Origin of the sequence: Citrobacter sp. RHBSTW-01013 (genome assembly GCF_013781985.1) — a bacterium.
Taxonomy (GTDB): Bacteria; Pseudomonadota; Gammaproteobacteria; order Enterobacterales; family Enterobacteriaceae; genus Citrobacter; species Citrobacter braakii.
Genome location: NZ_CP056185.1, coordinates 4,374,075 through 4,430,980, shown reverse-complemented (window position 1 = coordinate 4,430,980; position 56,906 = coordinate 4,374,075). Strand labels below are relative to the sequence as shown.

Below are 56,906 nucleotides of genomic sequence, written 5' to 3'. Positions count from 1 at the left end.
CTGACACTCTTTCAGAGTTCGGCGGCGACTCCTTTGAAGATGCTGACCGCTTCCTTACTTCACGTACTTCTGGCGTTGCAACACTCCGCACCAAAAATCTCTTTGGAGCCGTTGATGGTCTGAACATTGGTGCGCAATACCAGGGTAAAGGTGATGCCAACTCGGAAGACCCGACAAAACCTAATTTGACTAAGCAGCACGGTAACGGCTACGGCTTCTCCCTGGGCTATGACAACATTGCGGATTCCGGCGTGTCTGCTATTGCGACCTACACAAATAGTTCAATCACAGCAGCCCAAAAGAAAGGCAATAAAGACGGTAAATGGGATGGCGAAAACGCAGAGTTCTGGGGCGCGGGTCTGAAATATGATGCTAATGCCATCTACGTCGCGACCATGTACGGCGAGTCCCACAACCTGATTCAGAAGGCGGATAAAGCTGAGCACTTTGAAGCAATGGCTGCGTATGTGTTTGATTTTGGTCTGCGTCCGAACGTGGGTTACGTTCACGCGCGTGACAACAACAATAATGACCTGACCGAATACGTTGCGTTGGGCACGGATTACTACTTCAACAAAAACATCGTGGCTGATGTGGGTTACAAAATTAACCTGCTCGACGGCAAAGACGACGACAACAAGGTTGTTGCGGGTCTGACCTATCAGTTCTAAGTTTTTGTTCTGATATGCAAAAGGCGTCTTAGTTAAGACGCCTTTTTTAGCTCTGCCGTGTTTAAACTGGCTGACTCTCTTTCACCTGAACACCGCTAAACAACCATTGCCAGATGCCCACTTTTACCCATGCGACCACGCAGAGAATCAGGTAAAAAAGTGGATTATGCGTAATGGTAACGTACATGACCTCCATTAAATCCACATGCAAATTTCCGGCAATTGCCATATTGATAACAAAAATTGAGGCTACCGCGCTGGCCAGTAAAATAAATACGGCCTGAAGCTGGGTTATCTCTGGTAACCTGCCAGAGGCCCATTGCCATAAAAATGTTGTTGTTAACAGGAATATAAAAAACAATCCTAACGCGCCAAACAGGCCAAAGTCTTTGTAATCCTTTAGCGTGCCAATTAAACCTAGCAAAATAATTAACCCCAGTAGTATTTTTTTAAACCATGACATGTACTTTTCCCGAAGATAGTGTTGATGCTGAGTTAATATGTCCATTTTTACGCATTTTAAATTGAGTTTATAAATGAACAGCCGGGAATTATAAATTGTCTGGCGGGTAATTGCTGATTATTTGTGGTTTATTAAATGTTGACATTTGATTGCGGACTAATCCTAAGATACCTGTTTATAAGGTTGTCGATTATACCCTTTTGGGGGAGGCGAAACGCTGTTTGTATAATTGTGTGAGGCTAATCAGTGCCGCAATAAACAAGGCGACGGCACCGCATAGCGTGGCATTAACGATCGCTTGAGCGCCGCTTCCTAGCAGGCTGGTTAAGAGCGGCCCGAGTATTTGCCCAATACCGTAAGTCAGGGTGACCAGGCCCAGCAGATTAATATTGCGCGGTACGCTAAGTTGACGGGCGAGCGGCATGACCAGCGAAGTGGTCCCCATAAACGTTGCGCCAAAACCCACGCTGCTTATCACCAGCAGCGGCAAGGAGTCGCTGGCGAGCGTCATGACCACGCAGGCGCTTTGGATCAGTAAATTCGCCGTCAGGCATTGCAACACCCCCCAGCGTCGGGCTGCCCACAGCCAGGCGAAACAACCCGGAATAATCGATATGCCGACCAACGACCAGAGATGGGCCGTCAGCAGCGGCGACCCGGCACTTTTCGCCATCAGTGGCAGGTATGTAGCGACAATGATGTAGCCAAATCCGGCCAACCCATACAGTAGCGCCAGCAGCCACCAGGACATAGGCTGATGCTCTGTTTTTACCGGTGTGGCGGCGGGAAGCGCATGGTCGCGAGATGGCAGGAGCATAACGAGTAGCACAAAGAACAGCGCGGAGGCTGCCGCTGCCCCCAGCCAGAGCGTGTGTGATGACAGCGCAAAATGCAGACCGCTGATGACATATTCATTGCCCAGCAAAATGCCTGCGCCAACGCCGGAGAACAATGCGGCGATCACGAAGGGATGCCGGGTATGATGCAGGACGATCATCGAACCAAAAATCATCATACCGGCACTGGCGACGCCTGCCAGAAAACGGATCAGCATCACCAGCGTGGGCTGCTTAACGCTTGCCATTGCCAGAATCAACCCTGCGGTAGCGAGCGCAGAAGTTAACAACATCGGGCGTAAACGTGAGGGAAGATGGAAGAGCCCGAAGGAGAAGAGCAGGCTTCCCGCCAGATATCCGGCGTAGTTGGCGCTGGCAATCCAGGAGAGCTGGTCAAACGTAAACTGACCTTCCGACAGCAGTACCGGGAGCATCGGCGTATACAGAAAGCGTCCAATTCCCATGCCCAGCGTTAAGACCAGCATGCCAAAGAGCGCGACGCTGATGGCATGACGATTTGAATCGGGGCTTCCCTGGGACATACGGACTCTCATTTCACGCTGTTAGTTTGATAATTGTTATATTACATGTGCAAATGATAATGAAAAGTAAAGTAAAAACAGGGATTTTACTTTCTCCTTAAAAATTCGCCAGCGTCAGCAGGGAAGGAATTTGCGACAACAGATATAACACCAGCCCAATAGAACCGCCGACCAGCGTGCCGTTGATGCGGATAAACTGTAAATCTTTGCCGATGTTTAGCTCAATTTGCTGCGACATATCGCGCGCATCCCAGCTTTTCACCGTGTCGCTGATGTGGCGCGTCAGGAAGGTGGCGAACTCCGGCGCAACTTTATACGCGGCCTGCTCCAGATGCCCATTCAGTGAGGCGCGCAGGGCGCTGTCGGCAACCAGTGTTTCGCCGAACCACTGTCCGGCGCTGGCGATGCGCTGCTTCACGCGCGAATCGTCAGCGTTAATGTCGGTTTTCACCCACTGGCGCAGGTCTGCCCACAGTTCGCCAAGATAACGGTTGAAGGCTTCGTCTTCCTTCAGATAGTTTTTCATGCTTTCGGCCCGCACGGCCATCTCCGGATCGTGTTTGAGCTTATCGATTAGCTTAAACGTGGCGCGATCGAAGGCGTGGCGGATCTGATGCGCCCGATCGTGGCTGATGTCATCCAGTAAGGAATTAACGGCATCAGACACCAGTTCGGCGCTGTGCTCGCCCAGCCATTCAGTCGGCAGGATCTTCGCTTTCAGCGGATGCTCGGTCTCCAGCCAGTGCACGATCTGTCGGGCGATAAACGCCCGCGAGCTGTCGCGCTGGAGCAGGGCGATAAGTTGGGCGATCAATGTGTCGAGCAACACCTGATGGCGATTGTTTTTGGTCATGCTTTCCAGCATCAGCGCGCTGGTACCGGAGAGATCGACCTTGTCGATGGCTTTGTGCACCGCCCGCTTGATCAGCCGCTGAATGCGGGCGTCGTCGGTGAGTTCGAGAAAACCGCTCATGATCTGCAGCAGATGCTGGCCAATTCGCTGGGCGTTTTCCGGCTGGCTGAACCAGTTACCGATCAACAACGCCGGTTCATGGCGGCGGATCAGGGCGATCAGGGACTGGGTGTCGAGAAATTTTTCCTGCACAAACTGACCAAGGTTCTCCCCGATCCGATCCTTATTGCGCGGGATAATCGCCGTATGTTGCGAGATGAACGGGATTGGTACCCGACGAAAAAGCGCCACCACGGCGAACCAGTCCGCCAGCGCGCCGACCATCGCCGCTTCGGCGATCGCTTTGATCCCGAGCACCCAGAAGTTAGGCGGCAGAAACAGCGTGATGACGAAGGTAGCGGCGGCAATCAGCAGCAATGAGAGCGCCAGTCGCTTGGCGCGTTTGAGTTCAGCAATTTTATTCATAGGCTTAAGGATAGAGCCAGACGGGGGGATCGCGCAAAAAATGTGGAGCGCCTCCCATTTTCAGACGAGCAAAGCTTACTCCGGGATCCAGTTGTCCCAGGCGGGTAAGGGGCCGAGTTCCGCCACCAGAAAATCGATAAACGATCGCACCTTCGGATTGCTGTACTTACTGGGAAAATAGAGCGCATACAGGGCGTGGGTTTCGCAGGTGATGGTGCCGTCGAGCATCAGCGGCGTTATCTCTTCTTTTTGAATATGATCGCCAATCAGATAGGTGGGCAAATACGCCACTCCCTGATCTTCTAACACCGATTTCAGCAATACCAGACTGCTGTTGGCCTGGATAGGCATATGCAGTTTTAACTGATGCAGACGATCCTGTTCATCCGCCACCTTCAGCACCGGCGTGAGACCTGGATAAACCAGGCAATCATGATTGACCAGATCGCTACGACGCTGGGGCATGCCTTTTTTGGCAAGGTAGCCGGGTGAGGCGCAGTACGCCCAGCGGACAGGCACCAGCTTGCGCATTGCGTAGTTCTGCGGTGGTGCGGTGGAGATTCGCAGGGCGATGTCGAAATCCGTTTCGTTCAGATTCACGAAGTTATCGTTGAGATCGATATACAGATTCACATCTGGGAACTGGGAACGATATTTATCCACCAGGTTCACCAGCCGGGAATAACCAAACGCAATTGAGCAGGTTATGCGTAATTCACCCTGCGGGCTGTGGTAATAACCGGAGGTGGTATTCAGCGTTTCATCGAATTCTTTCAAAAGCTTATTGGCGCGGTTAAAGAGATATTGCCCGGCATCGGTCAGGGTAATACTGCGGGTGGTACGTTTAATTAATGTCGTGCCTAACGTATCTTCCATTGCCGCCAGGCTTTTGCTGACCGCAGATGGCGAGACGTTGAGCTGCGCCGCGGCTTCTGACAATCCTCCGCAGTCGACGATTTTAATGAAAAACTCCAGATGCTTGAGTGAAATCGGCGTACTCATAGTTTCCTTTTATTCACAAGTGATTTGCAAAAACGGTACGAATAGGCCGTTACATTCGCGTTTTAAACATGCAACTATTGAATCACAGGAAACAACTTGCTGGCAAAATGAAAAAATAACAACTTAGGTGAGTTACGTCACAAAATAAAAGGAGGCGAAACGGAAACTCATCACATTGTGAATTTAATCTCATTAAATATTATTCTAAAGGTTACCGATTATGTGGTCACGACTCGAACCCTACAGATCGTCGATTATTTTATTAGTTGCTCTGGTGATTGGCGGCTTATTAGGTATTTATGCCCCCTCGTTTGCAAGTAAACTCCAGCCAATCGGCCAGATATTCTTAAATCTGCTATTTATGATTATTGTGCCGCTGGTGGGGATCAGCGTCATGTCTTCGATCGCCAGCATGACCGACCTGAAAAGGCTGGGGCGCATTATGGCGATTATCTTTATTGTTTCGATCGCAATGGCCTTTATTCCGGCCGCCGGGATCGTCGCGCTGGCGCTATGGTATAACCCGGCGCAGGGCGTCACTATCGATCTTTCGCAGTCGGTGCAGGCGGGCAGCGGTAAGATGGATTTTGTCAGCATGATCACGACCAGCGACTTTATCGGACTGTTTTCTAAGTCCAATATTCTGGCGCTGATTGTGATGGCGATTATTGCTGGTGTGGCGATTGGTCAATCGGATCAGGCCGGTAAGCGCATTGCGTCGCTGCTGGAAGATGCCAATACCGTGATCATGAAGATCGTCTCGATCATTATGAAGGTCGCACCGATTGGCCTGGGCTGCTATTTCGCTGCCACTATGGCCAGTCAGGACTCTGCACTGCTGCTGACCTTTGCTCGCGCCATCGGCCTGTTCATGGTGGCCACGCTGGTCTACTTTGTTTTTGGCTCGATTCTCTATTCGTATATTGGCGGCGGTATTCCGGCGGTCAAAGCCTTCTGGCGTAATGCGATTGAACCGTCTGCGACTGCGCTGGGAACCTGCTCTTCGCTGGGGACTCTCCCGGTAACGCTGCGTGCCGGTAAGGCGATGGGGATTAACCCGGAAATCGTTGATGTCTCCATTCCGCTACTGGTTAACCTGAACAAAGGTGGCGTGGCGATGATTGCCGCGCTGAAAATTGTCTTTATCTATTCCGTGCTGGGCATGGAGTTCACCACCGAGACCTTCTTCCTGACCATGCTGATTGCGGTGCTCTCCGCCATTATCGTCGGCGGCGTACCGGGCGGGGCATTCCTCGGTGAAATCTTTATCGTCACTACGCTGGGCCTGCCAATGGAAGCGATCCCGATGTTGGTAGTGCTGGGCACGATTACCGATGCGCCTGCCACACTGATTAACGTTATCCATGATTTGAATGCGGCGCAGATTGTTGAACGGTTCGCTGGAAAAAAGCAGACCAACACTGAAATAAACTCTACTGCTGCGGTGGTATAGGTTTCACACGGATTAAGAACAGGAGATGTTATGAAAGACGCAATGAAGCTTGAGACGCAATTGGTTGTTGCGGGTCGCGACAAACGCTACACCCAGGGAGCGGTGAATCCGGTTATCCAGCGCGCCTCTTCGCTGGTGTTTGATACCGTGAAAGACAAAAAATTCGCCACCGCCAATCGCGCAAATGGCGAGCTGTTTTACGGTCGTCGCGGAACCTACACCCACTTTGCCTTCCAGAAGGCAATGAGCGAACTGGAAGGCGGCGTTGGCTGCGCGCTTTACCCGTGCGGCGCTGCGGCGGTGACCAATGCGATTCTTGCGTTTGTTCAGGGTGGCGATCATATTTTGATGACGGGCGCGGCCTACGAGCCAACCCAGGATTTTTGCAATAAGATCCTGAGTAAATTCAATGTGGAAACAACGTATTACGATCCGTTGATTGGTGCTGGTATCGTTGATCTTCTGCGTCCGGAAACGAAAGTTGTATTCCTCGAATCGCCAAGTTCGATCACCATGGAAGTCCAGGATGTACCGGGGATGGTGAAAGCTATCCGCGCGGTTAATCCGGAGATTGTCATTATGATCGACAACACCTGGGCGGCGGGTGTGCTGTTCAAAGCGCTGGAATATGGCGTGGATATTTCCATTCAGGCGGGAACGAAGTACACCATCGGTCATTCGGACGGCATGCTGGGCACGGCGGTGTCCAACGCGCGTTGTTGGGATCGTCTGCGCGAGAACTCCTATTTGATGGGACAAACTCTGGATGCTGATACGGCCTACAACGGCAGCCGTGGATTGCGCACCCTGGCGGTACGTCTTAAGCAGCATCAGGAGAGCAGTATCCATATTGCCCGCTGGCTGTCGGCAAGGCCGGAAGTGGCGCGGGTGAATCATCCGGCATTACCGGAATGCCCGGGGCACGAGTATTTTCAGCGTGACTTTGCCGGAAGCTCAGGCCTGTTCTCGTTTGTGCTGAAAAAGAGACTGACCGACGAGCAGATGGCGAATTTCCTCGATAACTTCTCGCTGTTCCATATGGCCTATTCGTGGGGCGGATTTGAGTCGCTTATTCTGGCGAATCAGCCAGAAGAGCTGAACAGCATTCGCCCAGCCGGAGAGGTAGATTTCAGCGGCACACTGGTCAGGGTGCATATTGGCCTTGAGGATATTGGCGACCTGATTGCCGATCTGGAAGCAGGGTTTGCGCGCATTGCTTAAGATAATGTGATGGTTGCCGGATGCGGCGCAAGCGCCCTATCCGGCCTATCACTACGACATAGGCCGGATAAGCGTCAGTGCCATCCGGCAGGTTAGTTTTCAGTGGCTAACGTTGTTGTTTCATGCTGGCGAACCCGCTTCAGTAAGCCTGCCAGGGTAAAGACGACAGCAATACCCGCCGCAACCGCCAGCAGATGAAACGAAATCCTGCCGCCGTTAAACCACAGCCAACGTCCGATTTCGACAGAAACCGCCATCACCGTCAGGATGACCATATTCAGCGACGCCGAGACCGTACCCTTCGGTAAGTTGTTGGAAAACAGCGTAAAGCGGAACAGCGTCGGAAAGATCATACCAATGCCAAACGCATACAGGCTGGTTCCCAGCACCGACCACAGCCAGACGTGCGGCCACAGCAAATTGCCGACAATCAGCACCGCCAGTCCGCTCAGTTGAATGGGGGCCGCCCGCCAGATAAAGCGTGGCTGGGTTGGATCCTTCACAAAACGAACAACCACCATATTGGCGACGATCACCGCGCCAAACACCGGTGCCTGCGCCCAGGCGAACTCTGATGTGCTCATACCGCCAGCGTCGATCAGGATCACCGGCGAGACCGCCACCCAGCTCATCATCGGGATATAGCTTAGCGACAGCGTGGCTGCGCCAAACAAGAACACCCGGTTACGGAAAACGTCGCGGAAATCACGCAGTACGCCGCGTGCACTGAACGGCACCGCGCCGCGCTTAACGGTTTCCGGCATTGCTAACGCTAGCCCTATCAGGGCGATAAGCCCCATGGCGGCGATAATGGCGAACAGGACCTTCCAGTGTACAAAGTGCATCAGCGCTGCGCCGGAGAGCGGGCCGATAACTGGCGCAACCAGCACAATGGAGGTGATTATCGCCATTAACTTAATGGCCTTCGTTTGCCCAAACGCCTCCTGCACCGTGACATAGCCAACGGTAGCGATAAAGCAGATGCTGGTGCCCTGTACAAATCGGGCGACCAGAAATTGCGTCATTGAGGTGGTCAATAGCGTGGCAGCGCAGGCGAGCGTAAAGATTAACGCCCCCGCAATCAGCACCGGTCGACGGCCAATCCGGTCGGAGAGCGGTCCCAGCAGCCATTGCAGCGCCATGCCGCCAGCCAGATAGAGGCTCACCGCAGCGGGGGCCAGGCTGACGTCGGCGTTGAAATCACGCACCACATTGATGATGCCTGGCTGGATCAGGTCCGTCGACAGATAAGCGGCGAAGTCATATAAAATCAACGCGACAGGAAAAAATAGCGTCGTGGTGCGTTGGGAGAAAAACGCGAGAATCCGTTGCATAAAACAGCTCCTTTTCGGGAGAAAACCCTCAACGGGAATAGCGAAATTCAATACCGTCTTTGAGACGTCAGACCGATGACAGAAAAAAGCAGACTGCAAATGTACTGAATTTCATGTAATCAAAAACGCTGCCTGCGCGAGGCGCAAACAGGAGAAACGTTTTCAGACTCGAGTCAGAAAACGTAACGATTACAGGTAACAATCAGCACATCGCACCTCGGGAAGAATTGGTTGAATGGATAATAGCCACCCAAAGTGTAATGCGGATTGGATATTAATTAAACGAGTTTATCCGCTTTATTTGCAGAAAATCGTCACGCTTATCAGAAAGTGACGCTCTGCAGAAACCGCAGCGCGATCGCACTGCCGAAGATGATCAATACGCCGCCGGCGATACGCTCGATCCACAATATCCTTCTGGTTAACCGTCGCTGGATCTGCGGTAAGCCGATGAACATCACGATCAGCAGATCCCAGAACAACACCACGCTGGTCATCCAGATCCCGCTCATGGTTTGTTGCAGCAGCGTCACCGACGGGCCGAGCAGGGCGGTCATCAGCGCCAGATAGAACAGCGCATTTTTTGGGTTGAGCAGCGATGAACCTAATCCCAGCAGCAGCTGTTTACCAAATCCTGGACAGGTAGACTGGGCGTCTGCTCCGGTCAGGGTTTGCGGGCGGCTGCGTATAAGCAGGCTGCCAATCCATAATAAATAGAGCGCGCCCAGCAGCTCAATAACCGTAAACAGCAGGGGAAGCTGGCGCAGAATCCCCCAACCAATAATCGCCAGCAGAATATACAGCCCGTTGCCAATGGCGATCCCCACGCACAGTCCGGCGCTGCCGCGCATCCGGTAACGTACGGCGTAACCGACCAGTAAAAAGAAGTCCGGCCCTGGGCTGAGTAGTGCAACAAAATGCGCCAGCGCCAGCGCGGGAAAAGCAGACGGAAAAAGTTCAGCAAGCGGCGACATAGCGACCTCAGAAAATGAATCAGAGATCAGCGTACGCCTGACGCAACGCTAATTATTGTCTGATATTGATCGTCCCAATGCGTACTGGCGCGGTGTGGCTGCTGTGTAGCGAACAAAGGTGCGATGGAAATGGCTCTGGTCGGCAAACCCGCTCTGGTAGCCGACATCGACAATCTCGTCCCCGGCCCGTAGCCGCTGACGGGCATAGTCAATCCGCATGATGTTCAGATAATTTCCCGGCGTCAGCCCGGTATCCTGCTTAAAGGTCCGAATCAGCGTCTCTTTACGCATGTGACACTCATCTGCCAGCTCATCCAGCGAGGGTGGGGAGAGCAGACTGGACTGCAACCGCTTGCGCAGATACTGGCTGGTGACGCTTAGGTTTTCAGGTGTTACCGACTGCAATGGCAGCGAGCGCAGCAATGCTTGTGCAGCATCAGTTATCTGCGTCGTTTGCCGTTGCGGCATGAGCGCCACAAGGTGCATGTAGCACTGGAATAATTGCGGATCGCGGATAACAGGAGTGCGCGTGCAAAGCCGTTGATTGCTGTTCAGCGCAGGCAGATGGGCAAGACACCACCGGGTATCAAGATAAAGCATGTGATAGCTGCGAAATTGCCCGTTGACGGGATTACAGCTGTGAGGTGTCAGTGGTGGGATCACAATGAGATCGCCCACCTTCAGATGGTATTCCTTGTCATCGCACAGGCAGCAGGTTCCTCCCTCGAGAATTGCCCCAATCGAGAGCTGAGAGTGGTGATGGCGCTTATAGGCCTGCTGGCTGCGCCAGGTGCTGCGCAGCTCCAGCCACGGCAGTTGCTCATCACGCCAGAACGATTGTGGAATATCTCGGGTATGCGTCACATCGTGTCCTCCATGAAAGTGATGACTTGTTATAGCACAGGCCCTGCGGTGAAAAAGCGGGAATGTGCATTGAGGTCGTGATTCTGCGTGATGCGTTCCAGACAAATGCAGACGTTACAAAGGGGCGTTTTTATCCCGGAAATCGTCTCGCAAAGAGAGAAAGTTACAGGTGAGGGTGTGGTTTACCAGCGCTACAGTCACGGCATCTTATTTCCAGGTGATGGATCGCCATGAACAAAGCACCGACTTCCACCCCGCATGATGCGGTCTTTAAAACGTTTTTGCGCCACCCTGAGACAGCTCGGGATTTTCTACAAATACATCTTCCCGCTTCGCTGCGCGAACTTATGGGGCTGGTCGAGAAAATTGTTTCCCTGCTACTTACCGGACTGACTAATGACAGCCAGATAAAGACGCTGTTTAATTATATTTTACGAACTGGCGATGCACCTCGATTCAGTGAGTTTATTCGTGAGGTTGCCGAACGTTCACCGCAGCATAAGGAGCACTTGATGACGATCGCCGACAGATTGCATGAGGCAGGGCTACAAAAAGGCAGGCTGGAAGGGTTACAGGAAGGACGACAAGAAGGGCTTATAGAAGGGCGACGTGATGAGGCGCTCCGTATTGCCCACACCATGCTGGCAGACGGTATTGATATCTGCACGGTACAAAAAATTACCCGGCTTTCCGCAGAAGATATTCAGGGTTTAAGTCATTAGATATGACTTAAATCGCATAATCGCCTGCCCGGAACCACCGGGCGGTCCGGTTTACTCTATCGCCATCTTTACCGCCTCGCCGAGCTTTTGCATCACTTCCTGATGCTTCTCGTTTGGCGGTAACGCGCAGTTGATGCGTACGCAGTTGCGATACTTTCCGGATGCGGAGAACAGCGATCCCGGTGCGACCTGGATTTTCAGGCGACAGAGCTGCTTAGCGACGCAGACCATATCGACCTGGAGCGGCAGCTCGACCCACAGCATAAAGCCGCCTTTCGGTCGGGTGACGCAGATCCCACAGGGAAAATATTCCCGTACCCAGCAGGTGTAGATCTCCATATTACGCTGATAAATCTGGCGCATACGCCGGATATGCCGATGGTAATGACCTTCGCGCACAAAGGAGGCTGCTGCCAGCTGCGTAGCGGGAACGTTAGTACCAATGACGGCGTACTTCATGTGTAGCAGTTTGTTGTAATAGCGACCGGGAACCACCCAACCCACGCGCAGTCCTGGGGCTACGGATTTGGTAAACGAACTGCAGAGTATTACCCGGCCGTCACTGTCCCAGGAGTGGATCGTACGCGGGCGCGGATACTCTGTGGCCAGTTCGCCATACACATCATCTTCAAAAATGACGATGTCGTGACGCTGGGCGAGGGCGAGCACCGCCCGCTTACGCGCATCCGGCATAATGAACCCGAGAGGGTTGTTGCAGTTGGGAACCAGCAGCACGCCTTTGATCGGCCACTGATCCAGCGCCAGCTCCAGCGCTTCAATGCTGATCCCGGTATCCGGATCGGTTGGGATCTCAATCACCTTGATCCCCAGGCCGCGCAGTAGCTGCATTGTGCCGTAGTAGGTGGGGGATTCAACGGCGACAATGTCCCCTGGCTGACAAACCGCCAGCAGCGCCAGCGACATTCCGCTCTGGCTCCCGTTGGTTATCACAATATCATCGGCGTTGAGGACTGAACCGCTGTCCAGCATCAGACGGGCGATCTGCTGGCGCAGATCCTGGCTGCCGGGAAGCTTGTCGTACCCCAGCACCGCCTTCAGATTATGCTGCACTACGCGGCTGAGCTCGCGCCAGAGCGGTTTCAGGCTCGGTTGACTGACATCTGGCGCGCCGCTGCTGAAGGGGATCACAGATTTATCGCTATGCCCTTTTAGCATATCCAGCACCAGATCCCACTGCGTTATCTCGACCGGACGCTGCACCGGGCGTGACATCGGCGGTACGGGCGGCAGCGCTTTTTGCGGCGCGACAAAATAACCGGAACGCGGCTGCGGGGTGATCAGCTGTCGCTGTTCCAGCATCTGATACGCCTGCTGGACGGTGCTGATACTGACCCCGTGCTCCTGACTCAGGTTACGTACCGAGGGCAGTTTTTCGCCATGGCGATACAACCCCTGCTCAATGCGTTCGGCCAGCAGATTGGCCAGATGTTGATAACGCGTCATGCTGTATCCCTCATGGGTACCATACAGATTAAAAAACCAGTACAGATTGGCGTGAAAAAAGCGATGCAGAACTCTTTTTAACCAATCTGTATGTTAAATAAAAGTACTTTGTGAGTCTGTATTGCTTAGGGCCAAATCCGTGAAGATAAAACCTCAGACAAGGCGGGGAGGCAAGGTATGGAATTTCATGAGAATAAAGCAAAGCAGCCATTTATTGGGTTTGTTCTGATCTGGCGGGCATATAAGGGGTGGCGGTTACGGGCGCAAACGCGGCGCGTATTGCAACAGATGAGTAATGAGCGGCTGCGGGACGTCGGGCTGCGACGCGATCAGGTGGAGTGATTTTCTTCCATCGACAGAAGCTGGGGGGTTATCGCCCCAGCCTCTTTTATATTCACAATATTTATCAATTCATGCTTCTGGATAGTCTGTTTCTTGATACTTACCCTGATAAGAATTATTTTCTTCTCAGCGATGAGGGGAAAGTAAGATGACGGAAGATGAACTGTTTGCCCGCCGTCCGATGGGGATGCGCATGGCTATGGTGGTACGTCAGTGGCGGGCCATTATTGATGCTGCCATCACTGATACTGGCCTGACGCAGTCAAGCTGGACGGTACTGATGCAACTGTATCAACTGGGAGACAACGTCTCGGTCAGTGAACTGGCACAAATGCAGGGCATTGAACTGCCGCCGCTGATGCGCACCCTTTCGCAGCTGGAAAAGCAGGGCTATCTGCTGCGTTCCACATCGCCTTATGACAAACGCATCCGTCTGCTAACGCTGACCGCGCAAGGCCGCTCAAGGCTTGAAGAACTTAACCGGGTGATTGAGACATATCAACATCGCGTCACCTGCACCATTCCTGAAGCGGAGCTTGCCTCATTCAGCGCGACCTTAAATCAACTCGCCTGCAATTTGCGGAGAATCCGCGAAGAAGACAATCAACACTAAAAACTATGATGACCCCAGAACAAAAATTTGCCCGTTGGGTAAGGGTGAGTATTGCCGCTTTCCTGGTAATATTCGCCTGGTTTATCGTTGCCGATATCTGGATCCCGCTGACGCCGGACTCCACGGTGATGCGCGTGGTAACGCCCGTTTCCTCACGCGTATCCGGTTACGTCTCGCAGGTGCATGTACACAATAATAGCCTGGTGAAGAAGGGCGATTTGCTGTACGAACTGGATCCGACGCCGTTTATCAATAAGGTCGAGGCTGCGCAAATCGCCCTTGAGCAGGCGAAGTTGAGCAATCAACAGTTGGATGCGCAGATAGCCTCCGCGCGCGCCAACCTGCGTACCGCGCAATTCAGCGCCCGTAACGATAAGACCACCTTTGACCGCTATCAGCGCCTGGCCACCATGCAGAACGTGTCGCAATCCGATCTTGACAAGGTGCGTACCGCCTGGCAAACCAGCGAGCAGTCGGTGGCGGCGCTGAATGCCAGCATTCAGAACCTGCTGATCCAGCGCGGCGAGCGCGATGACAAGCGTAACGTGACGCTGCAAAAATACCGTAATGCGCTGGAAGAGGCACAGCTGAACGTCAGCTGGAGCAAAGTGTATGCACAGACCGACGGTACGGTGAGTAACCTTCAGCTTAGTCCCGGACTTTACGCTACCGCGGCCACACCGCTGCTGGCGCTGGTCAGCCATCAGACCGATATCGTGGCCGACTTTCGCGAGAAAAGCCTGTGCCACACTCGGGTAGATACCGATGCCGCCGTGGTGTTCGACGCCTTGCCGGGCAAAGTTTTCTCTGCCCGCGTCACCAGCAGCGATGCCGGTATTCTGGCGGGTCAGGAACAGGTTAACGGTCTGCTGTCGCAACCGGAACAGTCCACCCGCTGGGTGCGCGATGCCCAGCGTATGCGCATTCACGTAGCACTGAATGAACCGCTCGACACGCCGTTACCGACCGGGGCGCGCGCCACGGTGCAGCTGTATAACAGCGAGGGGATGTTCGCCCGTACCTTTGCCGGGGCGCAGATCCACCTCGTCAGCTGGCTGCATTATGTCTATTAACACTCTGGCCCACGTCTTTACGCCGCACGGGAACATTGTCTACACCGCCAATGATTTTCGCCAGACCTTGCGTATCTCCGTTGCCGGGACGATAGCACTGAGTATCTCGACCTTCTACAACGTACAGTACGGCGTATTTTTTGTGGTTTATCCGCTGATGCTGCTGTCGCTGGTGCCGGTGTTCAACCGCCATGTGGCAAAACAGTTCGTGTTCAGCGCGGCGGTGAACTGTGTCGAAATGGTGCTAATCGTCGGCTATCTCTCACAGTGGCCGCTGATTATGACGCTGGTGGTGTTTGGCCTGTATGTGATGCGTTTTCGCTTGATGAGCAAAGGACCGCTGTTTCTGCTTGGTTCGATGGGCGTGGTGTGCCAGAGCACGATGCTCAACTTTATGAGCTATCCCACCACCAACTGGCACACGTTGATGTTCTCCAATATGGAAGCCTGCATCATGGCGGTGGCGCTGAGTGCGCTGCTGCATTATCTGATCCCGGACGTGGAACCCCGCCAGCTACCGCCGCGCATCGAGAAAGATGCCACCCGGGTGCGCCACGAGTCGCTGCTTTCCGGTACGGTGGCGACGATGATTTTTGTTATCTTCCAGATCTGTGATTTGAGCGATTCGCTGTCGGCACTGATGGCGGGCATTTTGATCCTGTTTCCTATGCACTATCGCGGCGCGGTGTTGAGCTCGCTCTGGCGCGTGGTCGGCGTGGTGCTGGCCTGCCTGTATATTCTGTTGGTGCAACTGCTTATCTATGATTTCAGCAACCATATGCTGCTGATGATGCCGCTGATCGGCCTCGGGCTGGCGTTCAGCGCCCGCCTGCACGTAATGGAAAAAGTCGGCGCGGGGGTGGGTTTTGCCAGTATCACCACCATCGGGATTATGTTCGGCCAGAACCTGCATCCGGACAGCGATCTGGTGTTCAGCGATTTATACCGCATCACCTCTGTTACCGTCGCGCTGGTGGCAACGCTAACGATGGTATTTCTGGTACACCGGGTTTTGAACTGCTTTACCGCGACGCGGTTTGTGATTACCGAGTGAGTGGGGAGTGAATGCCGGATGGCGGCTGCGCCTTATCCGGCCTATGAGACGCAGAATTTGTAGACCCGGTAAGCGTCGTGCCACCGGGTGTTTTCAGATTGCCTGCTGCTTCCCCGTTATCTAATTATTCAGAATACGAGTTATTTGTTCGAGAAATAAAGATGTATGAATTATAAATATTTTGAATTTTAATAATTGTGACTTTATGAACATATTTAATTTTACAATTAAATATGATAAGCATAATTATTATATTTTAAAGGATGTAAATCATATGACATGGGAATATAAAGTATCGACAGGTATACTGAGCCATAACGGTAAATTAATTGCTTATTGCTACAGTGGTGCTGGTGAATCAAAGGATAAACCGAACTGTGAACACATACGTAACAAGGGCCCCATTCCACGAGGCGTTTATTTTATTGCTGGATGGAATAATCATAAAAGTCCCTCCGCTATTATCCTCGAACCTATTGCAGGGACAAATACTTTTGGCAGAGATCATTTCGAAATTCATGGTGATAAAAAAGGGCAGCCACCGGGAACGGCATCTGCAGGATGTATCATTATGAATGGACAAGATAAGCGCCAAACCATTTACGATTCGGGTGACACAATTTTGGTGGTAAGATAATGAAATTTATTTTTATCTCCTTTCTATTTATTCTTTCGGGTGCTCCCTGTGCTGCAGTGCATACTGCAGCACAGCTTCTGCAGATGATAAATGAAAAAGGAGCAAATACCGTTGTACACGAACTTTATGATGACAGTGAGTCAGAATGGTGGAACCATATTATTCCTGAAATTAGCAAAGGTAATAATGACTGGTTAACGGTAGCAAGTGCTCTTGAATTCGGAGTGGATGCCAGTACGGCGGAAGATTTACAGGGGGCGGTCTCTGAAGCCATTCCACATAACCCAGTCGGTGTTCTGGCTATCCTCAACGATAACAGACCATTGCTGAATATTGAGCAGATATGCGCATTTACCTCTTACCCTGAGTCAGAAGAAGAAATGAATAAGCTATTTGTTAATTCCATCAGGGAAATGTATAAGGTCAAAACGACAGAAGGGAAGCGGTGTATTGCGGTTATGATCAATAGTGTTGAGAATTCTATTCCATTTAACAAGGATTTATAAATGGCTATCCCCGGGTATATGTCATTAATCGATGATGCTGGAAATATTATCAAAGGTAGTGTAATGGTAAAAGACCGTGAAAATCAGATCGAGATTTTAGGTCTGTATCATAATGTGAGCTACAACTCTGATTTGCATAATGGGAGGGTGTTGAATAAACGCCAACATCGTCCATTTTTAATTGAAAAGGAAATTGATGCTTCTAGTGTGCTTTTGTACAAATCATTAAGTACCGGAGAAACATTAAGGAAAGCTGTTATTGACCTCTATCGAATAAATTATGCTGGTCAGGAAGAGGTCTATTTTACGATAACCCTGGAAAATGTGAAAGTCGTTACGCTTTTTTCACTGATGCACGATGTTAAAGATCCTTATTACGAAAAACAGACCCATCTTGAACTTGCTCAGCTCCGTTACAAGAAGATTACCTGGCACTATCATGATGGGAATATAGTCCACTATGATGATTGGGATTATCGCTTAGGGTCTTGAGTAAACGGCTCCGGATAAAATGATGTTACCCAGAGCTGTAATGCAATCAATACACGGCGCTTATACTCATGAGCGCCGTCTGGTATCCGGGCGGTTATTTCTGCCTGACAGGCTTCGCCGAAATCACGTCGACAAACTCCTGCACCTGCTGTTGCTTACGCGCGGACAGCTTGCACACCCGACGCAGCGACTGCAGTAACGCCGGTTCTTCCGGTTCCGGCAGCTTGGCCGTCAGCACAATGCAGCCGGGCATCACTCTGACATCGAATTTGCAGCCGGTGGCGAAACCGGCTGCCTCCAGCCACTGGCCTTTCATAATAATTGCCGGAACATGCGTGTAATCCGGATAACGACTCGCATAAGTCACTATTGATAAGAAATATAAATCGGGCCGGATAAGCATCCGGCAATAATCAAAACCTTAAGCAGGCAATGCGAAATGCCCCGTCGCCATATCAAACATCAGGCGGGCAAAGCCCTTAGCGCACTGCGGGTTCGATAAATACTGCAGCATAAATTCTTGTCGCGCTTCGTCACTGTCCATCACCGCGTCGTCTACCGCCTTGAAAAAACCGCCTAATATTGCCTGCTCGGGACTGTTATTCCTGATTTGTTTCATCACCGTTTCATTCTCAGTGATTTTATTAAACACGGTCATTGCGCTGCTGAGCATATCTTTATCCGTCAGATGGTCGGTGATAAACAGTTCATTCATTCGCGATAAAATATGCGACAGAAATTCCTCTTTCTTGTCTTTTGGTTTTGCCGTACCCACGTCGTTACTGGGATCAAGTGTATATTTCGCATCATCTTCTTGTAGTTTCAGATGTTGTTCGTGGATCTTTGATAAGCGATAGTGGCTCATCTCCACGTTACTGAGATCAATCTCGTCCTCTTCCAGATGTTGCTCATGCAACAGCGGGCGCAGATGGCGGGCAAACAGGCTTAGTTTCTCCAGATCTTTGTCATCGTACTCGACGATCTGCGACATAAACTCGTAGAAGCGAACAAAACTGCCAAGATCTTTCTTGAAAATCTCCAGACGATCTTTTTCCTGCTTGCAGGCGTTAAAGCTATTTTCCGCATTGGTAATTAATACCGTATCGCTTGTTTTTTTGGTGCGCTCAAACATCCCTTTTGCCATCAGGTAAGCATCGATTGCCAGGGCGTAGCGCTTTTTCCAGCGTTCGACCGCCGGTTTGCAAATATTGCTGATTGCCGCGTTGGATTTATTTTTGCTGAAGAATGCTATGCAGAATTGCTCCACTTCATTCCACTGGAAAATCTGCGTGGCACGCAGTTTTTCAAACAAATCGAACACCTGCTGCGGATCGCTGACGTCGGTCAGTTCCGCCGTCTGGTAATAAGGCTGGAACGCGCAGAGGATCTCGTCCGGCTCGTTATAAAAATCGAGCACGAAGGTGCCTGACTCCGCTTTGCCCGGATAGGTGCGGTTCAGGCGTGACAGCGTCTGTACACACTCAACGCCGCCGAGGGCTTTATCGACATACATGGCGCACAGCTTAGGCTGGTCAAAACCGGTCTGAAACTTATTGGCAACCAGCATGACCTGATAATCGTCGCTGTCGAAGGCTTTGCGCATGTCCCGGCCTTTCAGACCAGGGTTCATATTCATCTCGGTAAATTTCTGATTTAACAGCGCGAGGCTATTCTGGTCGCCTTCCTGGAATTCCACCTCCCCGGAAAATGCCACCATCGCGCTGATTTTCGGGTAATTATTCTCGCTAATGTATTTATCAAAGGCTAGCTTGTAGCGAACGGCGGCTTTACGCGAGCTGGTGACTACCATCGCTTTCGCCTGACCGCCAAGCAGGTGCATAACGTGTTTGCGAAAGTGCTCGACGATCACTTTCACCTTCTGCGAGACGTTGTAATCGTGCAGCGTGACCCACTGGCTCAGCCTGACCTTGGCCCGATTGCTGTCGACTTCGCGGTCTTTATCTTCCAGCTTTTGCAGTAGCTGATACGCCACTTTGTAGTTGGTATAGTTTTTCAGCACGTCCAGGATAAAGCCTTCTTCGATCGCCTGGCGCATGGAGTAGACGTGGAAGGCAGCCGGTTTATTGGTTTTTGAAGCAGGTTGTTCCGGATGCGGGCGGCGGCCAAACAGTTCGAGGGTTTTGGCCTTCGGCGTGGCGGTAAAGGCGTAGTAGTTCAGATTACTGCTGCCCTGACGCGCGGCGATGGTGACATCCAGAATATCTTCTGGCGACAGCACCACGTCGTCATCCATCTCTTCGGTCATCAGCACTTCTTTTAGCTGACGGGCGGTGGTACCGCTCTGTGAGGAGTGCGCTTCATCGGCGATCACCGCGTATTTACGCTGTTTCAGGCTGACGCTGTTTTCGATGGTTTTCAGGACGAACGGGAAGGTCTGGATGGTGACGATAATAATCGGCTGCGAGTTTTCCAGCGCGCTGGCCAGCTTTTCCGATTTAGAACCATCGCCTTCTTTATTATTGATGCGTCCGACCACGCCGTCAGCGTGTTCGAACTGCCAGATGGTGTCCTGAAGCTGGTCGTCCAGTACCGTGCGGTCCGTCACTACGATCACGGAGTGGAACTGTTTTTCTCCGTTCACGTCGTACAGACGGGAAAGCTGATGGGCGGTCCAGGCAATGGAATTCGATTTACCGGAACCGGCGCTATGCTGTATCAGGTATTTGTAGCCGGTTCCTTCCAGCGTTGCGGCTTCCAGCAGCTTGTTGACCACGTCCCACTGGTGATAGCGCGGGAAAATCAGGCTCTCTTTCTTCGATTTCAGCCCGTTCCAGTCCTCTTTTTCTTCAATCTGCAAATGCACGAAGCTGGCAAGGATTTTTAATAAGTTTTCCGGCAGCAGGACTTCATTCCACAGGTAGTCCGTGGCATAGCGGGTGGTATCTTCGGGAATATTGTTGCCCGCACCGCCCTCTTTGGTGCCTTTGTTAAAGGGCAGGAAGAAGGTGCTGTCCCCCGCGAGCCGGGTGGTCATAAAGACGTCGTACTGGCTGACCGCGAAATGGACCAGCGCCCCGCGCTTAAAGGTCAGCAGCGGTTCGGGTTTGTTGGTGGCCGGATCTTTCGCCAGACGGGTCTTTTTGTACTGCACAATCGCGCTTTGCACCGTCTGTTTAAATTCGGATTTCAGCTCCAGCGTGGCGACCGGCAGGCCGTTGATAAACAGCACCAGATCGATGCGCCACTTTTTGGCTTTCAGGCCGGTTTCCGCAAAGGCGCAGTTGGAGGCATAGGGGCTGTACACCAGCTCCGGTACGATGCGGCAGATATTCTGCCGATAACGTGCCAGGGTTTCCGGGTTAAGATTATGTTCCGGTTTAAACTGGCACAGGGAAAAGCGGGCGTTGCGGATTTTCAGACCGTGGCGTAATACGCCCAGCGTGCCCCAGCTGCGCGACTGGATATCCGTAGCGTTACTGTCGGCTTTTTTAAGCTGCGTAACCAGTGCGTCGAGGAAATGGCGCCCGGTATCGTTGGGATAGACGCGGGCGAATTTCTCCCATTCCTGCGGCTGGGTGGTTTGCACGAATTGTAATGTGTCCTGTACGTACAGCGCCCGTTCGCGATCGTAGCCGTCACCTTTGCCGATAATCCAGCCTTTTGCCACCATCTGCGCGATGATATCGTTTTGCAGATTGACCTCTTTGGCGATGTCGTTGCTCATGCAAAGGCCTCCGCGGGTGATTCTGCTTTGGCTTGTTCGCCCGGCGCAACCCAGTTGCGCACGTCGATTTTTCCGGTGACGGCGGCGGAGATCAGAGCGGTACGGCGTTCCTGGAGGAGTTGAATAATTTGTTGCTGTTTCTCGATAAGGTTATCGATTTTTGTGGTTTCGTGATCGAGAAATTTAGCAATATTTTTCTGTTCATCATCGGTTGGTAGCCAAATAGAAAGGCCACGTAAAATAGCTTGCGTAATACTGAATACCTTAACGCCTTTAACCGCGTGTCTGACTTGAGTGCGTAATTCCTTGCAATCTAAAAGATAGGCATAAAATCTCCAGTTCTTTCTATTAAATGGTTTAGCGATAATCGTGTGATAACCAGCAAAAACAATATCATCAGTGATTAATTGAGAAAAATTCCCCGAACCATCAATATCCTCTGATGTGTCGGCAAAGATAATATCTCCTTTCGAAAGCAATGAACCAGAATTATCTTTCAGGTATTTTTCATCGACACATTTCAATGAATGAAGTTTAGGGGATACTTCAAAACCATACTTCGAATGAACTTCGCCATAGCTAATGCAAGGAATCCCCTCGTCCTGGAGATTTTCTTTGGTAATTGTTAATCCTTTACCGAAGTTAAACATGTATCGAAGCTTGCTAATTCTCCAGTAGGAAGGCATTTCTCCCACCCACTCAACACCAGAATCTTTCATCGGTACATCAGGATTTAGCCCTTTGGTCACCGCATTGCTAATTACTGCCTGACGTTTTTCTTTTAGCAGTTCAATAAGCTGTTGTTGTTTCTCGATAAGGTTATCGATTTTTGTGGTTTCGTGATCCAGAAATGCTGCTATTAAAATCTGATCTTTTATAGATGGGGATGAGATTTTTAATGATGCAACTTTTTCTTGATTTATATTTGGTTGACCGCCTCCAGAGGATAGGTTAATAATTTCCATTCTAAATGTTTGTAACCAGTAATATAAATATTTGTTGTTTATTACATTTGATTTTGTCATTGCACAACATGCTTGGTTAGTTGTTGCATCTACACCAAGAATACCTAATCTTCCTATTGTTGCCCCATACATCGCAATTATAATAGAACCGACAGGGTGAACTTTTAGGGCTGGAAACGATTGCAGGGTTTGTAATGATATATTTTTCGATGTGTTATAAATTACCGTTTCCCGAAGTTCTCCCGTAGTTACCCAAAGTATATTACCTTGAAACCAAGACTCATTGTTTGACGTTGGAGTAGTTCCAGAACCGATGACCTCATATGCATGTGATAATTTCCACATATCCCATGATAAAGGAATTTCCCCCAACCACTCAACCCCAGAATCCTTATACTGCGGATACGCCTTATATTTAGCCATCAGGAATGTACCTCCCGCAGCAGTTGCATAATCTCAGCGCTGACCGCATCCAGATCCGCATCAATCTCCTCCAGCGGGCGCGGCGGCTGATAAATATAAAAATGACGGTTAAACGGAATTTCATAACCGATAATCCCGATATCGCCGTCTTTCGCATCACGCTTATCGGCGTTGATCCACGCATCCGCCACGTGCGGCAGGACTTCCGCTTTGAAGTAGCTCTCGATTAGCTCGCTGGTGGAAATAGTCGGATTCAGCGGCACATTCTCGTTATCGCGCAGGTCGCCATCCTGCTCAAACTCAACAACTTTCCCTTGGTACTCAAACGCGCCGTACAGCGGCTGAGCGGCCTCTTTCAGCACCTTTTTCACCACCGGTTCGGCATTCGGATTTTTGCGGGTGATGGCGTCGATAAGCTGCTTGCTCTCTTTGGCATCGAGCTTCACGCCTGCAGTGTTGAGCGCGCCCTTCAGCGTCAGCTGGAACTGGTTAAAGTCGTTGCTGATGACCTCTTTTCCCCCCGCCTGAGCGCCTACCGCTGCCTGAATACGCCGCGCTTTTTCCATTAACTCTCGCTGGAATTGCCACAGTTTGCTGTCGAACAGGTCTTTGATTTGCTTCTCTTTCAGCTCGGCAAACTCGGCTTTGATAATGGCGCGGGCTTCGGTTGCCAGTGTGGTGAAATCGCCATAATTCTCATCCCGCCACTGCGAGGCAAATACTTCGTACAGGCGTTCCATCGGCGCGTTAAACGGCTTCGGCGCGAAGCGCAAAGTAGCAATGGCCTCATCGGTAACCTGTGCCGACAGGCGTAGCGGGCGCTCAATGGTTAACCGGCGGTAACCAAAATCGGTGTTGTTGAAGATTTTGCTGGCGAAAGTTTTTGGCGCTTCGCTTTTCGCGGTAGCAGACTGGCGACCGCGGCTGGATTTTTGCTCTGGTGCTTTTTCCAGACCCAATACGTCCAGCGTGGTCGCACTAACTGACTCAATATCCCCGAAGGTGCGGGTAATCAGCCGGATATCCTCATCGCCCATTTGATGACGCTTCGACCCCAGCGATTTGCGCATCTTGCCGCACAGGTTGCTGCCGTCAATCAACTGAACCTTGCCCTTACGTTCTGCGATCTTTTTGTTGGATAAAATCCATATATAGGTGGCGATGCCGGTGTTGTAGAACATGTCCGTTGGCAGGGCGATAATCCCTTCCAGCAGGTCGGCTTCAAGGATGTAGCGTCGGATCTCGCTCTCACCGCTGCCTGCGCCGCCGGTAAACAGCGGCGAGCCGTTGAGGATAATGCCGATGCGTCCACCGCCGTTTTGCACATCGCGCATTTTGCCGATCAGGTGCAGCAGGAACAGCAGTGAACCGTCGGAAACGCGCGGCAGGCCGGGGCCGAAACGACCGCTAAAGCCTTTCTGTAGATGCTCGTCGTTGATCTCCCCTTCAATCTTTTTCCAGTCCACGCCGAACGGCGGATTAGAAAGCATGTAATCAAACCGATCGGCCGGAAGCTGATCGTTAGAGAGGGTGTTGCCGAGCTTAATGCGGCTGACATCCTGACCTTTGATCAGCATATCGGCTTTACAGATGGCGTAAGACTCCGGGTTTAACTCCTGTCCGAAGGCACGCATGACCGCATTCGGGTTCAGTTCGTGCAAGTATTCCATACCCGATGAGAGAAACCCGCCAGTACCGGCGGTCGGGTCGTAAATCGTGCGGATAATACCGTCTTTGGTTAACGCATCATCGTCTTCCATAAACACCAGTGAGGTGGTCAGGCGCACGATATCGCGGGGGGTAAAGTGTTCTCCCGCTGTCTCATTTGAGCTTTCAGCAAAGCGACGGATCAACTCTTCAAACACAAAGCCCATTTCATGGTTGGAAATCGCTTCAGGGCTCAGATCGGTGGCCGCGAATTTTTGTACCACTTTATACAGTAGATTCGCGTCTTCCAGTTGCCCGACAAACTCGCTGAACTTGAAGTGATCGAAGATCTCGCGGGCATCCGTGGAGAACGATTGAACATATTTCTCCAGGTTGGCCTTGATACCGTTTTGCCCCATTTTGCTGAGGTCCATCGGTGAGGTGTTGAAGAATGTCAGATTGTCCGCCGCTCGCAGGATCATTTTCTCTTGTGCTTCTTCCGGCAGGTTCATTGACTGGATTTTTTCGACCTGAGCCAGCACGGATGGTTTGCTGCTTTCGAGTACGCACTCCAGGCGGCGCAGAAGAGTGAAAGGGAGAATGATGCGGCCATATTGTGACTGTTTGAAATCGCCGCGCAGCAGGTCTGCTACCGACCAGAGAAAGGCGGCCGTCTGGGAAAAACTTCCTGATGTCATAAATACAATCCTGGCCTCTGCTGTGAGGCTTTTTTTTCAATGGTTAGATAGTCTCCTTTTTACCAGAAATTCGTAAGTTGATCATTTATAAAGGGTTTTTATAATTTTCGGTGATTTTTGGGCATCAATGATCATCCTAATGAATGTTTTATGAGGGGGGAGAAAAAATAGCGTTCTCCGTCGGTAAGAGTGCGACAAACGGTTGGGAATATATGCCGGATGGCGGCTGCACCTTGTCCGGCCTGTGGGCATAGGTTTTGAGACATGGTGGGGAATTGTAGGCCCGAAAGCTGTGCGCCATCGGGCAATCCAGAATGAGGGTTACTTCTTCAAGCCCGCAAACGCCGCTCTGATCTCGTCTTCCGGCAGGTTAATGCCGATAAACACCAGCAGGCTGTGCGGTTGTTCGTCGCCCCACGGGCGATCCCAGTCGGCACTGTACAGACGCTGAACGCCCTGGAACAGCAGGCGGTTTGGCTCGCCTTCAATCCACAGCATGCCTTTGTAGCGCAGCAGCTTCTCGGCGGATTCCAGCAGCAGATTTTCCATTACCCGCGACACGTCACTGATGTTTACCGGGTAATCCAGCTCGACGACGATCGAGGAGATATCATTTTGCTTGTCGGCGATAAAGTGGAAGCGTGGTTTGGCGCTGACCACGTTCTCCTCGAGCATGAAACCGTTGGTATCGAACAGCAGGGAGAGGTCGATATCACCATGCGTGACGGTATACACCGGGGCGCGGGCGTTGATGCGCGCCAGGCGCTCACGCAGTTTCTCGCTTTCACCCGCCACGTCGGTTTTGGTCAGTAGAATGCGGTCAGCGTAGCCCACCTGCGACTGGGCGATGGTGAACTGGTTCATCTGATCGTCGGCATGTACCGCGTCAACCAGCGCAATCACACCGTCCAACAGGTAGCGTTCGCAAATCACTTCATGGGAGAAAAAGGTCTGGATAATCGGGCCGGGGTCAGCCATGCCGGTGCACTCGATCACCAAACGGTCGAAATGGATGGCGCCTTTATCGAGGTTGTCGAGCAGATCTAACAGTGCGTCTTCCAGCTCACTGGAGCGGGTACAGCAAATGCAGCCGTTGGTCAGGGTTTTGATCTGCGTGGCGCGGTCGCCAATCAGCTGATCGTCCACCGAGACTTCGCCGAATTCGTTTTCGATAACGGCAATCTTATAGCCGTGCTGCTCGTTGAGAATATGGCGCAACAGGGTGGTTTTACCCGCGCCAAGAAAACCGGTGAGTAGGGTAACTGCAATCGGGGTCATTCATTTCTCCTTCTAACAGCAACTGCTTCCGCCGCTACCGTAGCGGGCTTCCTGGCGCTCGCGGAAGAATTCTTCGTAGGTCATGTACGGCTTATCGGGATGGTTGGTCTTCATGTGCTCGACGTAGTTGTCGTAGTCCGGAATGCCAATCAGCATCTTTGCCGCCTGACCGAGGTATTTTTTTGCCTGACCTAAAGTACCAAACATAAACAATCCTGATAAGCGAAAAGCCCCGCCGAAGCGGGGCTGAATACGGTTAGTGATGTGAAGAGGTCTTCACGCCGCCTTCCGGCACCGGTACATACGGCGTCTCTTTATCAGAGCGACCGTTGATGGCGCGGGCTTTCTGCCAGGTACGGAACCCGTAGAAAATGATGCTGTACACCACCACCAGGAACAGAATACTCAGGCCTGCGTTGGTGTAGTTGTTGACAACGATGTGGTTCATGTTGGCAATCTGCTGAGCGGTCAGTTCGCCGCCGTTAGCAATCTTCTCTTTGTACTGATTCGCCATGAAGAAGAAGCCTTCCATCTGCGGGTTGGTGCTGAACAGTTTCAGACCCAGCGCCCAGGTGGTGCAGATAAGCAGCCATACAGCCGGAACAACGGTAACCCAGATGTATTTGGTGCGCTGCATTTTAACCAGTACCACGGTGCCCAGAACCAGTGCCACGGCAGCCAGCATCTGGTTAGAGATACCGAACAGCGGCCACAGGCTCTTAACGCCGCCCAGCGGGTCAACAACACCTTGATACAGCAGGTAACCCCACAGGCCTACGCAGCCCGCAGTACCGATGATGCCCGCAACCAGAGAGTCGGTTTTCTTCAGGAACGGAACGAAGTTACCCAGTAAATCCTGCAGCATAAAGCGGCCAGAACGGGTACCGGCATCCAGCGCGGTCAGGATGAACAGTGCTTCAAACAGAATACCGAAGTGGTACCAGAAGCCCATATCAGCCATCGGTAGCACTTTGTGGAACACGTGAGCGATACCAACGGCCAGCGTCGGCGCGCCACCTGCGCGGTTCAGAACGGACGGTTCACCGATGTCTTTCGCGGTCTGCAGGATCTGCTCAGGCGAAATGACGAAGCCCCAGGAGCTGACGGTCGCCGCCGCATGTGCGGTTACGTCTTTCAACTGCGCCATAATCAGCGGGGCGTTCTCGCCGCTCATTTCATGCAGGTTCGGCATGGTGATGCCAAGGCCTGCTGGCGGGGTGTTCATTGCGAAGTACAGACCCGGTTCGATGATGGACGCGGCAACCAGCGCCATAATCGCCACGAAGGATTCCATCAGCATGGCGCCGTAACCGATAAAGCGCGCGTCGGTTTCACAGGCCAGCAGCTTCGGTGTGGTACCAGAAGCGATCAGCGCGTGGAAGCCAGATACCGCACCACACGCGATGGTGATGAACAGGAACGGGAACAGAGCGCCTTTCCACAGCGGACCAGTACCATCAACGTACTGAGTCATCGCCGGCATTTTCAGTTCCGGGTTGAGGATAACAATCCCCACCGCCAGACCGACGATAACGCCGATTTTCAGGAAGGTAGCCAGATAGTCGCGCGGCGCGAGGATCAGCCATACCGGCAGCAGCGCAGAGATAAACGCGTAGCCGATCAGGGTAAAGGTAATGGTGGTGTCTTTAAAGGTCAGCGCCGGGCCCCAGTACGGGTCGTGAGCAATCACGCCGCCGAAGTAGATAGACGCAACCAGCAGCACAATACCAATCACCGACACTTCGCCCACACGACCCGGTCGCAGGAATCGCATGTAGATCCCCATGAATAGCGCGATAGGTACGGTTGAGCAGACGGTGAACACCCCCCACGGGCTTTCAGCCAGCGCTTTCACCACGATCAGCGCCAGTACCGCAAGGATGATGATCATGATTAAGAAGCAGCCGAACAGCGCAATGGTTCCCGGGATCGGGCCCATCTCTTCTTTGATCATCTCACCCAGCGATGCGCCGTTACGGCGTGAAGAGATAAACAGCACCATGAAGTCCTGCACCGCACCGGCCAGCACGACACCCGCCAGCAGCCACAGCGTACCGGGCAGATAGCCCATCTGCGCGGCCAGTACCGGCCCAACCAGCGGACCTGCACCTGCGATAGCGGCAAAGTGGTGGCCAAACAATACGTTACGGTTGGTTGGAACGTAGTTCAGACCGTCATTGTTGATGACCGCCGGCGTGGCACGCGTCGGGTCAAGTTTCATCACCTTTTGGGCGATGTACAGACTGTAGTAACGATAGGCCACCAGATAAACAGAAACTGAGGCGACCACGATCCACAGGGCACTGATGTGCTCACCCCGACGTAATGCCACTACCGAGAGGCAGAATGCACCGATGATTCCGAGAATCACCCAGGGTATGTGCTTGAATATCTTTTTCGTATCCATAGTAAAACCTGGTATCTAATTAATAATTGGCCGAAGCCGCGTGGGTTTGATCTTGTGTTTGAGGAGGTAAATTGACTGCTATGTTGGGGGGATCTTGCCAGAGAAATACGCGCGTAAAGTAAGGTAAATAAGTGAGCGGTTGTATGTCAGCTTAAGCGGTCCCAAGTGTCAGTGAGCGGTAAGCAATGGGGGGGAGTGGGGGAATTTATGTGATTGAGATCACGGCATTATAGCGTTTGCCCATCTACATGCCGTGTTTTCTAACTGACGAAACAGCTCACTGAGGTACTTAGATTACGATATAACAGTAAGGCGTTTGTTCGATGTCTTTAAGCAACACATGTTTCTTACGTGATTTAGTCAGGTAATATTTTTCATCCAGATAATAGTCAATCAGTTCATCGAGGCGCTCTTTGTCTATGCGGGGCGTTACTCCTAACGTCCAGAAGCTACGTAGCTCTAATTCCGAACGTTTGATTTTTGCGCTTTTAACCAAATCCGCAATCATATTTCTGACGCAGCTTGTCGGATCCTGGTTCTGCTTGAGCTCAAGCGCAATGTAGCTGTCCTGCGTCCAGCCTTTTTTCCGCAATAAGAAATCTGCACGCACAGACAAACGCTGTGGATTTTTCCGCAGATCGCAAGCGAGGGTCTGTTCACGCCACCATTCATGACCCGTCGAAGCCAACAGATTGGCAAATTCTATCTGCATCCACACTTCCCAACCGGAGATGTTGTACTGATCGATGATATTGAGCTTTTGACGAACATCTTCACGTTCAAAAAAGTGGTGTGCGAGAGTGGATAGGTGATCAAAATCGCGATTCAACATAGAAGCATCCTTTCCTTAAAAAACGGGAATCCTACACCTAAGGTGCAACGGAACGACAAATTTTTTGCGTAATTTGTCATAGGGAACGAGATTTAATGTGAAAACGATAATTCTGTGGCAATTGCTGACACCATAAAGTTTTCTCTTTCCAGGCCGAAAACCAGAGTATCTGTCTAGCGGAAAGAGAAAACATGTTAAAACGAATGAAGATTGTTACCAGCTTACTGCTGGTATTGGCGCTATTTGGCCTTTTACAGCTCGCCTCCGGCGGCTTGTTTTTTAACTCACTTAAGAATGACAAAGAGAACTTTACCGTTCTGCAAACCATTCGCCAGCAACAGTCTGCGCTGAACGCCACCTGGGTTGAGCTGCTGCAAACGCGTAATACCCTGAACCGGGCGGGTATTCGCTACATGATGGATCAGAACAATATCGGCAGCGGTGCGACCGTTGCTGAGCTGATGCAGGTAGCCAGCACGGCGCTGAAACTGACGGAAAAAAACTGGGCGATTTACGAGTCGCTCCCGCGCGATCCGCGTCAAAGCGAAGCCGCGTTCCAGGAGATCAACCGCACCTATGACATCTATCACGGCGCGCTGGCGGAGCTGATCCAGTTACTGGGTGACGGGAAGATCAATGCGTTCTTTGATCAACCCACGCAGAGCTATCAGGATGGTTTTGAGAAGACATACATCAACTACATGCAGCAGAACGATCACCTGTATGACATTGCGGTAGCAGATAACAACAGCTCTTACAGCCAGGCGATGTGGGTACTGGTCTGCGTGCTGATTACCGTACTGGCGGCAATTATTGCGGTCTGGTTCGGCATCAAACTGACTCTTATCTCCCCAATGAACCGTCTGATCGACAGCATTCGTCATATCGCCAGCGGCGACCTGGTGAAGCGTATTGAGGTGGAAGGTTCCAACGAGATTGGCCAACTGGCGGAAAGTCTGCGTCATATGCAGGGTGAGCTGATGAACACCGTGGGTGATGTGCGTAACGGTGCCAACGCGATTTACAGCGGGGCCAGCGAGATTGCGATGGGCAACAACGATCTCTCCTCGCGTACCGAGCAGCAGGCTGCATCTCTGGAAGAAACCGCAGCCAGCATGGAACAGCTGACGGCGACCGTAAAGCAGAACGCCGAAAACGCGCGTCAGGCCAGCCATCTGGCCCTGAGCGCTTCTGAAACCGCGCAGAAAGGCGGCAAAGTGGTGGATAACGTGGTGCAAACCATGCGCGACATCGCTTCCAGTTCGCAGAAAATCGCCGACATTATCAGCGTCATCGACGGCATTGCCTTCCAGACCAACATTCTGGCGCTCAACGCCGCGGTAGAAGCCGCGCGTGCGGGCGAGCAGGGCCGTGGTTTTGCGGTGGTTGCGGGTGAAGTTCGTAACCTGGCCCAGCGTAGTGCGCAGGCCGCGCGCGAGATCAAGAGCCTGATTGAAGACTCGGTCAGCCGTGTGGATGTGGGTTCAACGCTGGTAGAAAGCGCTGGTGAAACCATGGATGAGATCGTCAATGCGGTAACCCGCGTGACCGATATCATGGGTGAAATCGCCTCTGCTTCTGATGAACAGAGCCGCGGTATCGACCAGGTTGGTCTGGCCGTTGCTGAGATGGATCGTGTGACACAGCAGAACGCCTCGCTGGTGGAAGAATCCGCCGCCGCCGCTGCGGCGCTGGAAGAGCAGGCCAGCCGTCTGACCCAGGCCGTTGCCGTGTTCCGTATTCAGCATGACCAACAGCGCGCGCGTGACGTTGCTGCTGCTAAACCAGTTTCAACGGTCCAGCCGCGTAAAGCTGCGGTAACGGATGCCGGGGATAACTGGGAAACGTTCTAAGTTGGTAATGCCCGATAAGGCGTAGCCGCCCGTGGGCAATTAACGCAGCATCAGGCGCATGGCGCAGCGTAGTTCGTACGTCTGCCCGTGCGCCGCTTCGTCTTCTCTTTTCTGGCGCAGCAGTGCAGGAAGCGTCTCGTCAGCCAGCATTTCAAACCCCAATCGTGAGTACAATGGCGCATTCCACGGCACATCGCGAAAGGTGGTCAGCGTGAGCGATGTATAACCTTTCTCGCGCGCCTGTTCGGCAACATAGCCAATCAATCTGCGACCAATACCTTTTCCCTGCCACTCCAGATGCAGTGAAAGTTCAGCAATAAACAGCGATGACCCCAGCGTTTCGGCAACTAAAAAACCGACCGGATGCTCGTCGACCTGCGCCAGCCAGCTCATGCCAGCAGCGACAAATGCCCGATGCTGGTCAGCCGATATAGTCTGGTCGTCAGCAATCCACGCCAGTTCGGGGATGAGTAAAAAACGTTGCCCCGCAGATCGTTCGATGGCGGGAAGAGCGGCAGTTTCTGCCAGAGTGGTGGAGCGTAAGGTGATGTTCATTTGTCGAGCATAACATGCCCGATAAGCGCGGTGCTATCGGGCATCATGAGGATTAATCTTTACGCGGATCGCTGATGGGTTGGCGCACCAGGAAGATGTAGGCGAGGGCTCCCACCATGGTGACGCAGCCACAAATGATTAGCGCCAGACGGAAAGAGTTGGTGGTATCAACAATAAATCCGGTGACGATTGGTGCAAACGACGCGCAGATAAAGCTGGCAAAGTTCTGGATACTGCCCACGGAGGCGGTCATGCGTGAGGCGACGGCTACGTGGATCAGGCCCCAGCACGAGGTGCCGGCGAAGTGGATACAGAACAGCGCCATACCGATCAGTAAGACGGCGGCCATCGACGTTGTGGCCTGCGGTACGATGAAAGTGAAGGCCGCAGAACAGAACATCCCGGCGATAATACAAATCTTACGGCTCTTAATCGGTGCCATACCGCCTTTCACCAGCCAGTCGGTGACAAAACCGTTAATTAACATGCCGGCTGCGCCAAACAAGAATGGGATCGCCGCCATTAATCCGGTGCTTTTTAAATCCAGGTTGTAGGAGGTTTGCAGGTAGCCTGGCAGCCACGCCAGATATAACCACGCGGTGTAGTTGATGCCGCTAAAGCCCAGCATCATGCCCCACATAGTGCGGTTGCGGAACAGGCTGCGCCATTCGGCAAAGCTCAGCGGATCGCGGCGGGCATTGACGCTACCGGCGTTCAGATACGCTTGTTCAGTAGCGCTCAGCGCAATCTGCTCGCGGTTGCGATACAACATGTACCAGCCGATGGCGAGGAAAATACCCAGCACGCCGATGGTAATAAACATCCAACGCCAGCCCATCACCAGCATCATGGCAGCCAGAATCGGCGGGCTAATGGCAACACCGATGGTGGAAGCGGCGTTGAATAACCCCATTGGGCGACCGCGCTCTTTGATGTTAAACCAGTCGTTGATGACCTTTACGCCGCACGGGTTCATGGGCGCTTCGCCGATCCCCATCCCGATACGCACGAGAACAAACTGAGTGAAGCTGTGAACCATGCCAGACATCGCCTGAAACAGCGACCAGAAGAACATCCCCAGCCCCAGCATAATGCGCGGACCTTTGCGATCCAGCAGCGGGCCGCAGGGCAGCTGTGCAATACCGTAAGCGAGAGAAAACACTGACAGCAGTACGCCGATTTGCGTGGCGCTCAGCCCCAGTTCTTCACGAATCGTTAAGTTGGCGACCGACAGTGAACTGCGGTCGAGATAATTAATCACCGCAGCAAAAAATAATAAAATCATTGCTGTGGTCTGAATACGTTTTATTCGGCTACTGCGTTGCACCATGCCCTCAGGCGGAACGTTAATATCCGCAGATGACGACGTGCCAAACGAAGAACTCGGGTCGAGGGTAATATTATTTTTTTCCACGCCGGACTCCTGAACCTCAATAATTTATTTTCACACAGCCGGGCTGTGCAGTATTGAAAAAATACCAGTGATGAATCAATTTGCTCATCACCGCTCACAAAAGTTTTTAATGCAGTCGACTTAGCGTGAGCATAGGCAAGCGGTATTTTTCCGGCGTTTTTATTTTTATAAAATCGTGCTCCCGGTAATGGTTTGCTGTTTTTTATCGGTACTTAATGAGCGGCGCTATGGCTTTGGTTGATGGAGCGAATCATCGATTGTTTGGCTGAATTCAAATGGTTACAGAGCGCCAGGGTGGCATCCAGGTCGCTGCGGCAAATCAGTGCGCTGAGGATGGTCATATGCTCATCAATGGCAATGATATTGCGCTGCTTGAGGTCGCTTTCATCCCACTGATAATGAAAGTGGAAAATCACGGAGATGATTTCAAGTGATTGATTAAAAAATATATTATCTGCTGCGGAGAGCAGTAAAGCATGAAACTCACGGTCTAACTGCGAGAACATACGAAAGCTGCTGCCGATGCTGTCGCGCAGGACCCGGTGGCGCTCAAGCAGTGTTTTAGCCTGCAGCCAGCGCGGGTCATCGTCGGGCAGATTGAGAAAATGCTGCAGGGAATGGGTTTCCAGCATCTCTCTGAGTTCAAACAGCTGTTCCGCATAGGCCTGATCGAACTGCTTCATGCTCCAATGGCCGCGTTTTTCGTTTTTGATCAGATTGTAACGTTCGAATTTTAAAAGATATTCTCTCACCACCACCGGGCTGACCCCTGCAGCTCTGGCAAGCTGTAGTTCGGAGAAACTCTCGCCTGCGCGTAGCTGACGCTGGTTGATCATGGTGAAAAAAGCCTGCTCAAAAATCCGGTTTTGCTCAGTCATGGAGGCGGTGGTACAGGCAAAACCGTCGTCATGGTCGGGTTTACGTACGATGACATAGTGGCTGCCGACCTGGGTCAGCACGCCGCACTCGCCTAAGTGGCTCAGCATATGGCGCACGGTGGTGCGGCTGATGTTGTACATCTCCGCCAGCGCGCTTTGCGACGGGAGGGGGGAAGGGATATGACCACGCGCCATATCATCGATTATCTGGTTAATCACATTGTGGCGTAAGTTCTGTGAACGGCTCATGGCTTCTCCTTTTTGCGTATTAAAACCCGATTTAAAACATTTTTATGCGCTGGGATTCACAGATTGTGTTTCTGCTTTCTCCGGCTTTTTTATTTTCGTTGATATCTGAGGCAACAAAAAAACAGGAGAGCAGAATCATGTCTACGATGAATACGTTGATTTGCCAGGAACCTAAAAAATTAGTCTGGAAAGAGCGTGAAATACCTATTCCGGGTGAGGGTGAAGCATTAATAAAAATTAAATCAGTCGGGATTTGCGGTACCGATATTCATGCCTGGGGTGGCAATCAGCCATTTTTCAGCTATCCACGTGTACTGGGTCATGAAATATGTGGGGAAATTGTCGGGCTGGGCAAAAATATACAGAATCTGAAAAATGGTCAGCAGGTGGCGGTTATTCCTTACGTGGCCTGCCAGCAGTGTCCGGCCTGTCTGAGCGGGCGCACTAACTGCTGCGAGAAGATTTCGGTGATTGGCGTGCATCAGGATGGCGGCTTCAGCGAATACCTGTCCGTACCGGTCACCAACCTGTTGGATGCGCAGGGAATTGATCCGCAGGCGGCGGCGCTGATTGAGCCTTATGCCATTAGCGCGCATGCGGTACGCCGGGCGGCAGTGGCTCCGGGTGAGCAGGTGCTGGTGGTCGGTGCCGGTCCGATTGGTCTGGGCGCGGCGGCGATTGCCAAAGCCGATGGCGCACAGGTGGTGGTCGCCGATACCAGTCCGGCTCGCCGGGAGCATGTGGTTTCCCGGTTGGGGCTCCCGGTTATTGATCCGTCTGCTGAAGATTTTGATGCGCAGTTGCGTGACCAGTTTGGTGGTTCGCTGGCGCAAAAGGTCATTGATGCCACGGGCAATCAGCATGCGATGAACAACACGGTGAATTTGATTCGCCATGGCGGCAGCATTGTTTTCGTTGGGCTATTCAAAGGCGATTTGCAGTTCTCCGATCCGGAGTTCCACAAGAAAGAGACCACCATGATGGGCAGTCGCAACGCCACACCGGAAGATTTCGCCAAAGTGGGCCGCCTGATGTCGGAAGGCAAACTGACCGCCGACATGATGCTCACGCACCGTTACGCGTTTGCCACACTGGCAGAAATCTACGAACGGGATGTGATTAACAACCGTGAGCTGATTAAAGGCGTGATCACGTTCTGAGAGGGGAAATGCGATGAAGACATTGAATCGACGTGATTTTCCGGGTGCCAGTTACCCAACGCGCGTGATCCAGTTTGGTGAAGGGAATTTCCTGCGAGCGTTTATCGACTGGCAACTGGATATCCTCAACGAGCAAACCTTTCTGAACGCTGGCGTGACCATCGTTCGCCCGATCAATAGCGATTTTCCACCGTCGCTGAATACCCAGGATGGGTTGTACACCACGCTTATTCGCGGGCTAAACGCGCAGGGCGAAGCGGTGAGCGAGGCGCGGCTGATCCGTTCGGTGAATAACGAAATCAATCCGTATCAGGACTTCGCGGCGTATCTGGCGCTGGCCCACAATGCGGATATTCGCTTTGTGTTTTCGAATACCACCGAAGCCGGAATTAGCTATCACGCGGCAGACCGGGTCGATGATGCGCCACCGGTAAGCTTTCCGGCTAAACTGACGCGTCTGCTGCTGGAGCGTTTTAATCATTTTGAGGGTGCAGTGGATAAGGGCTGGGTCATTATCCCGTGCGAGCTTATCGACTATAACGGTGAGGCGCTCAAAACGCTGGTACTGCAGTATGCGCAGGAGTGGCAGCTTCCCCCGGCGTTTGCCGACTGGGTGGCGACGGCAAACACCTTCTGTTCCACGCTGGTCGACCGCATTGTCACCGGCTACCCGCGAGAAGAAGCCGCCGCGCTGGAAGCTACGCTTGGCTATCACGATGCGTTTCTCGATACCGCGGAGCATTTTTACCTGTTTGTGATTCAGGGGCCGCAGTGGCTGGCCGAGGAGCTGAAGCTGGCGCAGTGCCCGCTGAACATTCGGGTAGTGAGCGATATCAAACCGTACAAAGAGCGTAAGGTCGCCATTCTCAATGGCGCGCATACGGCGTTGGTGCCGGTGGCCTGGTTGTGTGGTCTGGAGACCGTCGGCGAAGCGATGCAGGATGCCGATGTCCGTCACTTTATCGAGCGGGCGATTAGCGAGGAAATTATACCGGTATTGGATCTCCCGGCGGATGAACTGCGTGAATTTGCCGACGCGGTGAGCGGGCGTTTTCAAAATCCCTACATTCGTCACCAGTTGCTTTCCATTGCGCTTAACGGGATGACCAAATTCCGTACCCGAATTTTGCCGCAACTGCTGGCGGGCCAGCAAAATGGGCGCTGGCCCGTGCGGTTAACGTTCGCCCTCGCGGCGCTGCTGGCGTTTTATCGCGCAGAGCGGGAGGGAGAACGCTATCCGATACAGGATGATGAGCAGTGGGTTAGCCTGTATGCCAGTCTGTGGCCGCGAGTTGGCAAAGATTTAACGCTGCGTGAACTGGTGGATACTGTGCTCGGCGATGCGGCGCACTGGGGTGAAGATTTGACGTTGCTGCCCGGGCTTGCCGGGCAGGTGACGGCAAACCTGGAAATGATTCTGGTGCAGGGTATGCGCCAGGCAGTGAAAAGTCTGGAATAAGGTTGCCATGCAGCGCCCGGTGTGGTGTTGGGCGCTGTTTTTTTTTCAGACAATAAATGCGGCTAGCTGTAAGACTGATAAGCGAAGCGCCATCAGCCATTTCATGTTACGAGCCCTGAGCGACCACTTTGATTTCAACCATCCCGATCCCCAGCTTACGCGGCGAGTGGCCGAGAATATTGCCCTCGTTGGTGGCGACCGGATCGGGTGGGACAATCACCAGCGTATCGGCATCTGCCGGGTTATCAAAATGCAAGGTAGTGGTAGTGACATCATGGCCTAACACCAGCGTCTGTTCCTCGTGGCCAACGCGCACGGGAATAGGACGATTGGCATTGTCGCCGAAGGCTTTCGCGGTGATGACCAGATCGAATTTCTTCGGCAGCGGGGCCTTGTACTCGATGGTCACCTCTTTGCTGAGCTGCGCATTGGACCAGCGCCCCCAGGATTCGGGGCGTGATATGCCGCTAAACTGTTTAACCTCTTCCGGCGCGCCCGCCACGTTGAAGACGAAGCTGTCGGCTTTGTAGCGAATGTCGTTATCGACAATTTTCAGCGTATCAACGTTACCTTTGTAGCGCTCCATGTCGATCACCGTGTCTTTAAACACGGTTTTACTTTTCCATTTGGCTTTGTCGACGTGCTGCACGATTTGCTGTCCGCCTAACTGGCCTTGCGATACGCACCAGTCGGTGGAGAGCGCCAACTCCGGGGCCCATAGCTGCGCCATTTTGTAGCAGCGATCAACCCAGACAAAGTTATCTCGCGGCGCGAAATCTGCCAGTTGGAAGCGCAGCGGGGCCGAGTATTCGCTTTCCGGCAGCGGCTCGACGCGTTTGTCCGATACGCGCAGCAACAACGGCAGGCGGAAATGGCTGCCGGAGAAAGAGATCATGTTTTTGTCCTGGTCGACGGTGAACTCTTTCATCTCTTTCGGGAAATTCCACAGGCGGATGATATCGGGCTTCCACGCCAGCATTTTTTCTTTGATGTTCAGGAACACTTCAGACACGGATTCGCTCGACAAACTGCTGCGGCCAAGACCGATAAAGTTATCGCCACCGAGAATATCCAGTACCGTTGCCCCGTTATCCATCGTGTTACGCTTCACCGCCAGCGTGTCCTGCTGTGGCTGGTCGCCGCGCAGCACGAAGAACAGGTTGTTGCGATCCTGCTTGTTCAGATACTTCCATGCGGTGTTGTTCATCGCCAGATGATCGGAAGAAACCACGATAACGGTATCTTTGAACCACGGTGAGGCTTTAATCTTATTGATAAATTCGGCAATGTTTTCCTGGCTGCAGCTGACCGCGCTGAAGGATTGGTTGGCCTTCCCGTCGATGTCATAACGTTTACGGTTGCAGCTACGTGAGATAAATCCATCTGGATGATGGGTATCCACAGTCAGCGTAAACAGTGAAAAGCGCTGGCCCGAACGCGAAAGCTCTTCGAATTTTTTCCATGCTTCATCCAGCACGGTATCGTCGTAGAAGCCCCAGTCGTTGCGATAGGCCGGGTCCGCAACCACGCTTTTTAACTCTTCCGCACCGTAGAGATGATCAAAACCGTGAGATTTCAGGAACACGTCTTTGCCGGCAAAGCGCAGGTTGGCTCCCTGCACAAAGTAGTTTTGATAGCCGGAGTTTTTCAGGATATCACCCAGACAGATATTGTTGGGGAAGAAGCTGGAGACCGACGCCGAGGCGTTGCCTTCAAACGGCGCAAACAGCGGAATACCGCACTGGGAGGCGACCATGCCAGCGATGGTGTAATCGGTACCCGGCAGTTGCATGGTATTGCTGAAATCCAGACCTTCGTTTTTCAACGCACCGAGTTCCGGGGTCAGATCCGGGAACGCGTCGTTGTTAAAATAGGTGCGCTCGAGGCTTTCTCCATAGATATAAACCAGATTCAGCTTCGGGTTGGGAATCGTTTTTGACGGCTCTTTATAATAGGTTGGGAAATCCGGATCGCCATCGCGCGACTGCGACTTTACCAGTTCGGTTATCTGGTGAAACGCCGGGCTGGCATCTACGGAGGCCAGCGCCAGCAGCAGGGCCAGCAGACTGTAACCCACATGATGCGGATGATGGCGACGGCGGCGCAGAATCCAGCCGAGAGCGACAAAAACGGTCGTCAGGACCAGCGCAATCCCGACACCAGGTAAGATATATTTTCCAATTCCCGCGCCGGTCAGGCTGTTGGTCAGCGTGTACAGAACCGCGTCATTGATACCGTCGCCGGTGAAATAGTCACTGGCATACAGCGTGATATTCAAGACAATAAAAATCCCCAGCACCGTTAACGTGGCAGCAAACCACCAGGTATTGCGACCCGCTTTCCAGGCGTAAATCAGCACTGAAGCGAGAAACAGAGTGATGGAGATGAGTTCTGACAACGATCGATCCTCAGTTAACCGGGCAAACGCCAGGCAGGCTAATGATTTTGGGAAAGCACAATGTAATAGCGATGTTGCATTGCTGCAATTGTAGTGACATTAAATTACGTTGTTATTCAGAATTGGTTTAGATATGCGTGTTTTTTGCGGGGATTTACTGATTATTTGACGTGTGAATTTTATGGGGAGCAGGTTGATGCCGCGCAGGATATACGCGGCATGTCGTGCGTCAGGAAATGAAGTTCATACCCTGTTTTAACACCAGATCGCAGGCCTTGGTTTTTACCTGCTTCGCCAGCGAGCTGTTGCCAATTGTGTTCAGGTCCAGTTGTTGACCATCTTTGGCGTTGAGCAGCCCCTGAATGCCGTCCATATAGTTGGTGTCTTGTTTCTGCTCCGGAGCACTGAGGCCCAGTTTATCCAGCACCTGGTTTTTGACGTTCTGCGTGTCGGTGACCGAGGCCAGTTTCTGTTTCGCGCAATATTCCAGGATCCCGGCGGCGTTATTCATGCTGCTGGAGGTCAGCGACTGATTGCTGCCATTCAGTAGACTGGTCAGGGAAGAGAGCGACGAGCCGCCCTGCGAGCCGGAGCTTTGTTTGCTCAGTTCGCTGGCCGCGCTGGAGAGCGAATCCTGCCAGGAGGCGGCGAAAACGCTGGTCGAGATGAGCGTGCTGGCGGCAAGCGCACAGCACAGCAGACGTTTGGTTGTTTTCATCATTATATGCAACTCGTGTTATGCCTTTTCAGCGCAGTATAGCGCCGGCAGTCTTAGGAGTGGTCCTAATACGTTAATACTCTTTACCGGTTACCCGACTACGGTAGCTTTCCCAGTTGAAGTTTACCCATAAGCTATTGCCTAAGCGCATACGATCCATGACCCGTTCGCCGAGAAGTTTATTCATTTCATCCATGGTCAGGTTGGTCAGCATACCGGTTGGCCGTTTAGAGGACGAGCGACGATCGACGATCTGGTTGATGATCACCTTTTCATAGCGGGATTCGGTCTGCACGCCGATTTCGTCGATCACCAGCAAATCGACATTGCTGAGATCGTTCAGCAGCTGTTCTTCGCTGGTTTCACGGTTGCTGAAGGTATCTTTCATGGCTGACATAATGTCCGCAACGGTGATAATCAGCACCGACTTGCCGCGCAGCAGCAGTTCGTTGCAGATAGCAGCGGCCAGATGGTTTTTGCCGGTGCCGGGCTTGCCAGAGAAAATAAAGCTGGCGATGTTGCCGTCAAACTCTTCAACGTACTGGCGAGCTTTGCTCAGGGCGTTCATCTGACCTTCGCATTCCACCCGATAGTTATCGAACGAACAGTTCTGATGCAGTGGACGAATACCGGAACGGTTGAATGTGCGCTGCATTTTCATGGCTCGGTTTTCACGGGCCAGCGCTGCGGCGCGAATTTCACCTTGCTCTTTTTGCCATGCCAGCAGCTCCTCGCCCGTTTTAAAGGCTGGCTCGACATTAGCCGGCATCATTTTTTGCAGACGTTTCATCAGGTCGCCAACGTTTTTCATCGTTATCCTCTAAAACCCGGTGGAATATGGTTGTCAGGCTCGCTGACACTGTTCACATCGCGCTTCGGCATTCCGCCATTGCTGGCCCGGCCAATCTGGATGCTGCGTGCCAGTTTTTGCTGCCACTGAATATGGTGAAAGACTTTGCCTTCGGCCTGCCAGTAGGCGACAAATGAGGCCAGTTCCTCGGCGGTGACCGGTTCTCTTAACGCCACGCCCCACAGAGCGGCCTGGCGCTGAAAGTCGGCATCGGGCTGCCAGTCAGCGTACATCGCAAATTTCCCCATTGGCACGACAACAGGAGCGGTTTGCGGCTCTTCATAAAATTGTGCATCCAGCGTCACATCGCTTCCCGGGCGTGACAGCTTCTCTTCAAGCGCCAACAACTCGGCCAGTCGTGCAGGCGTCACCGCGTAAAATGCTGGCGCGTTATTGGCGAATACGGCTACGGCGCCGCCCGCAGACCTGGCCAGCACCGTGTGGTGATCGTGTAGTAAGGCGTCAATGCTAGTGACGTCCGGCGTCAAAATTTTGCTGGGCATAATGTTTCTCAATACTGAACAACAACCGAGAAGGGGACTGCTTTTATAGTAACACAGAGAAGAAGGAGAGCAGCAGAAGAGGGGGCGATTCCCCTCTCTGTGAGGAGCTAACAAAGCGTGCCGCTAAACGCGCGGGCGTTTGCGATACAGCCATAATCCCGGTACGGATAGCCCGATGGAGAGCGCTCCGACAATCGATGAGGCTTTCAGGAAATTGGTCAACAGCGTGATCATCAGCGCTTCGCTGTAACCAAAATGGCCGATTTTTACCGCCGAGATCATGGCGGTATAGGCAGAGATCCCAGGGAACATGGGGATTACTGCCGCAACGGTGAAGACTTTCGGATGCGCCAGATACCAGCGTGACCACTGGATCCCAATGCAGCCCACCAGTAGCGACGCCATAAAGGTTGACCATTCGATATTAAATCCTGCGCTCATCATCACCATTCGTGAACCGTGGCCGAGTGCGCCGAGTAACGCGCACCAGGGGAGCGCCCGATGTGGTACGTTAAATACCATGGCAAAGCCAAGCGCCGGGATTGCCGACAGGATCATGTCCTGCATTAGCGCCAAAATGAAATCGATCACGCCCATCCGCGCAGCCCCCATAAGGTCATCGACATGACTACGCCAATGCAGGTCGCCAGCGTCAGCAGACTGGCAATAGCCCAGCGAGCGAGCCCAGTATTAATGTGTCCCTTAAACATATCCGCGACGGAGTTGATCAACGGAAAACCCGGAACCAACAGCAGCACGCTGGCGGCCATGGCGATGGTTGGAGTGTGGTTAAACGTCGGCAACGTCAGCAGCAGACCAGAAATCGAGGTTGCCACAAACGCAGTAATGCAGAAGTTGATTTGCGGGTGCAAATGCCGGGACGCCAGAATCTGGCGAATATACATTGCCACCATACTGGCGAAAAAGGTGATCACCGCGCCATCCCATCCGCCATTATTGAGTTTACAAAAGCAGGCGCAGGACAAGCCGACCATAAAGGCGACCAACCATCTTGGATAGCGCAGCGGCTTAATCTGGCTAAAGCGTTTCTCAACGCCTTTAACATCCAGCAGTTTGTGTTCCGCCAGAATAACGATGTGCTGCACCTCCGTCACGACGTGCATGTTAATTCCGCGATCCTGATTTTTTCGCGTTGAAGTCAGGCACTGCCCGTCTTTAATGGTGGTCAGGACGATGGCGTTAGAGGAGATAGCGCTTTCTACGCTATCCATGCCAAGCGCTAGCCCGAGGCGGGTGGATAGCTCGTCAACCAGCGCACTTTCTGCCCCATGCTGAAGTAAAAAAAGACCGCATTGAATACATAACCGTGTAACCGTTCGCTGTGACGACTGCTCTGTTTGCATGACTCGCTCTGACTGAAAAGGATCTCTTTGCGTGGCGGATGTCTTCTTTTTATCATGAAGCATGATCCTGTTGGCTCTGGCTAAGATCAAGCTTTGCGTCGAAAAAAGATGCAGATCGTACGTCTGATGCGTTTGCACACCTCACTTGCTTATCAATAAAGACAGCGCTTATGAAAATGTAGTGTTATTTATCAGGATGGAAAATACGTAAGCAACGCTAACGATCTATTGTAGTTCTTTTAATTGTACAAAGAGTGTATTCATGAGTAATTATTGGCATGATGGTTCAATAGTTTGATGCTACTGGGATTGTAGCGGTATAACTTTGTTTATAAATAAAAGCCAAGGATAAACAATTCACCTCGTCTATTGTTTAGGGTTTCCTGTTAATTAATACTTTTAATTTATCAGGGGATTTTTAATAAGTGCGAATACGGACTGGTGAGTGTGGAGGAGATATGTTGCCAGGACGCTGCAAAAACGCAATTATTATTAGTAAATTACCGATCGTACAAACCGGACTTAAAGGTGTAATGCAGGGGCAGTTCGCTGATTATGAACTTACCTACTGCCGCTCCGTCGAAGAATTGACGTTGCTGCAGCTGCGTTGTGCCGATTTGGTGATTGCTGATTTATCCGGAGACTGTAATCATCCACGTTCAGTCTGCGAACAGTATTATTCTTTATTATCTCAATACCGCGATATTCACTGGGTATTTCTCGTTTCTCGTGTTTTTTATCCGCTGGCCATTGAATTGCTGATGTGTCCTGTCAGTTCGCTGTTATCTGATGCCGAGACGATTGAAAGTTTGGTGAATGTTATTCACGCAGGAAATAGCCGTGCCGAGAGAATTAGCAAGTCGCTGCTCTCTCCGCCCGTGATGCCAGAATTAGCAGACCATAGCGCCCGCTCAATTGTACTTACCCTCTCGGAGAGGAAAGTGCTGAGACTCCTGGGAAAAGGTTGGGGAATTAATCAGATTGCGACATTGCTGAAGAAAAGCAATAAAACGATTAGCGCCCAAAAGAACAGTGCTATGCGCCGCTTGTCGATACATAGCAATGCAGAAATGTACGCCTGGATAAACAGTTCTCAAGGATCGCGAGAATTGAATTTACCTTCAGTTTATGGAGAAACCACGGAATGGAAAGCCGAAGCATCAAAAGAAACGTTGCGCTGGTAGAGAAGTGCGCGATGAGTAGCGTCGGTATTAAGAGCCTGTTTAATACCATGCCGGATAACCAATACGAACTTCATATCTTTTCGAGCCAGCCTGCATTTAGTCAGGTGATGTTAAAAACGTCGTTTTCGGCGGTTATTTTCTCCCTCTCGGCAATCAGAACCGATCGCAGGGCCGGGTTAGCTTATCTGACGGAACTGGCGGTAAATTTTCCGCGTATTCGCCGGGTGGTGATTGCTGATGATGACGCTGAAGCACGATTAATCGGCTCTTTGTCACCTTTGCCGTTAGATGGCGTTGTGAGCAAATCTTCTTCATTAACGGTACTACAGGACGCGTTATTTACAGTATTGAACGGTCCCAACCGGGGAACCGAAGGTTTTAAAAACCATTGGTATATCAATCAAAGCCGTATGCTCAGTCCAACAGAACGAGAAATACTGCGCTTTATGTCGAATGGCTATTCAATGCCGCAGATCGCTGCTCAGTTAGAGAGGAATATTAAAACCATTCGGGCACATAAATTTAATGTGATGTCCAAGCTGGGCGTGAGCTCAGATGCCGGACTGCTGGATGCTGCAGATATCCTGCTGTACCTGCGTGCAGGTGAACCTGCACCTTTTCTACAGGCGGCTTCTTAACGGGTAATGTTAGATCGTTTCGTGCCGGGTTTCGTTATCGGCACGGAACGTGAATCATCCCTGACACACATCCACCCAGGTGGCGGAAGTCAGCTCAGCCATCCTTTCTGGCGTGATACGAACGGCGCTGTGGATGGCGCCTGCGGCGGGAAGCACTTCAGCGTAATGCTTCAACGAAACATCGCAGTACACCGAAATCGGCGTTTCCAGTCCGAAAGGGCAAACGCCGCCAACGGGATGGCCCGTCGCGTTCACTACTTCATCGCTACTCAACATACGGGCTTTGGCACCGAAAGTGCTCTTTAGCTTTTTGTTATCCAGTCGGGCATCACCTTTGGCGACGACCAGAATAATGTCGTTCTTGACCTTCAGCGAAAGCGTTTTCGCGATCTGGCCAGGTTCGACGTTATGGGCTTTCGCTGCCAGATCGACGGTAGCTGTGCTCTGATCTAATTCGATAATCTCAATATCTGGTGCATATTGCGCTAAAAATTGGCGTACAGATTGCAAACTCATTCTTCTCTCCAAATCGCCTACAGGCAGCTCCATCCAGCAGAAAACCGCATGGCGTAATTTGTCATAGGGGCAAGCTCGCTGTAAATATTTTAATGTAACAACATGGCAACATTGGCAGTTTTTCGATCGTCTTCACAATCAAAGAAACCGGTTACAGTAACCGGTTGCAGAATGCTCAAATGGCGATTAATACTGAAGTTGTCACTTCCTCTGTATCACATAATAAGAGCCATCTATGAAACTGAACTCAAAATGCAGTAGCGCTGGCGTTCCTCCCGGCACGGTTGCGAAAAGTAGTAATGGGCTTTACGTGGTGGTGTTGATACCAGCACGGTTGCAGGGTTTTGCACAACTGGAGAACGGCTATGTCTACTAATCATGCTGTGTTTAATGTGATTTTCCGCTTCGTTGAAAATTACGTCAGCCCTGTTGCCGGGCGCATCTCTTCACAACGTCATGTGATGGCTATCCGTGATGGGTTTATTTCGGCGATGCCCTTTATGATCGTAGGCTCGTTTCTGCTGGTTTTCGCCTATCCACCTTTTTCGCCGGATACCACCTGGGGGTTTGCACGTGCGTGGCTGGATATGGCGAAACAGTTTGAAGGCCAAATCCTCACACCGTTTGATATGACGATGGGGATCATGTCAGTCTACATATGTGCGGCTATCGCTTATAACCTGGGCAAGCACTATGTGAAGTCGCATCAGCTAGATCCCTTCATGTGCGCGATGCTATCGATCATGGCTTTTTTGCTGATTGCTGCACCGAAAACCAAAGGCACTATGCCGGTTGATAGCCTGGGCGGTACGGGGATTTTCACTGCCATCCTGGTGGCTATTTACTGCGTTGAAATGATGCGCTTCCTGAAGGCGCACAACATCGGCATTCGTTTACCCGATCAGGTGCCGCCGATGATCAAAAACTCCTTCGATCTGCTGATCCCTGTGCTGGTGGTGGTGCTGACGCTGTACCCGCTGAGTCTGGTGATTCAGTCGCAGTTTGACATGCTGATCCCGCAGGCCATCATGGCCATCTTTAAACCACTGGTGTCTGCAGCGGATTCTCTGCCAGCGATACTGCTGGCGGTGCTGATCGGCCATCTGCTGTGGTTTGCGGGTATTCATGGCGCGGCAATTGTGTCGGGAATGCTGCAAATGTTCTGGCTCACCAATCTCGGGATGAACCAGTCGGCGCTGGCGCAGGGCGCGCCTTTACCGCATATCTTTATGGAAGCGTTCTGGACGTTCTTTATTGTGGTTGGAGGTTCCGGCGCGACGATGGGGCTGGTGATTTGCTATCTGCGTAGCCGCTCGGCCCATCTGCGATCGATCGGGCGTTTGAGCGTTGTCCCGAGCATTTTTAATATTAACGAACCGGTGATTTTCGGTACGCCGATTGTCATGAACCCAGTGTTCTTTATTCCCTTCCTGCTGGCCCCTATGGTGAACGCAGTGCTGGCCTGGGCGGCGATGAAGCTGGATTTAATTGGGCGGGTGATTTCAGTGGTTCCCTGGACGGCCCCGGCACCGGTTGGCGCGGCATGGGCGTTAGGCTGGGATTATCGTGCGGCCATTCTGGTTGTCCTGCTGGCACTGGTGTCTGCCGTCATCTACTTCCCATTCTTTAAGGTTTACGAAAAGCAGCTATTAGCGCAGGAAAAAGAAGAAGCACAGCGTATAGAAGAAGAAAATCAGCAGGTTGCATAACTGACGGGCGAGGGGCTACGGCTCCTCGCTTACTTCAGCGTGCAGTCACCGCATTGCTGGACATCGGGCAGGCGATAGCGCTGGCAGCAGGTTCTGCGCACTAACAGTCCCTCGCGCAGAACAACGGTACGCCACAGGGGATTATCCTGACCGCAGGAGAGTTGCTTCTCAAAAAAGCAGGTCTGGCGCAGAGTGGTCAGCAGTTCTTCACCTAATAACGGCTTCATTTCCGTTAAATACCAGTGAATTAAATATCCGGTGTTGCTCCAGATAAGCTTCGCATTGATCTCGCCTGTCGCTTCCAGCGCCTGCACAACCGGCGTCAGCGCCGAGAGAATCAGTGTTTCCATGCGTTGCTGAGGAGACTGGGCCGTGACCTGGTGATCCTGATGCACGTCGATCCAGAAGCAGGCAGCACGGCCTGTTTCGTGGAATTCTACGTGCATGTGTTCAGGAGAGACGTCGATGGCCTCTTTTTGCGTCAGCAGGGCCACCATGAGCGGAGGCATCATCAGGCCGATATACCACTGCGCCCAGAGAGAAATCAGCGGCTTATTTTCGCGTGGCAGCGTGGGCTGATTGCGATAAATATGGTCTGAATAGACAGCCAGCAATGAACTTAGCGTCGTTGATTGCGTCCATTCATGTAGCGTCATCGCACCTGGCACGGGCGTTTCGTCAAGACGAATGAAGTCCAGCAGGTGCTCACGGGTGTTGGCTATCGTTGCGCGTACGGCAGCAGCCAGCGAGGGTATCTTTGCAGGCAGAGGGCTACGCCAGATGACATCTTCAACGATCGGTGCGGAACGATAAGCCATGTCGATATAAGGATGTTAATCTTAATGATAATGATTGCTAATCCTATAATTGACATTGAGCGATGGCAAGATCTTTGTCGCCATCCCGGGCGCCACCGCACAGATAGCTCAGGCAGAAGGGCAGTTTACCCGCAGGTCATCGCTGACCAGCGTACTGTTGCGCCCAAGGCTCTTGGCCTCATAAAGGGCTTTATCCGCTCGGGCAACAGCGGCATCAATATCCTGCTCGACCAGAGGCGCAATACCAATACTCACGGTTACGTTGGTTGCCACGCTCTCGTTAAACATGTGAGGAATTTTAAGGTCGTACACCTTCTGGCGAATACGTTCGGCGGCAGCCTGGGCCTGCTGGGGATCGACCGCGGTCAGCAAAACCATAAACTCTTCCCCACCAAAGCGCGCCACCACGTCCCGGGAGCGCACGGAGTCACGAATCGCGGCAGAGACGCGGATCAGCGCCTGATCTCCCATCATATGACCGTAGTGATCGTTATAGGCTTTGAAATGGTCGATATCCAGCAGCAAGACGTAGTGCTTCGCGTTGCTCAAGGCCAACAGCGTATCGAGTCGGTGTTGCAGCCCCCGGCGATTGTACAAACCGGTTAGCGGGTCGAGCATGCTGAGCCCGTTCAGGGTCTCCCGTTCTTCCAGCAGTTTGTACATCAGCTGCTGGGCGAAGCCATCGTAGCGCTTTTGTATCACATGCTGGATGGCTATCCCGGCCATGGGCAGCGCCATAAAATAGAAAATTCGCAAACCATGCTCGCTGCCATTCAGCCATAAACAGACGGCGACGGAAGGCAATGAGTGAAGCGTAAACGCGATGATATTATTGGCAAAAGCGATAGATCCAATAAACAGCACGCTGAGAAGCGCGATTAATAGAAAATAATAATCATTATGACCCAGTGCGTTATATTTCAGGAAAATATGTAATGCCCATAGCAAACCAAAAACGATTGAAATAAAAGGAAGATTAATTCTTTTATCCACATATTTCCTATGCCATGCCAGCAACAATGTACTCATCACGAGAATCAGCAACGCCGGTACTGACAACGCTTTGACGGCAAACAGGGGAAAAAAAAGCGTAAACAGTGCGGAGACTGCGTTGAGCAGCAGAAACAATCGTAAAGAGAGTTGGTATTTTTTGGTGCGCAGAGCTCGCCAGGATTGTACTGTCATAGGTAAATATTGTTAGTTATCTGCAATGTACGAAGGTGTGTTGGTAAATAAAACAAATAACGAACGGGGTATCATTCGCAGAGGTTTTTATTGTTTTTAGTTGAAAAGCTAACCGGCGAGCAATTTATCACCTTAAATTATTCATGTCATCAATCGTTAAGTAAAACTCATATAATTGATAGTGCCTCCCAGCTGACAAATGAGAAAATTTATCATATGATATTGGTTATCATTATCAATGTCATAGGTGGTACCATGTTGCAACGTACGCTGGGCAGTGGATGGGGTGTTCTGCTGCCGGGAATACTGATTGCCGGGATGGCATTTAGCGACCTGTCGGTCTACGTATGGAAGGCGATGATTGTATTAGGATTACTGTTGACTTCACTCATGCTGTACCACAAGCGTTTGCGGCATTTTGTCCTGTTGCCTTCATGTGCGGCGCTGATCGGCGGCATTGTTCTGGTGATGATGAACGGGAATCAGGGATGAACAAAACAGGGAAGAAAATCGAGAGGGAAATAAGATAATTGGTGCGAGGGGGGGGACTCGAACCCCCACATCCTAAGGACACTAACACCTGAAGCTAGCGCGTCTACCAATTCCGCCACCTTCGCACAGTCATCTTATTTTTTGATATCGCCTCGTTGGTGCGAGGGGGGGGACTCGAACCCCCACATCCTAAGGACACTAACACCTGAAGCTAGCGCGTCTACCAATTCCGCCACCTTCGCCCAGTGCGAGCAATATCAACGTGGATTATGGTGCGAGGGGGGGGACTTGAACCCCCACGTCCGAAAGGACACTAACACCTGAAGCTAGCGCGTCTACCAATTCCGCCACCTTCGCATACCATCGACACTCAAAAAAGTATCGTTACCACGGAGGCGCATTCTAGTGGTTTTCAACTTTTCGTCAATAGTTAATTGCCCTGGACGCGCTTAATTGATGTAAAAATGGGCGCTAAACGCAGGCCGTGTAAACGAAGTGCCACCCCGCATTTCGCAAACCCTGCCGGATGGCGGTGCAGGCACCTTATCCGGCATGGGATGACCGTTCTACTTCTTCGCCTGACGCGTCATGATGGTGCGATAGACCTTGAAGCGACCGGTCTGCGCGATAACTTCGTGGAAGCCAAACACTTCATCCAGTACCTTCGGATAAGGCAGGAAGGCGTTCGCCACGATACGCAGTTCACCGCCGCTGTTGAGGTGGCGCACTGCACCGCGAATCAGCGTTTGCGCGGCATCGAGGCTGGTCTGCATTCCATCGTGGAAAGGTGGGTTGGAGATGATCATATCAAAGCGACCCGTCACGTCAGAAAAGACGTTACTGGCGATTACGTCTCCTTCAATACCGTTGGCAGCAAGCGTTGCGCGGCTGGCTTCAACGGCGGCGGCACTAACATCGCACAGGGTTAAGCGCACTTTTGGCGAGTGGCTGGCTAAGGCGACGGAGAGTACACCTGCACCGCAGCCGACATCCAGAACTTTGCCTTTGGTGTGCGGCGTCAGCGTGGAGAGCAGCAGTTGGCTGCCAACATCCAGGCCGTCACGGCTGAATACGCCCGGCAGCGTTTTGATGGTCAGATTTTCGGTCTGGTATTCATCCCAGTATTTTTCTGCATCAAAGACCGGCTGTTTTTCCAGACGACCATGGTACAGGCCACAGCGACGCGCGCTGTCGACTTTGTTCAGCGGTGCGTATTCGGCCAGCATCTGCTCTGCGCTACGTACGCCGCTGCGGTTCTCACCAACAACAAAAATATCGGTGCCCACCGGTAACAGTGACAGAATGTTCATCAACTGGAACTGGGCTTCCGGCTTATTCTTCGGCCAGTAGTAGATCAGCGTATCGCTATCGGCAACGTCATCGGTCTGGGCGACGAGGCTAAAGCGAACGTTGTCGCCCATCTGGCGGTTAAGCACCTGCCAGTGGTGAAGCTGCTGAGTGTGCGCACGGCTGGCGGCGCATTCAAAATGGGCAGGCAGGTCATCCTGCAAATCACCGGCAAACAGAATACGGCTTTGTTCGAAATCATCACTGTGGCGCAGCAAGACTTCACTTGCCGGGGTAAAAGCAGACATGGAGTGCTCCTTAAATTGTACAGCGGGGGATTATAGTTGTTTGATGGCACGGATTCGACAAATTTGCTATATTTGCGCCCCTGATAGACAGGAGTGTTTCGCTATGACATCCCGACGAGACTGGCAGTTACAGCAACTGGGCATTACGCAGTGGTCATTGCGTCGTCCCGGCGCACTGCAGGGCGAGATCGCGATTTCAATTCCTGCGCACGTCCGTTTGGTGATGGTTGCTGCACAATTACCCGCACTAACCGAACCGTTGATGAGCGATATTTTACGCGCATTAACCGTCAGCCCGGATCAGGTTTTACAACTGACGCCTGACCGTGTCGCCATGCTGCCGCAGGGCAGTCGCTGTAATAGCTGGCGGCTGGGAACCGAAGAGCCGCTGCTGCTGGAGGGCGCTCAGGTCGAGAGTCCTGCCTTTAATGAATTACGGGAAAACCCCGCGGCCCGCGCCGCGTTATGGCAACAAATCTGCGCATATGAACACGATTTCTTCCCTCGAACCGACTGATTTACCTGCAGCATTTCAGATTGAAAAACGCGCTCACGCTTTTCCGTGGAGTGAAAAAACATTTGCCAGCAACCAGGGCGATCGCTACCTCAATTTTCAGTTGAGGGTTGACGACGTAATGGCCGCCTTTGCGATTACACAGGTCGTGCTGGATGAAGCTACGCTGTTCAATATTGCCGTCGATCCTGACTTTCAGCGCCGGGGCCTGGGGCGTGAGCTACTGGAATACCTGATCGATGAGCTGGAAAAGCGTGGCATTTTGACACTGTGGCTTGAAGTACGCGCCTCAAATGCTGCCGCTATCGCGCTGTACGAAAGCCTGGGCTTTAACGAGGCGACGATCCGGCGCAATTACTATCCGACGGCCGATGGTCATGAAGACGCCATTATAATGGCATTGCCAATCAGCATGTAAGACAAGGTGTAATGATGAAGAAGTGGGACTGGATTTTCTTTGATGCCGACGAAACGCTGTTTACGTTTGACTCGTTTACCGGCTTACAGCGGATGTTTCTCGACTATAGCATTACCTTTACCGCTGAAGATTTTCAGGACTACCAGGCCGTAAATAAACCGCTGTGGGTGGATTATCAAAACGGTGCGATAACCTCATTACAACTCCAGCACGCTCGTTTTCAGAGCTGGGCTGAGCGCCTGAAGGTTGAGCCAGGCCAGCTTAATGACGCCTTTATCAATGCGATGGCGGAGATCTGCTCGCCGTTGCCAGGGGCGGTTTCTCTGCTCAATGCGATTCGTGATAAAACAAAAATCGGTATTATTACTAACGGCTTTACGGCGTTGCAGCAAATCCGCCTTGAGCGGACGGGGCTGCGCGACTATTTCGACCTGCTGGTGATTTCTGAGCAGGTTGGCGTGGCAAAACCCGATCCCCGTATTTTTGACCATGCGCTGGAGCAGGCGGGCAATCCTGAGCGTTCTCGCGTACTGATGGTGGGCGACACCGCAGAGTCCGATATTCTTGGCGGCATTAACGCCGGGCTATCCACCTGCTGGCTAAATACGCACCACCGCGAGCAGCCAGCGGGCATTCAGCCGACCTGGACCGTAGCGTCATTAAGTGAACTGGAGCGGCTCCTGTGTAAACACTGATTGCCTCCCCCCCGTTGATGGGTAAAATAGCCGCAATTTTTCGTATTCAACTTGCACGGCCTGTTGCCGTGCTTACCTAAGAAGATTTGACTATGACGTTGTCTCCTTATTTGCAAGAGGTGGCCAAACGCCGCACTTTTGCCATTATTTCTCACCCGGATGCCGGTAAAACGACAATTACTGAAAAGGTACTGTTATTCGGACAGGCGATTCAGACCGCCGGTACGGTAAAAGGCCGTGGCTCCAGCCAGCATGCGAAATCTGACTGGATGGAAATGGAAAAGCAGCGTGGTATCTCCATTACCACCTCTGTGATGCAGTTTCCATATCATGACTGCCTGGTAAACCTGCTGGACACCCCAGGGCACGAAGACTTCTCTGAAGATACATACCGTACTCTGACGGCGGTGGACTGCTGCCTGATGGTCATCGACGCCGCAAAAGGTGTTGAAGACCGGACCCGTAAGCTGATGGAAGTTACCCGTCTGCGTGATACCCCGATCCTGACCTTTATGAACAAACTCGACCGTGACATCCGCGATCCGATGGAGCTGCTGGATGAAGTCGAGAATGAACTGAAAATCGGCTGTGCGCCGATCACCTGGCCGATTGGCTGCGGTAAGTTGTTCAAAGGCGTCTATCACCTATATAAAGACGAAACTTACCTGTACCAGACGGGTAAAGGCCACACCATTCAGGAAGTGCGCATTGTTAAAGGTCTGAACAACCCTGAACTCGATGCCGCCGTGGGGGAAGACCTGGCGCAGCAGCTGCGCGACGAGCTGGAGCTGGTGCAGGGCGCGTCTAACGAGTTCGACCATGAGCTGTTCCTCGCGGGCGAAATCACCCCGGTATTCTTCGGTACCGCGCTCGGTAACTTCGGCGTTGATCATATGCTGGATGGCTTAGTGGAGTGGGCGCCTGCGCCGATGCCGCGTAAAACCGACACCCGTGTCGTTGAAGCCTCAGAAGAGAAGTTCACCGGCTTCGTGTTTAAAATTCAGGCCAACATGGACCCGAAACACCGTGACCGCGTGGCGTTTATGCGCGTGGTGTCCGGCAAGTACGAGAAAGGGATGAAAATGCGCCAGGTGCGCATTGGTAAAGACGTGGTTATCTCCGATGCGCTGACTTTTATGGCCGGTGACCGTTCTCACGTGGAAGAAGCGTATCCGGGCGATATTCTGGGTCTGCACAACCACGGCACTATCCAGATTGGCGATACCTTTACCCAAGGCGAAATGATGAAGTTCACCGGTATTCCGAACTTCGCGCCGGAGCTGTTCCGTCGTATTCGTCTGAAGGATCCGTTGAAGCAGAAACAGCTGCTGAAAGGGCTGGTTCAGCTGTCCGAAGAGGGCGCAGTGCAGGTTTTCCGTCCGATCGCTAATAACGATCTGATCGTGGGCGCTGTTGGTGTGCTGCAGTTCGACGTGGTGGTTTCACGCCTGAAGAGCGAATACAACGTTGAAGCGATTTATGAGTCGGTCAACGTAGCGACAGCACGCTGGGTAGAGTGTTCTGACGTGAAGAAATTCGAAGAATTCAAGCGTAAAAACGAAATTCAGCTGGCGCTGGATGGCGGCGATAACCTCACTTATATCGCGCCGACCATGGTTAACCTGAATCTCACCCAGGAACGTTACCCTGACGTTCAGTTCCGCAAAACGCGCGAACACTAATCGACCTTCAGGGCACGGTATCCGCCGTGCCCTACAACTTTTCCTGTCTTTTAAATCCCTTGCGGAATGTTCTTAAAACCTCGCGTTTTTCTTTTGTTTGCACGTTTTTTAGTCAATCTGGACTGCGATCACGAAATCCTGAACTATATTTAACAATGTGATGACATAAATGTCGGCGTTAAATGCTTTTTAGGCTGCCTGTTGCAGCTTCTATTGCTGATATTTATTCCACTTACAAGATTAGTTGCTGGCTCAAGCCGTTTACGGCAGAGCGCAGCTTTTAGCAAACATACAGGAATACATCGATGACAATGACAGGACTTAAGATTTCTAAAACGCTGCTGGCCGTGATGCTGACCTCCGCTGTTGCAACGGGTTCTGCTTATGCAGAAAACTCCACGACGGATAAAACGCAATCCGGCGTCGAAAGTGCGGGGCAGAAAGTCGATAGCTCCATGAACAAAGTCGGTAATTTCATGGATGACAGCACCATCACTGCGAAAGTAAAAGCCGCGCTGGTGGATCACGATAGCATTAAGAGCACCGACATTTCCGTTAAAACCGACCAGAAGGTGGTGACGCTAAGCGGGTTTGTTGAAAGCCAGGCACAGGCCGAAGAGGCAGTTAAAGTCGCCAAAGGCGTTGAGGGTGTGACCTCCGTTAGCGACAAACTGCACGTACGTGATAGCAAAGACACTTCTGTAAAAGGCTATGCGGGCGATACGGCAATCACCAGTGAGGTAAAAGCCAAGCTGCTGGCCGATGATATTGTCCCTTCCCGCAAAGTGAAAGTTGAAACCACCGATGGCGTGGTACAGCTTTCAGGAACCGTTGAATCACAGGCTCAAAGCGATCGCGCTGAGAGCATCGCCAAAGCGATTGATGGCGTGAAAAGCGTCAAAAACGATCTTAAAACTCACTAATTAGACTTAATTCGTCCTCCCGACGTTTGTCGGGAGGCGTGTTGTGCACCACACTGAAAATATCGCCGATGGGCAGCCTGAGTGCTCATATCAAGCGGTGACATTAACTATGGTAAAGGAGAAGCGCATGTTTCGATGGGGCATCATATTTCTGGTTATCGCGTTAATTGCCGCTGCACTGGGTTTTGGTGGACTGGCGGGTACCGCTGCTGGCGCAGCGAAAATTGTTTTTGTGGTGGGGATCATTCTGTTTCTGGTCAGCCTGTTTACAGGTCGTAAACGGCCCTAGCGACATCCCCTTTATTCTTCAAGTTAAAGGCGCGCTGGCTACGCGTGCTCGCCCGTATCACTTACCAGAGTAAGCAGATCGGGATTCACGCCCTTGCCGCCTTCTTGTGACTCGAATTATTTTGGGGATTAACCGTAAAGATAACTTGCTACTAAGCCAGTCCACCGGACTGGCTTTTACGGTTTTAGCATCAGGCAATTTGCGTTACTTTGTTGTTCTATTACAAAAACAACAGGAAGGCAGAGGTGGGGCAGAGAATACCCGTCACGCTCGGCAATATTGCGCCGTTATCGTTACGTCCGTTTCAACCAGGCAGCATGGCGCTGGTGTGTGAGGGCGGCGGACAAAGAGGCATCTTCACCGCTGGCGTACTGGATGAATTCATGCGCGCGCAGTTCAATCCTTTTGATCTCTTCTACGGGACCTCCGCTGGCGCGCAAAACCTTTCAGCCTATCTTTGTAACCAGCCGGGTTACGGTCGTAAAGTTATCATGCGTTACACTACCCGACGTGAATTTTTTGACCCGGTGCGCTTTGTGCGTGGGGGAAATTTAATCGATCTCGATTGGCTAGTGGATTCGACCGCATCCCAGATGCCGCTGGCGATGGATAACGCCGAGCGCCTGTTTGCCGCAGGGAAATCGTTTTATATGTGCGCCTGTCGGGGCGATGACTACACGCCTGGCTATTTTTCGCCGAACCGGCAAAACTGGCTCGATCTTATTCGTGCCTCCAGCGCGATTCCCGGGTTCTACCGCGCAGGGGTTGCGCTGGATGGTGTGAATTATCTCGATGGGGGAGTCAGCGACGCCATTCCCGTGCAGGAAGCGGCGAAGCAGGGGGCAAAAACGCTGGTGGTTATCCGCACCGTGCCTTCGCAAATGTATTACACCCCGCAGTGGTTCAAGCGTATGGAACGCTGGCTGGGCGAAAGCAGCCTGCAACCGCTGCTGAATCTGGTCCAGCACCATGAAGCCAGCTATCGCGCGATTCAGAGTTTTATTGAGAAACCGCCGGGCAAGCTGCGTATCTTTGAGATCTACCCGCCCAAACCGCTCCATAGCATGGCATTAGGAAGCCGTATTCCGGCGCTGCGGGAAGATTACAAGACCGGACGCCTGTGTGGTCGTTACTTCCTGGCAACCGTCGGTAAGCTGCTGGCGAAAAATGCGCCGCTGCCTCGTCAGACGCCGAAGATTGTGGTGCCGGGACCGGTCGTGGTTCCACCTGCGCCGGTGGCTAACGACGCTCACGCCCCCGTGGTGACCAAT

54 protein-coding genes, 3 tRNA genes and 1 pseudogene (2 of these 58 cut by a window edge) are annotated in these 56,906 nt (G+C 52.1%); 26 read left to right on the top strand and 32 right to left on the bottom strand.

What is annotated here, in order from left to right:
* A protein-coding gene (locus tag HV350_RS21245) for a porin (protein ID WP_181629275.1) crosses the window boundary here: on the top strand, positions 1 to 671 show its 3' portion. The gene continues 367 nt to the left of window position 1, outside the view; 671 of the gene's 1,038 nt are visible here — the last part of the coding sequence; its start codon lies off the left edge, out of view; its stop codon occupies positions 669 to 671.
* Positions 672 to 732: 61 nt separating this feature from the next.
* Here HV350_RS21245 and HV350_RS21240 read toward each other — a convergent pair whose 3' ends face one another.
* The 4 genes from HV350_RS21240 to HV350_RS21225 form a co-directional block, all read right to left on the bottom strand.
* The gene (locus HV350_RS21240; protein ID WP_181629273.1) at positions 733 to 1,134 is read right to left on the bottom strand and encodes a hypothetical protein; all 402 of its coding nucleotides are present in this window, start codon (positions 1,132 to 1,134) and stop codon (positions 733 to 735) included.
* Positions 1,135 to 1,324: 190 nt separating this feature from the next.
* On the bottom strand, positions 1,325 to 2,512 hold the full coding sequence (locus HV350_RS21235) for an MFS transporter (RefSeq protein ID WP_049269971.1): 1,188 nt from the start codon (positions 2,510 to 2,512) through the stop codon (positions 1,325 to 1,327).
* Between the two features lie 97 nt (positions 2,513 to 2,609).
* The gene (locus HV350_RS21230) at positions 2,610 to 3,890 is read right to left on the bottom strand and encodes a DUF445 domain-containing protein (RefSeq protein WP_016151562.1); all 1,281 of its coding nucleotides are present in this window, start codon (positions 3,888 to 3,890) and stop codon (positions 2,610 to 2,612) included.
* Positions 3,891 to 3,965: 75 nt separating this feature from the next.
* Positions 3,966 to 4,892 (bottom strand): LysR family transcriptional regulator, encoded by a 927-nt coding sequence (locus tag HV350_RS21225; protein WP_016151563.1) that lies wholly within the window; start codon positions 4,890 to 4,892, stop codon positions 3,966 to 3,968.
* Positions 4,893 to 5,112: 220 nt separating this feature from the next.
* On the opposite strand from HV350_RS21225, the gene HV350_RS21220 reads away from it, so the two are divergent.
* Complete coding sequence (locus HV350_RS21220) at positions 5,113 to 6,345, top strand: dicarboxylate/amino acid:cation symporter (RefSeq protein WP_003019196.1); 1,233 nt, start codon at positions 5,113 to 5,115, stop codon at positions 6,343 to 6,345.
* Between the two features lie 30 nt (positions 6,346 to 6,375).
* Positions 6,376 to 7,566 (top strand): cystathionine beta-lyase, encoded by a 1,191-nt coding sequence (gene metC, locus HV350_RS21215; RefSeq protein ID WP_016155600.1) that lies wholly within the window; start codon positions 6,376 to 6,378, stop codon positions 7,564 to 7,566.
* Positions 7,567 to 7,658: 92 nt separating this feature from the next.
* Here the strand turns inward: metC and mdtM are convergent, their stop codons facing one another.
* From mdtM to HV350_RS21200, 3 genes are all read right to left on the bottom strand, one after another.
* Positions 7,659 to 8,900 (bottom strand): multidrug efflux MFS transporter MdtM, encoded by a 1,242-nt coding sequence (gene mdtM, locus HV350_RS21210; RefSeq protein WP_080859421.1) that lies wholly within the window; start codon positions 8,898 to 8,900, stop codon positions 7,659 to 7,661.
* Between the two features lie 323 nt (positions 8,901 to 9,223).
* Complete coding sequence (locus HV350_RS21205) at positions 9,224 to 9,874, bottom strand: LysE family translocator (RefSeq protein WP_181629271.1); 651 nt, start codon at positions 9,872 to 9,874, stop codon at positions 9,224 to 9,226.
* Positions 9,875 to 9,922: 48 nt separating this feature from the next.
* A complete protein-coding gene (locus HV350_RS21200; RefSeq protein WP_181629269.1) occupies positions 9,923 to 10,738 on the bottom strand; it encodes an AraC family transcriptional regulator in 816 nt (271 codons plus the stop codon).
* Between the two features lie 230 nt (positions 10,739 to 10,968).
* Here HV350_RS21200 and HV350_RS21195 point away from each other — a divergent pair, with 230 nt between their 5' ends.
* A complete protein-coding gene (locus HV350_RS21195) occupies positions 10,969 to 11,460 on the top strand; it encodes an Rpn family recombination-promoting nuclease/putative transposase (RefSeq protein WP_181629268.1) in 492 nt (163 codons plus the stop codon).
* Positions 11,461 to 11,511: 51 nt separating this feature from the next.
* On the opposite strand, the gene HV350_RS21190 is transcribed toward HV350_RS21195, so the two are convergent.
* A complete protein-coding gene (locus tag HV350_RS21190) occupies positions 11,512 to 12,924 on the bottom strand; it encodes a PLP-dependent aminotransferase family protein (protein WP_047358390.1) in 1,413 nt (470 codons plus the stop codon).
* 177 nt (positions 12,925 to 13,101) lie between these two features.
* On the opposite strand from HV350_RS21190, the gene HV350_RS21185 reads away from it, so the two are divergent.
* From HV350_RS21185 to tssD, 7 genes are all read left to right on the top strand, one after another.
* A complete protein-coding gene (locus tag HV350_RS21185; protein ID WP_080859414.1) occupies positions 13,102 to 13,266 on the top strand; it encodes a DUF1127 domain-containing protein in 165 nt (54 codons plus the stop codon).
* A 148-nt stretch (positions 13,267 to 13,414) separates the two neighbouring features.
* Positions 13,415 to 13,879, top strand: a complete 465-nt coding sequence (locus tag HV350_RS21180; RefSeq protein WP_046275088.1) for a MarR family transcriptional regulator — start codon at positions 13,415 to 13,417, stop codon at positions 13,877 to 13,879.
* 5 nt (positions 13,880 to 13,884) lie between these two features.
* Complete coding sequence (locus HV350_RS21175) at positions 13,885 to 14,952, top strand: HlyD family secretion protein (RefSeq protein ID WP_046275087.1); 1,068 nt, start codon at positions 13,885 to 13,887, stop codon at positions 14,950 to 14,952.
* Positions 14,942 to 16,006 (top strand): DUF2955 domain-containing protein, encoded by a 1,065-nt coding sequence (locus tag HV350_RS21170; RefSeq protein ID WP_046275086.1) that lies wholly within the window; start codon positions 14,942 to 14,944, stop codon positions 16,004 to 16,006. Before HV350_RS21175 ends, HV350_RS21170 begins: the two co-directional genes overlap by 11 nt.
* 274 nt (positions 16,007 to 16,280) lie before the next feature.
* A complete protein-coding gene (locus HV350_RS21165; RefSeq protein ID WP_046275905.1) occupies positions 16,281 to 16,643 on the top strand; it encodes a tlde1 domain-containing protein in 363 nt (120 codons plus the stop codon).
* Entirely contained in the window at positions 16,643 to 17,149 is a 507-nt protein-coding gene (locus HV350_RS21160) for a hypothetical protein (protein WP_046275904.1), read from the top strand. Before HV350_RS21165 ends, HV350_RS21160 begins: the two co-directional genes overlap by 1 nt.
* Positions 17,150 to 17,641: a type VI secretion system tube protein TssD gene (tssD, locus tag HV350_RS21155; RefSeq protein WP_016151575.1), complete on the top strand. Its 492-nt coding sequence runs from the start codon at positions 17,150 to 17,152 to the stop codon at positions 17,639 to 17,641.
* A gap of 94 nt (positions 17,642 to 17,735) precedes the next feature.
* On the opposite strand, the pseudogene symE reads toward tssD, so the two are convergent.
* The 8 genes and pseudogenes from symE to HV350_RS21115 form a co-directional block, all read right to left on the bottom strand.
* Positions 17,736 to 18,008, bottom strand: a pseudogene (gene symE, locus HV350_RS21150) (endoribonuclease SymE); the annotation flags it as partial.
* 54 nt (positions 18,009 to 18,062) lie between these two features.
* Positions 18,063 to 21,326 carry a DEAD/DEAH box helicase family protein gene (locus HV350_RS21145; RefSeq protein WP_181629266.1) on the bottom strand — a complete coding sequence of 1,088 codons (3,264 nt, stop codon included), beginning with the start codon at positions 21,324 to 21,326 and terminating at the stop codon, positions 18,063 to 18,065.
* The gene (locus HV350_RS21140; RefSeq protein ID WP_181629265.1) at positions 21,323 to 22,714 is read right to left on the bottom strand and encodes a restriction endonuclease subunit S; all 1,392 of its coding nucleotides are present in this window, start codon (positions 22,712 to 22,714) and stop codon (positions 21,323 to 21,325) included. The genes HV350_RS21145 and HV350_RS21140 overlap by 4 nt, the downstream gene beginning before the upstream one ends.
* Positions 22,714 to 25,059, bottom strand: coding sequence for a class I SAM-dependent DNA methyltransferase (locus HV350_RS21135; RefSeq protein WP_181629263.1), 2,346 nt, complete (start codon positions 25,057 to 25,059; stop codon positions 22,714 to 22,716). The genes HV350_RS21140 and HV350_RS21135 overlap by 1 nt, the downstream gene beginning before the upstream one ends.
* A gap of 321 nt (positions 25,060 to 25,380) precedes the next feature.
* A complete protein-coding gene (yjiA, locus tag HV350_RS21130) occupies positions 25,381 to 26,337 on the bottom strand; it encodes a GTPase (protein ID WP_049040419.1) in 957 nt (318 codons plus the stop codon).
* Between the two features lie 12 nt (positions 26,338 to 26,349).
* A complete protein-coding gene (locus HV350_RS21125) occupies positions 26,350 to 26,544 on the bottom strand; it encodes a YbdD/YjiX family protein (protein ID WP_003830038.1) in 195 nt (64 codons plus the stop codon).
* A gap of 49 nt (positions 26,545 to 26,593) precedes the next feature.
* Positions 26,594 to 28,744 carry a pyruvate/proton symporter BtsT gene (btsT, locus tag HV350_RS21120; protein ID WP_003830033.1) on the bottom strand — a complete coding sequence of 717 codons (2,151 nt, stop codon included), beginning with the start codon at positions 28,742 to 28,744 and terminating at the stop codon, positions 26,594 to 26,596.
* A gap of 289 nt (positions 28,745 to 29,033) precedes the next feature.
* Positions 29,034 to 29,576 carry a hypothetical protein gene (locus tag HV350_RS21115; RefSeq protein WP_016151578.1) on the bottom strand — a complete coding sequence of 181 codons (543 nt, stop codon included), beginning with the start codon at positions 29,574 to 29,576 and terminating at the stop codon, positions 29,034 to 29,036.
* Between the two features lie 191 nt (positions 29,577 to 29,767).
* Here HV350_RS21115 and tsr point away from each other — a divergent pair, with 191 nt between their 5' ends.
* Entirely contained in the window at positions 29,768 to 31,429 is a 1,662-nt protein-coding gene (gene tsr, locus HV350_RS21110) for a methyl-accepting chemotaxis protein (RefSeq protein ID WP_153689753.1), read from the top strand.
* Positions 31,430 to 31,468: 39 nt separating this feature from the next.
* On the opposite strand, the gene HV350_RS21105 is transcribed toward tsr, so the two are convergent.
* From HV350_RS21105 to HV350_RS21095, 3 genes are all read right to left on the bottom strand, one after another.
* Positions 31,469 to 31,984 (bottom strand): GNAT family N-acetyltransferase, encoded by a 516-nt coding sequence (locus HV350_RS21105; RefSeq protein ID WP_151222972.1) that lies wholly within the window; start codon positions 31,982 to 31,984, stop codon positions 31,469 to 31,471.
* Positions 31,985 to 32,036: 52 nt separating this feature from the next.
* Positions 32,037 to 33,398 (bottom strand): MFS transporter, encoded by a 1,362-nt coding sequence (locus HV350_RS21100; RefSeq protein ID WP_016155619.1) that lies wholly within the window; start codon positions 33,396 to 33,398, stop codon positions 32,037 to 32,039.
* 212 nt (positions 33,399 to 33,610) lie between these two features.
* Entirely contained in the window at positions 33,611 to 34,525 is a 915-nt protein-coding gene (locus HV350_RS21095; RefSeq protein ID WP_016151582.1) for a GntR family transcriptional regulator, read from the bottom strand.
* A gap of 137 nt (positions 34,526 to 34,662) precedes the next feature.
* On the opposite strand from HV350_RS21095, the gene HV350_RS21090 reads away from it, so the two are divergent.
* On the top strand, positions 34,663 to 35,685 hold the full coding sequence (locus HV350_RS21090) for a zinc-binding alcohol dehydrogenase family protein (RefSeq protein ID WP_019078308.1): 1,023 nt from the start codon (positions 34,663 to 34,665) through the stop codon (positions 35,683 to 35,685).
* 13 nt (positions 35,686 to 35,698) lie between these two features.
* On the top strand, positions 35,699 to 37,144 hold the full coding sequence (locus HV350_RS21085; protein WP_149382298.1) for a tagaturonate reductase: 1,446 nt from the start codon (positions 35,699 to 35,701) through the stop codon (positions 37,142 to 37,144).
* A gap of 106 nt (positions 37,145 to 37,250) precedes the next feature.
* Here the strand turns inward: HV350_RS21085 and opgB are convergent, their stop codons facing one another.
* The 6 genes from opgB to HV350_RS21055 form a co-directional block, all read right to left on the bottom strand.
* A complete protein-coding gene (gene opgB / locus HV350_RS21080) occupies positions 37,251 to 39,542 on the bottom strand; it encodes a phosphatidylglycerol--membrane-oligosaccharide glycerophosphotransferase (RefSeq protein WP_103928885.1) in 2,292 nt (763 codons plus the stop codon).
* A gap of 229 nt (positions 39,543 to 39,771) precedes the next feature.
* Positions 39,772 to 40,263 (bottom strand): DUF2501 domain-containing protein, encoded by a 492-nt coding sequence (locus HV350_RS21075; protein WP_016151586.1) that lies wholly within the window; start codon positions 40,261 to 40,263, stop codon positions 39,772 to 39,774.
* A 70-nt stretch (positions 40,264 to 40,333) separates the two neighbouring features.
* Positions 40,334 to 41,071 carry a DNA replication protein DnaC gene (dnaC, locus tag HV350_RS21070; protein ID WP_101700348.1) on the bottom strand — a complete coding sequence of 246 codons (738 nt, stop codon included), beginning with the start codon at positions 41,069 to 41,071 and terminating at the stop codon, positions 40,334 to 40,336.
* Positions 41,072 to 41,073: 2 nt separating this feature from the next.
* Positions 41,074 to 41,613: a primosomal protein DnaT gene (gene dnaT / locus HV350_RS21065; RefSeq protein ID WP_016151588.1), complete on the bottom strand. Its 540-nt coding sequence runs from the start codon at positions 41,611 to 41,613 to the stop codon at positions 41,074 to 41,076.
* 123 nt (positions 41,614 to 41,736) lie between these two features.
* Entirely contained in the window at positions 41,737 to 42,210 is a 474-nt protein-coding gene (locus HV350_RS21060; protein WP_016151589.1) for a threonine/serine exporter, read from the bottom strand.
* A complete protein-coding gene (locus HV350_RS21055; protein WP_016155624.1) occupies positions 42,201 to 42,977 on the bottom strand; it encodes a threonine/serine exporter ThrE family protein in 777 nt (258 codons plus the stop codon). Before HV350_RS21055 ends, HV350_RS21060 begins: the two co-directional genes overlap by 10 nt.
* A 458-nt stretch (positions 42,978 to 43,435) precedes the next feature.
* Between HV350_RS21055 and HV350_RS21050 the strand changes: the two genes are divergently transcribed.
* Both HV350_RS21050 and bglJ read left to right on the top strand, forming a co-directional pair.
* On the top strand, positions 43,436 to 44,161 hold the full coding sequence (locus HV350_RS21050) for a response regulator transcription factor (protein WP_016151591.1): 726 nt from the start codon (positions 43,436 to 43,438) through the stop codon (positions 44,159 to 44,161).
* Positions 44,122 to 44,799, top strand: a complete 678-nt coding sequence (gene bglJ, locus HV350_RS21045) for a DNA-binding transcriptional activator BglJ (protein WP_181629261.1) — start codon at positions 44,122 to 44,124, stop codon at positions 44,797 to 44,799. The genes HV350_RS21050 and bglJ overlap by 40 nt, the downstream gene beginning before the upstream one ends.
* 54 nt (positions 44,800 to 44,853) lie before the next feature.
* Here bglJ and HV350_RS21040 read toward each other — a convergent pair whose 3' ends face one another.
* Positions 44,854 to 45,315: a YbaK/EbsC family protein gene (locus tag HV350_RS21040; RefSeq protein ID WP_016151593.1), complete on the bottom strand. Its 462-nt coding sequence runs from the start codon at positions 45,313 to 45,315 to the stop codon at positions 44,854 to 44,856.
* Between the two features lie 235 nt (positions 45,316 to 45,550).
* Between HV350_RS21040 and HV350_RS21035 the strand changes: the two genes are divergently transcribed.
* Both HV350_RS21035 and HV350_RS21030 read left to right on the top strand, forming a co-directional pair.
* Entirely contained in the window at positions 45,551 to 45,691 is a 141-nt protein-coding gene (locus HV350_RS21035) for a hypothetical protein (protein WP_181629260.1), read from the top strand.
* Positions 45,681 to 47,024, top strand: a complete 1,344-nt coding sequence (locus HV350_RS21030; protein ID WP_016151595.1) for a PTS sugar transporter subunit IIC — start codon at positions 45,681 to 45,683, stop codon at positions 47,022 to 47,024. Before HV350_RS21035 ends, HV350_RS21030 begins: the two co-directional genes overlap by 11 nt.
* Before the next feature lie 29 nt (positions 47,025 to 47,053).
* On the opposite strand, the gene fhuF is transcribed toward HV350_RS21030, so the two are convergent.
* On the bottom strand, positions 47,054 to 47,842 hold the full coding sequence (gene fhuF, locus HV350_RS21025; protein WP_181629258.1) for a siderophore-iron reductase FhuF: 789 nt from the start codon (positions 47,840 to 47,842) through the stop codon (positions 47,054 to 47,056).
* A 108-nt stretch (positions 47,843 to 47,950) separates the two neighbouring features.
* Complete coding sequence (locus HV350_RS21020) at positions 47,951 to 49,027, bottom strand: GGDEF domain-containing protein (RefSeq protein ID WP_049282559.1); 1,077 nt, start codon at positions 49,025 to 49,027, stop codon at positions 47,951 to 47,953.
* Between the two features lie 216 nt (positions 49,028 to 49,243).
* Between HV350_RS21020 and HV350_RS21015 the strand changes: the two genes are divergently transcribed.
* Entirely contained in the window at positions 49,244 to 49,519 is a 276-nt protein-coding gene (locus HV350_RS21015; RefSeq protein WP_019078313.1) for a DUF1435 domain-containing protein, read from the top strand.
* Positions 49,520 to 49,558: 39 nt separating this feature from the next.
* Here HV350_RS21015 and HV350_RS21010 read toward each other — a convergent pair.
* The 4 genes from HV350_RS21010 to rsmC form a co-directional block, all read right to left on the bottom strand.
* A tRNA-Leu gene (locus tag HV350_RS21010) sits at positions 49,559 to 49,644 on the bottom strand.
* A 31-nt stretch (positions 49,645 to 49,675) separates the two neighbouring features.
* Positions 49,676 to 49,761: transfer RNA gene (locus tag HV350_RS21005), tRNA-Leu, on the bottom strand.
* Positions 49,762 to 49,789: 28 nt separating this feature from the next.
* Positions 49,790 to 49,876 (bottom strand) — tRNA-Leu (locus tag HV350_RS21000).
* 209 nt (positions 49,877 to 50,085) lie between these two features.
* The gene (gene rsmC, locus HV350_RS20995; protein WP_047358379.1) at positions 50,086 to 51,114 is read right to left on the bottom strand and encodes a 16S rRNA (guanine(1207)-N(2))-methyltransferase RsmC; all 1,029 of its coding nucleotides are present in this window, start codon (positions 51,112 to 51,114) and stop codon (positions 50,086 to 50,088) included.
* Between the two features lie 103 nt (positions 51,115 to 51,217).
* Between rsmC and holD the strand changes: the two genes are divergently transcribed.
* The 7 genes from holD to HV350_RS20960 form a co-directional block, all read left to right on the top strand.
* The gene (gene holD / locus HV350_RS20990) at positions 51,218 to 51,631 is read left to right on the top strand and encodes a DNA polymerase III subunit psi (RefSeq protein ID WP_003837254.1); all 414 of its coding nucleotides are present in this window, start codon (positions 51,218 to 51,220) and stop codon (positions 51,629 to 51,631) included.
* Positions 51,600 to 52,046, top strand: coding sequence for a ribosomal protein S18-alanine N-acetyltransferase (rimI, locus tag HV350_RS20985; RefSeq protein WP_005123887.1), 447 nt, complete (start codon positions 51,600 to 51,602; stop codon positions 52,044 to 52,046). Before holD ends, rimI begins: the two co-directional genes overlap by 32 nt.
* Positions 52,047 to 52,060: 14 nt before the next feature.
* Positions 52,061 to 52,741, top strand: coding sequence for a pyrimidine 5'-nucleotidase (gene yjjG / locus HV350_RS20980; protein WP_016151600.1), 681 nt, complete (start codon positions 52,061 to 52,063; stop codon positions 52,739 to 52,741).
* Between the two features lie 92 nt (positions 52,742 to 52,833).
* Positions 52,834 to 54,423: a peptide chain release factor 3 gene (gene prfC, locus HV350_RS20975; protein ID WP_016151601.1), complete on the top strand. Its 1,590-nt coding sequence runs from the start codon at positions 52,834 to 52,836 to the stop codon at positions 54,421 to 54,423.
* A 305-nt stretch (positions 54,424 to 54,728) separates the two neighbouring features.
* On the top strand, positions 54,729 to 55,346 hold the full coding sequence (gene osmY, locus HV350_RS20970; RefSeq protein WP_016151602.1) for a molecular chaperone OsmY: 618 nt from the start codon (positions 54,729 to 54,731) through the stop codon (positions 55,344 to 55,346).
* A gap of 127 nt (positions 55,347 to 55,473) precedes the next feature.
* Positions 55,474 to 55,635, top strand: coding sequence for a DUF1328 family protein (locus tag HV350_RS20965; protein ID WP_003019081.1), 162 nt, complete (start codon positions 55,474 to 55,476; stop codon positions 55,633 to 55,635).
* A 245-nt stretch (positions 55,636 to 55,880) separates the two neighbouring features.
* Positions 55,881 to 56,906, top strand: partial view of a patatin family protein gene (locus HV350_RS20960; RefSeq protein WP_016151604.1) — the 5' portion only. The gene runs 48 nt beyond the window's last position; 1,026 of the gene's 1,074 nt are visible here — the first part of the coding sequence; the start codon lies at positions 55,881 to 55,883; its stop codon lies off the right edge, out of view.

Bases quoted from the DNA above. Each gene is read 5' to 3' on its own strand.
- HV350_RS21240 (WP_181629273.1), bottom strand. From the start codon at position 1,134: ATGTCATGGTTTAAAAAAATACTACTGGGGTTAATTATTTTGCTAGGT.
- HV350_RS21235 (WP_049269971.1), bottom strand. From the start codon at position 2,512: ATGTCCCAGGGAAGCCCCGATTCAAATCGTCATGCCATCAGCGTCGCG.
- HV350_RS21230 (WP_016151562.1), bottom strand. From the start codon at position 3,890: ATGAATAAAATTGCTGAACTCAAACGCGCCAAGCGACTGGCGCTCTCA.
- HV350_RS21225 (WP_016151563.1), bottom strand. From the start codon at position 4,892: ATGAGTACGCCGATTTCACTCAAGCATCTGGAGTTTTTCATTAAAATC.
- HV350_RS21220 (WP_003019196.1), top strand. From the start codon at position 5,113: ATGTGGTCACGACTCGAACCCTACAGATCGTCGATTATTTTATTAGTT.
- metC (WP_016155600.1), top strand. From the start codon at position 6,376: ATGAAAGACGCAATGAAGCTTGAGACGCAATTGGTTGTTGCGGGTCGC.
- mdtM (WP_080859421.1), bottom strand. From the start codon at position 8,900: ATGCAACGGATTCTCGCGTTTTTCTCCCAACGCACCACGACGCTATTT.
- HV350_RS21205 (WP_181629271.1), bottom strand. From the start codon at position 9,874: ATGTCGCCGCTTGCTGAACTTTTTCCGTCTGCTTTTCCCGCGCTGGCG.
- HV350_RS21195 (WP_181629268.1), top strand. From the start codon at position 10,969: ATGAACAAAGCACCGACTTCCACCCCGCATGATGCGGTCTTTAAAACG.
- HV350_RS21190 (WP_047358390.1), bottom strand. From the start codon at position 12,924: ATGACGCGTTATCAACATCTGGCCAATCTGCTGGCCGAACGCATTGAG.
- HV350_RS21185 (WP_080859414.1), top strand. From the start codon at position 13,102: ATGGAATTTCATGAGAATAAAGCAAAGCAGCCATTTATTGGGTTTGTT.
- HV350_RS21180 (WP_046275088.1), top strand. From the start codon at position 13,415: ATGACGGAAGATGAACTGTTTGCCCGCCGTCCGATGGGGATGCGCATG.
- HV350_RS21175 (WP_046275087.1), top strand. From the start codon at position 13,885: ATGATGACCCCAGAACAAAAATTTGCCCGTTGGGTAAGGGTGAGTATT.
- HV350_RS21170 (WP_046275086.1), top strand. From the start codon at position 14,942: ATGTCTATTAACACTCTGGCCCACGTCTTTACGCCGCACGGGAACATT.
- HV350_RS21165 (WP_046275905.1), top strand. From the start codon at position 16,281: ATGACATGGGAATATAAAGTATCGACAGGTATACTGAGCCATAACGGT.
- HV350_RS21160 (WP_046275904.1), top strand. From the start codon at position 16,643: ATGAAATTTATTTTTATCTCCTTTCTATTTATTCTTTCGGGTGCTCCC.
- tssD (WP_016151575.1), top strand. From the start codon at position 17,150: ATGGCTATCCCCGGGTATATGTCATTAATCGATGATGCTGGAAATATT.
- HV350_RS21145 (WP_181629266.1), bottom strand. From the start codon at position 21,326: ATGAGCAACGACATCGCCAAAGAGGTCAATCTGCAAAACGATATCATC.
- HV350_RS21140 (WP_181629265.1), bottom strand. From the start codon at position 22,714: ATGGCTAAATATAAGGCGTATCCGCAGTATAAGGATTCTGGGGTTGAG.
- HV350_RS21135 (WP_181629263.1), bottom strand. From the start codon at position 25,059: ATGACATCAGGAAGTTTTTCCCAGACGGCCGCCTTTCTCTGGTCGGTA.
- yjiA (WP_049040419.1), bottom strand. From the start codon at position 26,337: ATGACCCCGATTGCAGTTACCCTACTCACCGGTTTTCTTGGCGCGGGT.
- HV350_RS21125 (WP_003830038.1), bottom strand. From the start codon at position 26,544: ATGTTTGGTACTTTAGGTCAGGCAAAAAAATACCTCGGTCAGGCGGCA.
- btsT (WP_003830033.1), bottom strand. From the start codon at position 28,744: ATGGATACGAAAAAGATATTCAAGCACATACCCTGGGTGATTCTCGGA.
- HV350_RS21115 (WP_016151578.1), bottom strand. From the start codon at position 29,576: ATGTTGAATCGCGATTTTGATCACCTATCCACTCTCGCACACCACTTT.
- tsr (WP_153689753.1), top strand. From the start codon at position 29,768: ATGTTAAAACGAATGAAGATTGTTACCAGCTTACTGCTGGTATTGGCG.
- HV350_RS21105 (WP_151222972.1), bottom strand. From the start codon at position 31,984: ATGAACATCACCTTACGCTCCACCACTCTGGCAGAAACTGCCGCTCTT.
- HV350_RS21095 (WP_016151582.1), bottom strand. From the start codon at position 34,525: ATGAGCCGTTCACAGAACTTACGCCACAATGTGATTAACCAGATAATC.
- HV350_RS21090 (WP_019078308.1), top strand. From the start codon at position 34,663: ATGTCTACGATGAATACGTTGATTTGCCAGGAACCTAAAAAATTAGTC.
- HV350_RS21085 (WP_149382298.1), top strand. From the start codon at position 35,699: ATGAAGACATTGAATCGACGTGATTTTCCGGGTGCCAGTTACCCAACG.
- HV350_RS21075 (WP_016151586.1), bottom strand. From the start codon at position 40,263: ATGATGAAAACAACCAAACGTCTGCTGTGCTGTGCGCTTGCCGCCAGC.
- dnaC (WP_101700348.1), bottom strand. From the start codon at position 41,071: ATGAAAAACGTTGGCGACCTGATGAAACGTCTGCAAAAAATGATGCCG.
- dnaT (WP_016151588.1), bottom strand. From the start codon at position 41,613: ATGCCCAGCAAAATTTTGACGCCGGACGTCACTAGCATTGACGCCTTA.
- HV350_RS21060 (WP_016151589.1), bottom strand. From the start codon at position 42,210: ATGGGCGTGATCGATTTCATTTTGGCGCTAATGCAGGACATGATCCTG.
- HV350_RS21055 (WP_016155624.1), bottom strand. From the start codon at position 42,977: ATGCAAACAGAGCAGTCGTCACAGCGAACGGTTACACGGTTATGTATT.
- HV350_RS21050 (WP_016151591.1), top strand. From the start codon at position 43,436: ATGTTGCCAGGACGCTGCAAAAACGCAATTATTATTAGTAAATTACCG.
- bglJ (WP_181629261.1), top strand. From the start codon at position 44,122: ATGGAAAGCCGAAGCATCAAAAGAAACGTTGCGCTGGTAGAGAAGTGC.
- HV350_RS21040 (WP_016151593.1), bottom strand. From the start codon at position 45,315: ATGAGTTTGCAATCTGTACGCCAATTTTTAGCGCAATATGCACCAGAT.
- HV350_RS21035 (WP_181629260.1), top strand. From the start codon at position 45,551: ATGAAACTGAACTCAAAATGCAGTAGCGCTGGCGTTCCTCCCGGCACG.
- HV350_RS21030 (WP_016151595.1), top strand. From the start codon at position 45,681: ATGTCTACTAATCATGCTGTGTTTAATGTGATTTTCCGCTTCGTTGAA.
- fhuF (WP_181629258.1), bottom strand. From the start codon at position 47,842: ATGGCTTATCGTTCCGCACCGATCGTTGAAGATGTCATCTGGCGTAGC.
- HV350_RS21020 (WP_049282559.1), bottom strand. From the start codon at position 49,027: ATGACAGTACAATCCTGGCGAGCTCTGCGCACCAAAAAATACCAACTC.
- HV350_RS21015 (WP_019078313.1), top strand. From the start codon at position 49,244: ATGATATTGGTTATCATTATCAATGTCATAGGTGGTACCATGTTGCAA.
- rsmC (WP_047358379.1), bottom strand. From the start codon at position 51,114: ATGTCTGCTTTTACCCCGGCAAGTGAAGTCTTGCTGCGCCACAGTGAT.
- holD (WP_003837254.1), top strand. From the start codon at position 51,218: ATGACATCCCGACGAGACTGGCAGTTACAGCAACTGGGCATTACGCAG.
- rimI (WP_005123887.1), top strand. From the start codon at position 51,600: ATGAACACGATTTCTTCCCTCGAACCGACTGATTTACCTGCAGCATTT.
- yjjG (WP_016151600.1), top strand. From the start codon at position 52,061: ATGAAGAAGTGGGACTGGATTTTCTTTGATGCCGACGAAACGCTGTTT.
- prfC (WP_016151601.1), top strand. From the start codon at position 52,834: ATGACGTTGTCTCCTTATTTGCAAGAGGTGGCCAAACGCCGCACTTTT.
- osmY (WP_016151602.1), top strand. From the start codon at position 54,729: ATGACAATGACAGGACTTAAGATTTCTAAAACGCTGCTGGCCGTGATG.
- HV350_RS20965 (WP_003019081.1), top strand. From the start codon at position 55,474: ATGTTTCGATGGGGCATCATATTTCTGGTTATCGCGTTAATTGCCGCT.